Consider the following 57,501-nt stretch of genomic DNA (forward strand, 5'->3'; position numbering starts at 1 on the left):
ATAGCCTCTTTACATAAAATCCCTTAATATTATGCGCCAGGTATTATCGTCTCTTTTGGTGATTGCTGGACTTGTGAGTGGTCAGGCAATCGCCGCGCCTGAACCCACCCCGCACGCTGATATCCGCGACAGCGGTTTTGTCTATTGCGTCAGCGGGCAGGTCAACACCTTTAACCCATCCAAAGCGAGCAGTGGGTTAATTGTCGATACCCTTGCCGCCCAGTTTTATGATCGACTACTGGATGTCGATCCCTATACTTATCGTCTGATGCCGGAACTTGCCGAAAGCTGGGAAGTGCTCGACAACGGCGCAACCTATCGCTTCCACCTGCGTCACGATGTTCCGTTTCAAAAAACCGACTGGTTTACGCCTACTCGCAAAATGAATGCTGATGATGTGGTGTTTACCTTCCAGCGAATTTTTGACCGTAACAACCCGTGGCATAACGTCAACGGTAGCAACTTCCCCTATTTCGACAGCCTGCAATTTGCTGATAACGTGAAAAGCGTCCGCAAGCTGGATAATCACACCGTTGAGTTCCGTCTCGCCCAGCCGGATGCTTCCTTTTTATGGCACCTGGCGACCCATTATGCGTCGGTAATGTCTGCCGAATATGCGCAAAAATTAGAGAAAGAAGATCGTCAGGAACAACTCGACCGCCAACCCGTAGGCACCGGACCGTATAAACTGTCGGAAAATCGCACGGGACAATATATTCGCTTACAACGTCATGATGAGTTCTGGCGAGGCAAACCGTTGATGCCACAGGTGGTGGTGGATTTAGGTTCTGGTGGCACCGGACGTCTGTCGAAACTCTTGACCGGTGAATGTGACGTTCTGGCCTGGCCTGCTGCCAGCCAACTGTCTATTTTGCGCGACGACCCGCGTTTGCGTTTAACGCTGCGTCCGGGGATGAACGTCGCCTATCTGGCGTTTAACACTGCCAAACCACCGCTGAATAATCCGGCAGTACGTCATGCGCTGGCACTGGCGATTAATAACCAGCGCCTGATGCAATCTATCTATTACGGTACGGCTGAAACGGCAGCCTCTATTTTACCGCGCGCCTCGTGGGCTTATGACAACGAGTCTAAAATTACCGAATACAATCCGGCGAAATCACGCGAACAGTTGAAGGCATTGGGGCTGGAAAATTTAACGCTGAAACTGTGGGTGCCAACACGCTCGCAAGCGTGGAACCCCAGTCCGCTGAAAACTGCCGAGCTGATTCAGGCGGATATGGCGCAGGTCGGCGTGAAAGTGGTGATTGTGCCGGTAGAAGGTCGTTTTCAGGAGGCGCGGTTGATGGATATGAGCCATGATCTGACGTTATCCGGCTGGGCGACGGACAGTAACGACCCGGACAGTTTCTTCCGCCCGTTACTGAGCTGCGCGGCAATTCATTCGCAGACTAACCTTGCCCACTGGTGCGATCCGAAATTCGACAGCGTGTTGCGTAAGGCGCTCTCCTCGCAGCAACTGGCGGCGCGTATTGAAGCCTATGACGAAGCGCAAAGTATTCTGGCGCAGGAGTTACCCATTCTACCGCTGGCCTCATCACTACGCTTGCAGGCCTATCGGTACGATATCAAAGGGCTGGTTCTTAGCCCATTTGGTAACGCCTCCTTCGCTGGTGTGTACCGCGAAAAGCAAAATGAGGTGAAAAAACCATGATTATCTTCACCTTACGCCGCGTTTTATTATTGATCGTGACCTTGTTCCTGCTGACTTTTGTTGGCTTCAGTTTGAGCTATTTCACGCCACATGCGCCGTTACAAGGCGCTTCACTGGGGAATGCCTGGGTATTTTGGTTTAACGGCCTGATTCACTGGGATTTTGGTGTTTCCAGCATTAATGGTCAGCCGATAGCCGAACAGTTAAAAGAGGTCTTTCCGGCGACGATTGAGCTATGCATTCTCGCTTTTGGTTTTGCGCTGATTGTTGGCATCCCGGTGGGCATGATTGCCGGAATTACGCGCCATAAGTGGCAAGATAACTTGATCAATGCCATCGCGTTGCTGGGCTTTTCAATCCCGGTTTTCTGGCTGGCGCTTCTGTTGACGCTGTTTTGTTCGCTGACGCTGGGCTGGCTGCCCGTTTCAGGGCGTTTCGATTTGCTCTATGAAGTGAAACCTGTTACCGGCTTTGCGTTGATTGATGCCTGGCTTTCGGACTCTCCGTGGCGGGATGAAATGATCATGAGCGCAATACGCCATATGGTATTGCCGGTCATCACCCTGTCGGTTGCGCCAACAACTGAAGTGATCCGATTGATGCGTATCAGCACCATCGAAGTCTATGACCAGAATTATGTGAAAGCAGCGGCGACTCGTGGTTTGTCACGCTTTACTATTTTGCGTCGCCATGTGCTGCATAACGCGTTACCCCCTGTCATCCCTCGTCTGGGTTTGCAGTTTTCCACCATGCTGACGCTGGCGATGATCACCGAAATGGTCTTTAGCTGGCCTGGTTTGGGGCGCTGGTTAATTAACGCCATTCGCCAACAAGATTACGCAGCGATTTCCGCCGGTGTGATGGTGTGTGGTTCGCTGGTCATTATTGTTAATGTGATTTCTGATATTTTGGGTGCTATGGCTAACCCTCTGAAACATAAGGAATGGTATGCCTTACGATAGCGTATACAGCGAGAAGCGCCCGCCGGGCACGCTACGTACCGCCTGGCGCAAATTCTATGGTGACGCCGCTGCAATGGTCGGCCTGTACGGCTGCGCGGGGCTGGCTGTACTGTGTATTTTTGGCGGCTGGTTTGCGCCTTACGGCATTGACCAGCAGTTTCTCGGTTATCAATTGTTGCCACCGTCATGGTCTCGCTATGGCGAAGTCTCTTTCTTCCTGGGGACTGACGACCTCGGACGCGACGTTTTAAGCCGTTTATTGAGCGGCGCGGCGCCTACCGTTGGCGGCGCATTTGTGGTGACACTTGCTGCTACCGTCTGTGGCCTGGTGCTCGGCACCTTCGCCGGCGCGACGCATGGCCTACGGTCAGCGGTGCTTAATCATATTCTGGATACCTTACTGGCGATCCCGTCCCTGCTGCTGGCAATTATCGTTGTGGCGTTTGCCGGGCCGAGTTTGTCGCACGCGATGTTTGCCGTCTGGCTGGCGCTGCTACCACGTATGGTGCGTTCGGTCTACAGCATGGTGCATGATGAGCTGGAAAAAGAGTACGTTATCGCTGCTCGCCTGGATGGTGCAACGACGCTGAATATTCTCTGGTTTGCCGTGCTGCCAAACATCACCGCTGGGCTGGTCACGGAGATCACCCGCGCACTGTCGATGGCAATTCTTGATATCGCCGCACTGGGCTTTCTTGATCTCGGCGCGCAACTCCCCTCACCTGAATGGGGAGCGATGCTCGGCGATGCGCTGGAACTGATTTATGTCGCCCCGTGGACCGTCATGCTGCCTGGTGCTGCAATTATGATCAGCGTGTTGTTGGTTAACCTCCTTGGTGATGGTGTGCGTCGTGCGATTATTGCGGGGGTAGAATAATGCCGTTACTGGATATTCGTAACCTGACCATTGAATTTAAAACCGGTGATGAGTGGGTTAAAGCCGTTGACCGCGTGAGTATGACCTTAACCGAAGGTGAAATCCGTGGCCTTGTTGGTGAATCCGGCTCCGGCAAAAGTTTGATTGCGAAAGCGATTTGTGGCGTCAATAAAGATAACTGGCGTGTTACCGCTGACCGTATGCGTTTTGATGACATCGATCTGCTGCGCCTCTCCGCGCGCGAACGGCGCAAGCTGGTTGGGCACAACGTGTCGATGATTTTTCAGGAACCGCAATCGTGTCTAGACCCTTCTGAACGTGTGGGGCGTCAGTTAATGCAAAACATCCCGGCCTGGACCTATAAAGGCCGTTGGTGGCAGCGATTTGGCTGGCGCAAACGCCGTGCCATTGAGCTGCTGCACCGCGTGGGGATTAAAGATCACAAAGATGCGATGCGCAGTTTTCCGTATGAGTTGACCGAAGGTGAATGCCAGAAAGTGATGATTGCCATCGCGCTGGCGAATCAACCACGTCTGCTGATAGCTGACGAACCAACAAACTCGATGGAGCCAACCACCCAGGCGCAAATATTTCGCCTGCTGACGCGTTTGAATCAAAACAGCAATACCACTATTTTGCTTATTAGTCATGACTTACAAATGCTTAGTCAATGGGCGGACAAAATCAACGTGCTTTACTGCGGACAAACCGTGGAAACAGCGCCGAGTAAGGAGCTGGTGACGATGCCGCATCATCCTTATACCCAGGCGCTGATCCGCGCGATACCAGATTTCGGCAGCGCAATGCCGCATAAAAGTCGCCTCAATACGCTGCCTGGTGCAATCCCGCTTCTGGAACAATTGCCCATAGGTTGTCGTCTGGGGCCACGTTGCCCGTATGCACAACGAGAATGTATAGTGACGCCGCGCCTGACGGGCGCGAAAAATCATCTCTATGCCTGTCATTTCCCGCTGAACATGGAGAAAGAGTGAGATGATAGAAACTCTGCTCGAAGTGCGTAATTTAAGCAAAACGTTCCGCTACCGAACTGGCTGGTTTCGTCGTCAGACCGTAGAAGCCGTAAAACCCTTGAGCTTTACGCTACGTGAACGCCAGACGCTGGCGATTATTGGTGAAAACGGTTCCGGTAAATCGACGCTGGCGAAAATGCTGGCAGGAATGATTGAGCCAACCAGCGGTGAGTTATTGATTGACGATCATCCGCTGCATTTTGGCGATTACTCCTTCCGCAGCCAGCGGATTCGCATGATTTTTCAGGATCCATCGACCTCGTTGAATCCGCGTCAGCGTATCTCGCAGATCCTGGATTTTCCTCTGCGTTTGAACACCGATCTGGAGCCTGAACAGCGCCGCAAACAGATTATTGAAACAATGCGTATGGTCGGGCTGCTACCGGATCACGTCAGTTACTATCCGCATATGCTGGCACCAGGGCAAAAACAACGTCTGGGTCTGGCGCGCGCGCTGATATTGCGCCCAAAAGTCATTATCGCGGATGAAGCTCTCGCCTCGCTGGATATGTCGATGCGTTCGCAGTTGATTAATCTGATGCTGGAGCTACAAGAGAAACAGGGCATTTCTTATATTTATGTTACCCAGCATATCGGGATGATGAAGCATATCAGCGACCAGGTTCTGGTCATGCATCAGGGCGAGGTGGTCGAGCGCGGTAGTACGGCTGACGTGCTGGCATCGCCGCTACATGAACTCACCAAACGGCTCATTTCCGGGCACTTTGGCGAAGCGTTGACGGCGGATGCGTGGCGTAAAGATCGTTAGTGTTCTGCACCTCATTCTGGCAGGGAAAATCCCCGCCAGAATGAGGTATTCATTAAGCCATTATTTCTGATTGCCGATTCTGGTGAGTGCAACCAGCAATGCCAGCGTGTAACACACCGTAATTGCCAGGCTCATTTTTAACAGAGTTTCCCCACCTACCCCCGATAACGGCGCGGCTATACCGCCAAAGACAAACATGCTCATCCCCATCAGCGCAGACGCCGTTCCTGATTCTTGTGTCCCTACCGCACTCATTGCTTCTGCCCCACCAACAGTGCCTATGCCGCTACAAAATGCGATGGTGAAAAATAATGCCACCAGTGCCGGAATGGGTAACTGCAACCATGCACACAAGACAGTGAGCGATGCACACAGAATCGCCGCTACCAGGCCGCCTCTCAACAAATTCATAGCGTTAATCCGTCGGGCTAGCCGTGAGAAGATCCATGAAGCGATGATAAGTCCGATGCCGTTAAGGCCAAATACCAGGCTGAATTGCATTGGGCTAAAGCCAAATTCTTTCTGCAACACGAAAGACGAAGAGCCGATGTACGCAAACAAACCTGCCAGCATAAAACTTTGAATCAGGCAAAAGCGCATAAAACGGCGGTTCTGCACCACACTTCGTCCGGTTAGTAGCAATGATGAGCCCCTTTTATTTTCTGGCAACGTCTCATTGATAAATAACAGGCAGCCCAGCAACAGTACGGTACTAATTCCTGCCATCACCCAGAATAAAATACGCCAGTCAAAGGCGCTGACAATGTAACCGCCCAGCACTGGCGACAACACCGGTGCCAGGCCATTCACCGTCATTAAAAGCGCAAAGAACTGGGTCAGCGTGACTCCCTGATATTTGTCACGAGCAATAGAACGGGAGAGCACCGAACCACCTGCCCCCGCGATCCCCTGAATAAAACGCCAGACTACCAGCCAGTAAATATTGTTAGTTGCCGCGCACAAAATGGAGGAGACAATAAACAATAACAACGACAAGATTAACGGACGTTTACGCCCTATTTTGTCGCTCAAAGGGCCAAATAACAGTTGTCCGACGCCAAGACCGATCAGTGACGCGGTCAGCGTTAATTGCGTTATGGTCGTGGTTGTCGCCAGTTGTTCCGACATCTCAGGTAATGCGGGCAAATAAAGGTCGGTACACATCGGGCCGATACCGGCTAAAAGACCGAGAATCAATGCCCATGAAAGAGAAACTCTAGCCATACTATTCCTTACTTGAGTGATGACATGCCGCCGCCCAGCGACTGCCAGAGCGTGATTCGGTTTGTAAAATCTGTCAGTTGCAGTGCCAGTAACTCCTGCTGCGCGCTCCACAAGCTGCGTTGTGCCGTCAACACGGTCAGGTAATCACCGACGCCGGCTTGATAGCGACGCAGGCCAATATCGACCGTTTGTTGCTCAGCTTTGACATACTGACGCTGTGCATCCAGTTGCTCTTCAAGCGTGGCCCGTCGAGCCAGTGCGTTAGCGACATCTTTAAACGCGCTTTGAACGGTTTTCTCATAGGTGGCAATAAGCCCGCGTTTTTGTGCTTCAGCGTAACGAAGCTGCGCCAGATTACTGCCGCCGGTGAACAGCGGTAATGTTACCGAGGGCGCGAATGACCAAACCTGCATTCCGTGGCTGAACAGCGACGATAATGCGTCACTGCCAACACCGGCACTGGCAGTCAGCGAAATAGTCGGGAAAAAGTTAGCCCGCGCGGCGCCAATATCAGCATTGGCGCTCTTCAGATTATGTTCTGCTTCCTGGATATCAGGGCGACGCAGCAGAACGTCAGATGACACTCCCGCAGGAACCAGGCTTATCATCTGTTCCGGCAGGCTTTCCAGTGTTTCCGGTAGCAGATTTTCCGCAAGCGTAGTACCTGCCAGTAAGTTCAGAGCATTTTTATCCTGCATCACTTGTGTCTGATAGCTGGCAACGCTGGCGCGCGCCTGCTGATAAACACTCATCGCCTCACTGACATCTGTCGCTGCAGCCGTGCCAACCTGCTGCTGGCGCTGGATAATTTTCAATGAGTTCTCTGCACTGGCCATCGTTTCTTTTGCCAGAGCCAGGTTGCTGTTATCGGCCGCCAGGGTCAGCCAGGCGTTGCAGATTTCGGCAATCAGCGTTAAACGGGTGTTCTGGGCTGTAAATTCACTGGCAAGCCAGGTTTCTCGCGCCGCCCGTGACAAACTCTGATTACGACCAAACAGATCTAACGTAAAGCTGGACACTGTGCCATCCGCCTCGGCAGTGGTTCCCGTGCCATTCGCCAGCGAACGACTGCGGGTCGAGCTTAAAGCCGCATTTACCGTCGGGAATAACCACGCATTAGTTTGGCCATATAGCGCCCGTGCTGAGTCAATATCAGCAATCGCTTTTTGCACATCGCGGTTACTGTTCAGTGCAATGGTCACCACCTGCTGCAATCGGGGATCGTGGATCACCTGTTGCCAGTCATGGCTGATTGCCTTCCCCTGCCCCTGTGCTCCCGGCAAGGTCGCCGGGATTGGGGATTCAGGCGTGCTGTAGTGGGGATCGAGCGAGACGCATCCCGCACTCAACAGCACCAGAAAAATAAGAGAACGACGCAACATAACTTACTCCTGACGGCGCGGTTTACCGGCAAACAAACGTTTAACCAGGACAAAAAACAGAGGAACGAAGAAGATGGCCAGTAATGTAGCGGTCAACGTACCGCCAATAATGCCCGTACCAATGGCGATGCGGCTGTTCGCACCTGCGCCGGTTGCCATCGCCAGCGGCATTACCCCCGCAATAAACGCCAGCGAGGTCATGATGATTGGGCGTAAACGGGTCTGCGCCGCGCGTAATGCCGCACGGCTCAGGGAATAGCCCTCAGCCACCGCCGCTTCAGCAAATTCCACAATCAGAATGGCATTTTTCGACGACAAACCGATGGTGGTTAATAGCGCCACCTGGAAGTAAACATCGTTGTTTAAATTACGCATCCAGGCCGCCAGCGCCGCACCAAGTAGCCCCAACGGGATCACCAGAATGACCGAGAACGGGACTGACCAGCTTTCGTACAGTGCTGCAAGGCAGAGGAAAACCACCAGAATAGAGACCGCATACAGACTCAGTGCCTGACCGCTGGCCAGTTTCTCCTGCAATGACAAGCCACTCCAAGCCCAGGTTGTTCCTGCCGGAAGGTTGTTTGCCAGAGCTTCCATTTTTGCCATCGCGTCGCCAGAACTAAAACCGCTCGCATTTTCCCCCTGAATTTCATAAGCCGCAGAACCGTTGTAGCGCACCAGTTTTTCCGGGCCGTAGATCCAACGCGTAGTGGCAAAAGCAGAGAACGGCGTCATGGCGTTATCGCTCCCGCGCACAAACCATTTCCCTAAGTCTGACGGCGCAGAACGAAACTCACTGTCGCCCTGAATGTAGACTTTTTTCACACGACCACGGTCAATAAAGTCATTCACATAAGTACCGCCCCACGCGCTGGCCAGCGTGTCGGTGACATCGCTTAAGCTCAAACCCAGCGATACGGCTTTATTGTTATCAATATCTACCTGCAATTGCGGCATTTGCGGCAGGTCATTGGCACGTACAGAAATCAGCTCAGGGCTTTGATTAGCCTGTTCAATCAACTGATTACGCATTTGAAGTAAGGTTTCGCGGTCAGTCGCACCACTTGCCATTAATTCAAACGTAAAGCCATTGCTATGCCCCAGACCATCAACCGCAGGCGGCGTCATGGCAAACACCGTAGCATCACGAATTGCCCCCAACTCTTTGGTTGCCCGTAAGGCAATGGCCTGGGCGGTATTTTCAGCGCCTTTACGTTGTGACCAGTTTTTCAACGAGACAAACGCCATCCCGGTGTTCTGTCCACTACCACTGAAACTAAAACCATCAACGGTAAAAATGACATCGGTGTTTGCTTTTTCGTTTACCAGGAACCAGTCAACAATCTGACGGTTTACTTCTGCTGTACGAACGGCGGTCGCTCCGGCTGGCAGCGTGTACTGCACCATGATTTCGCCCTGGTCTTCAGTGGGTAAGAAACTGCCGGGCAGTTTCCACATCATCAAAGCCATTCCACCGCCCAGCACGACATAGACACCCATAGCCCGCACCGCCCGACGCAAAACATAAAGGACGCCATGCTGATACTTTTCTTCAGTACGACGGTAAAAACGGTTAAATGCACCGAAGAAGCCTTTTTTATGCGGTGGGACATGCTGGAGGACAGAACCACAAAGCGCAGGAGTCAGCGTTAATGCGACCACCACGGAAAGCAGCATTGCAGAGATAATAGTTATCGAAAACTGACGATAAATTACCCCCGTAGATCCCCCAAAGAACGCCATTGGCAGAAATACGGCAGACAGCACCAAAGCAATAGCAACCAGTGCGCCAGAAATTTCGCCCATTGATTTTTCCGTGGCTTCACGGGCAGGCAATCCGTCGTCGCGCATAATACGTTCGACGTTCTCCACCACCACAATGGCATCGTCCACCAGCAAGCCGATCGCCAGCACCATTGCAAACAAGGTAAGGGTATTAATCGAATAGCCAAACAACGCAAGGACACCAAACGTCCCCAGCAAAACGACCGGCACGGCTAACGCCGGGATCAGCGTAGCGCGCAGGTTTTGCAGGAATAAATACATTACGCAAACCACCAGAACGATGGCTTCAAACAGCGTCTGAATTACGTCCTCTACGGAGATTTTAATAAATTCAGTGCTGTCTTTCGGGTAAGCAATGTCGTATCCCTGTGGCATGTTCCGCTGGAATTCGGCAATCTTATCCTTGACCAACGTCGCCGTATTCAGCGCATTCGCCCCCGGAGAGAGCATCACGGCTACCCCTGCGGCCGGATGACCGTTCAACTTACTGATGGCGTTATAATCTTCGCTCCCCATCTCGACGCGAGCCACATCTTTTATGCGAACAACTGCGCCGTCGGACTGGCTTTTAACAATGATATTTTTAAATTGCTCAACGGTTTGCAAGCGTGACTGAGCACGAACTGTTGCCGTCAATTGTTGCGTGTTCGATGATGGTAAAGCGCCGATTTTCCCGGCAGTAACCTGTACGTTTTGCGCTTCAATTGCACTTTGTACATCTGATGGCATCAGCGAGTATGAGGCCAGTTTGGCGGGGTCAAGCCAGATGCGCATAGCATATTCAGCCCCAAAAACTTGCAGACTACCTACACCTTCAACACGCGCCAGCGGGTCCTGAAGATTACTCACCAGCCAGTCAGCGATATCGGAACTGGTCGCTTTATCGGTAGTGTCATATACGGCAGCAATCAGCAAAAAGTTGCTTTGTGATTTCTCCACTGTGACGCCGGTTTGCTGCACTTCGCTCGGTAAACGTGACTCCGCCTGCTGTATTTTATTTTGTACCTGCACCTGCGCGGTATCAGGGTCCGTGCCTTGTTCAAACGTCACGTTAATACTGACTGAGCCATCCGAACTACTGGTGGAGCTGAAGTAGAGCAAATTATCCAGCCCGGTAAGTTGTTGCTCGATAACCTGAGTTACGCTGTTTTCCAGCGTTTCGGCTGAAGCTCCGGTATAAGTGGCTGAAATTCTAATAGTCGGCGGTGCAACGTCAGGATATTGCGCGACGGGTAATGTGCGAATGGCCAGAATACCCGCCAACATAATCAAGATGGCGATAACCCAGGCAAAGACGGGTCTGCGAACAAAAAAACGCGAAAACATCAGGCGTTGCCTCCATTAGCCTGAACCTCAACGGCCTTGACGGTCTGCCCTGAAGTCACTTTGGCGGAACCTTCGACAATCAGCCGGTCACCGTTGTGCAGACCGTTCAACACCAGCCATTTATCACCATAAGTTTCTCCCGTTTCGAGCGTGCGCTGCTCTACTTTATTGTCTTTATTCACCACCAGCGCGGTAGCATTGCCTTTAGCATCGCGCGTCACGCCCTGTTGAGGCGCGAGAATAGCGTCTTCCATCACGCCTTCATCGACACGAGCGCGAACAAACATGCCTGGTAATAACTGCTGTTGTGGATTAGGGAAAATCGCCCGTAATGTCACCGAACCGGTAGACTCATCCACAGCCACTTCAGTCAGTTCCAGACGGCCTTTTTCGCTGTAGGTTGTGCCATCTTCCAGAATAAGTGAGACGCTCATGGTGTCACTGTTTGTCGCCAGTGACTGTTTGCGCAGACGCAGTAAATCGACACTGGAGCGAGTGAGATCAACATACATCGTTTCCAGACCACGAATAGTCGTTAACGCCGTATCCTGCGACGCGGTCACCAGTGCGCCAGGCGTCACCGATGAAATGCCTATGCGCCCGGAAATCGGCGCGGTCACCGTGGTCCAGTCAAGATTAATGCGGGCAGTTTCCAGTGCGGCTTTTTTCGCCTCTACACTGGCTTTATCTTGTGCACAGGTAGACTGAGCATCATCAGCATCCTGTTGTGACACACCGTTATCTTTCACCAGTCGGGCATAACGCTGCGCTTTCTGGCAATCGGCTTTTACCAGTGCCTGCGCCTGTTGCAACGCGGCACGAGCTTCATTCCATGCCGCCCGATAACTGGCCGAATCAATCTGGTAAAGCGGCTGTCCGGCCTTGACCAGATCGCCTTCCTTAAACAAGCGTTTCTGGATAATCCCCCCAACCTGCGGACGTACTTCAGCACTGAGCGCAGCACTGGTGCGTCCGGTTAATTCACTAACGACCGAAACCGGTTGATATTTGAGCGTAACAACGCCCACTTCTGTTTCCGACGGGGATGAATTGTTATTTTGCGTATTATCACAACCAGATAAGAGCAGCATTGCCACTACAGACGTTGCTATATACTTCATTATTTTCTCCAGGGTGAACAATACCCTCCTCATTAAAATTAATGAGGATATTTCAGGGATATTCAGATATAACGAGCCCGCATCGCGAAATAAATTTCGCAATGAAATAAGGGGGATTAATATCCCCCGCTATCGGTTAATTCTGTCCTTATTTATTTATCAACATACTAATAATATCCTGATATATTTCCTGCAGACGTTGTGGATCGCTTTTTTGCGGTGTTAAGCGACGATAAACCGTACCTTCCACCATGGTAGCAAGCACTTCAACGCAACATCGAATGTGCTCATCGCTAAGATGGGGATGCATTCTTTTCATATGCGCACAACCGTTAGCAAACATTCTGGCGTCAGCTTCCTCAAGCATAGCCATCACCCGTGGGTTGCGTGTGGCTTCTGCAGCCACTTCCAGCATCAACGCGTCGTCGTCCTCATTTAAGGATTTGCGCAAGGCAAGGACTTCCGGGAAGCGATCGGTACGCGCGTCAATGTCCATCTGGGCAATACGGAAGTCGATGATACGGCGAACCATCTCTTCAATAATGGCGTCTTTATTGGCGAAGTAACGGTAGATCTGCCCGACGCTAAGCTGAGCTTCGCTGGCAATTTGCGACATACTGGCGGCATGAAAACCGCAGCGATGAAAACACCGACGGGCGGCGTTGATGATTTCATCCTGACGCTGTTTGTGACGTATCTCCAGATTACTGGTCATCTCTGTCTCCTGCCCTTTCACTTAGTGAGAATGATCGTTCTCATTTAGGCTAATTATACGTTTCTCCAAAGTAATGGAAAGTATTTTTATACTATTCATGGTGCATGTTCTGATAATGAAGAGATTGTGGAGGTTCTGTGAAGATGATTGAAATATTTCGTTGATGTCAGTTCATCAGAGAAAGACCGCGACTTGTTTTCGCCAGATTATTAATCGCCGATGACACAACAGAAGCCAGGGCTGATAAATCCGCGTCTGTTTTCATCATCAAACTTACCGGAAGTAATACAAATAGTTTTAAAGCCAGACTCTATAAGATATTTCCACAACCTGCCCCTTGCGGGCGTCGCAAAATGCTCTGTACCGCTGATTCTCCCCCGTACAGAAAGCTCAACTATAGCCACCTACAGCCTGGTTGATTATAATAACCGTTTATCTGTTCGTACTGTTTACTAAAACGACGAATCGCCTGATTTTCAGGCACAACAAGCATCAACAATAAGGATTAAAGCTATGGGTTTTCTTTCCGGTAAGCGCATTCTGGTAACCGGTGTTGCCAGCAAACTGTCCATCGCCTACGGTATCGCTCAGGCGATGCACCGCGAAGGAGCTGAACTGGCATTCACCTACCAGAACGACAAACTGAAAGGCCGCGTAGAAGAATTTGCCGCTCAATTAGGTTCTGACATCGTTCTGCAGTGCGATGTTGCCGAAGATGCCAGCATCGACACCATGTTCGCTGAACTGGGTAAAGTCTGGCCGAAATTTGACGGCTTCGTACACTCTATTGGTTTTGCACCTGGCGATCAGCTGGATGGTGACTATGTTAACGCCGTTACCCGTGAAGGCTTCAAAATTGCCCACGACATCAGCTCTTACAGCTTCGTTGCAATGGCAAAAGCTTGCCGTTCCATGCTGAATCCGGGTTCTGCCCTGCTGACCCTCTCCTACCTGGGCGCCGAACGCGCTATCCCGAACTACAACGTTATGGGTCTGGCAAAAGCGTCTCTGGAAGCGAACGTACGCTATATGGCTAACGCGATGGGTCCCGAAGGTGTGCGTGTTAACGCCATCTCTGCTGGTCCGATCCGTACTCTGGCGGCTTCTGGCATCAAAGACTTCCGTAAAATGCTGGCTCACTGCGAAGCGGTTACACCGATTCGTCGTACCGTTACCATCGAAGATGTGGGTAACTCTGCAGCGTTCCTGTGCTCCGACCTCTCCGCAGGTATCTCCGGTGAAGTCGTTCACGTTGACGGCGGTTTCAGCATTGCTGCCATGAACGAACTGGAACTGAAATAATCGTTCTATTGATAAAGATGGGCGGCGTTCTGCCGCCCGATTTCTCTGTTATACCTTTCTGATATTTGTTATCGCCGATCCGTCTTTCTCCCCTCCCAGCCTTGCGTCAGGATAACGATTTCCTTTACGACCAAGGAGTCCCCATGGAACAACGCCACATTACCGGCAAAAGCCACTGGTATCATGAAACGCAATCCAGTACTTCGGAGTATGACGTTTTGCCACTGGTTCCGGGAGCCGCAAAGGTAACCGATCCTTTTCTGCTCGACGTGATCCTTGATGAAGAAACACTTGATCCCTTTCATTCGTGGCTGATCCCGGCGCGTGCTCTTGCTGTAGAATTCTTCCCCGACCAGCTTGCGGTGACCCGTTTACAGACATTCACCGCCTATGAACGCCTGACGACCGCACTGACCGTTGCTCAGGTCTGCGGCGTCCAGCGGCTATGCAACTACTATTCCGCGCGTCTGACACCGCTTCCCGGGCCTGACTCCTCCAGGGAAAGCAATCATCGGCTGGCGCAAATCACGCAATATGCCCGTCAACTGGCCGGTTCTCCATCAATCATCGACGGTCAGTCCCGCCAGCATCTTAACGATGTCGGGCTTACCGCCTGGGATTGTGTAATTATCAACCAAATCATCGGCTTTGTTGGTTTTCAGGCACGAGCGATCGCCACATTTCAGGCTTATCTTGAGCAACCGATACGCTGGCTACCCGGTCGGGAAGTGCAAAGCTACGCAGACGGTTCACTTTTTGCTGAAGCATCAACTGGCTGGCGTGCCTGCTACGAAGTGGAGATATCTTCGCAAGAGCAAGAGATGAATGCTCACCGACAGTTACCATCCGAACTTCGCCAACTGGTAGCAATCCTGAATCTGCACCCTGCCTCACTTTCACTCTTTGTGACGTTGCTATCCAGCTCGTTGGTAACAACAAAATCCAGCCATCAACTTGCTGCCTTACTCAGTGCGCGAATTAATGGTAGCGTTGCCTGTTTCACCTCTTTAATTCATTCAAATTTTGAATATAAAGAAGCAATATGCATTTTGCGTCAGGGCGAAAACGAAATAAACCAATGGGCTGACCGTCATTCTGTTGAGCGCGCTACCGTTCAGGCGATACAATGGCTGACACGAGCACCCGATCGCTTTAGCGCCGCCCAGTTTAGCCCATTACTCGAACATGAAATATCATCAGCTCAGGTTATCAATCTGCTGGTATGGAGCGGGTTTTGTGGTTGGATAAATCGCTTAAAAATCGCGTTGGGTGAAACACATTAACCTTGCTGCGTCAGGCAGAATCGCGTAAAACTGTCAGCCGCTCTAATGGCCACCAAAATAGACAATTATGTTTCAGGACAACCCGCTGCTAGCGCAGCTTAAACAGCAACTGCACTCCCAGACGCCCCGCGCTGAAGGGGTGGTAAAAGCCACTGAAAAAGGCTTTGGCTTCCTGGAAGTCGACGCACAGAAAAGTTATTTCATTCCGCCGCCGCAGATGAAAAAAGTCATGCATGGCGACCGAATTATCGCGGTGATCCACAGTGAAAAAGAACGTGAATCCGCAGAGCCAGAAGAACTGGTTGAACCGTTTCTGACTCGTTTCGTGGGTAAGGTTCAGGGCAAAAATGACCGTCTGGCCATCGTTCCTGATCATCCACTCTTAAAAGACGCCATTCCTTGTCGCGCGGCTCGTGGCCTGCCCCATGAGTTTAAAGAAGGCGACTGGGCGGTTGCCGAAATGCGCCGCCATCCGTTGAAAGGCGATCGCTCCTTCTATGCGGAACTGACACAATACATCACTTTTGGTGACGACCACTTCGTACCGTGGTGGGTAACCCTGGCACGCCATAATCTGGAAAAAGAAGCGCCAGACGGTGTTGCTACCGAAATGCTCGATGAAGGTCTGCAACGTGAAGATCTGACTGCTCTGGACTTTGTCACCATTGACAGCGCCAGCACGGAGGATATGGATGATGCCCTTTTCGCTAAGGCGTTGCCGGATGACAAACTACAGTTGATTGTCGCGATTGCCGACCCAACCGCGTGGATCGCAGAAGGCAGCAAGCTGGACAAAGCCGCGAAAATTCGTGCGTTCACCAACTATCTGCCAGGCTTCAATATCCCAATGCTGCCACGGGAACTTTCCGACGACCTCTGCTCCCTGCGTGCCAATGAAGTGCGTCCGGTGCTGGCATGTCGGATGACGCTATCCGCTGACGGCACCATTGAAGACGACATCGAATTTTTTGCTGCTACCATCGAATCCAAAGCCAAGCTGGTTTATGACCAGGTTTCCGATTGGCTGGAAAACACCGGTGACTGGCAGCCAGAAAGTGATGCGATTGCGGAACAAATCCGCCTGTTAGCGCAAATTTGCCAGCGTCGCGGCGAATGGCGTAATAACCATGCGTTGGTGTTTAAAGATCGCCCGGATTACCGTTTTATTCTCGGTGAAAAAGGTGAAGTGTTGGATATCGTCGCTGAACCGCGTCGTATTGCTAACCGTATCGTCGAAGAAGCGATGATCGCCGCTAACATTTGTGCGGCTCGCGTGCTGCGCGATAAGCTCGGTTTCGGTATCTATAACGTACATATGGGCTTTGATCCGGCAAATGCCGACGCGCTGGCAGCATTACTGAAAACGCACGGTCTACATGTTGACGCCGAAGAAGTGCTCACACTGGACGGCTTCTGCAAACTGCGCCGTGAGCTGGATGCGCAACCGACAGGTTTTCTTGACAGCCGCATTCGCCGTTTTCAGTCTTTTGCAGAAATCAGCACCGAACCAGGCCCTCACTTTGGCCTCGGTCTGGAAGCATATGCCACCTGGACTTCACCGATTCGTAAGTATGGCGACATGATCAACCATCGTCTGCTGAAAGCGATCATCAAAGGCGAAACAGCGACGCGCCCGCAGGATGAAATCACCGTCCAAATGGCAGAGCGTCGCCGTCTTAACCGGATGGCAGAACGTGATGTCGGCGACTGGTTATACGCACGTTTCCTGAAAGACAAAGCCGGAACCGACACCCGTTTTGCGGCAGAAATCGTCGATATCAGCCGTGGCGGTATGCGTGTGCGGCTGGTCGATAACGGCGCTATTGCCTTTATCCCTGCACCATTCTTACACGCTGTGCGCGATGAACTGGTTTGCAGTCAGGAAAACGGCACCGTACAAATCAAAGGTGAAACAGTTTACAAAGTAACCGACGTTATCGACGTCACCATCGCCGAAGTACGCATGGAAACCCGCAGTATTATTGCGCGCCCGGTCGCGTAATCCCCCTTCACGGCCCGTTCATTACGGATGGGCCGTTTGCTTTCCCCCTCCCTTCGCATTCGTTTTATCTCAGCAGATTTTTTTTAATGACTTCCGTTTGAAAACTGGCGTTTTCCCAAAACTGGATTACAAATAAATATATAAAAAAAACAATACGTTTAGCCGACATCAATTTCATGTAAGTCATGTTGGACCTTTCATTTAATGGCATGGTTCGCCGTTAACCGTAGGGTATGCATCATGAAAACCGTTAGGGAGTCCACAACGTTGTACAACTTTCTCGGATCGCACAACCCATACTGGCGGTTGTCGGAAAACAGTGATGTTTTGCGCTTTTCCACCACTGAAACAACAGAACCTGAACGTACTCTGCAGTTATCCGCCGAACAGGCTGCTCGCATCCGGGAAATGACGGTCATCACCTCCAGCCTGATGATGAGTCTGACAGTCGATGAGAGCGACCTTTCTGTCCATCTGGTGGGACGAAAAATCAATAAGCGCGAATGGGGTGGCAACGCGTCGGCATGGCATGATACACCGGCAGTTGCTCGTGATTTATCACACGGACTTTCCTTTGCCGAACAGGTAGTTTCTGAAGCCCATTCCGCAATTGTGATTCTGGACAGCCGGGGAAATATCCAGCGTTTTAATCGGTTATGTGAAGAATATACAGGGCTGAAAGAACACGATGTCATTGGGCAAAGCGTGTTTAAATTGTTTATGAGTCGCCGTGAAGCTGCGATCTCACGGCGTAACAACAGCAGTTTTTTTCGTAGTGGCAACGCCTATGAAGTCGAGCGTTGGGTACAGACGCGCAAAGGTCAGCGACTGTTTCTGTTTCGCAACAAATTTGTCCACAGCGGTAGCGGCAAAAATGAGATCTATTTAATCTGTTCCGGCACCGATATCACCGAAGAACGTCACGCCCAGGAACGATTGCGAATCCTGGCTAACACTGACAGCATCACCGGGCTACCGAATCGTAACGCAATGCAGGAATTAATCGACTACGCCATTAATCAGACCGACGAGAGTAAGGTCGGAGTGGTTTATCTCGATTTAGACAATTTTAAAAAAGTGAACGATGCCTACGGGCATTTGTTTGGCGACCAGCTGTTACGCGAGGTTTCACTGGCCATTTTAAGCTGTCTTGAACAGGATCAGGTGTTGGCACGTCTTGGCGGCGATGAATTTCTGGTACTCGCACCAGACACCTCACAAAGTGCCCTGGAAGCAATGGCATCGCGGATTTTGACCCGCCTGCGCCAACCCTTTCGCATCGGTTTAATCGAAGTTTATACTGGCTGTTCGATTGGTATTTCACTTTCACCGCAACACGGTCCAGACAGCGCGGCGATTATTCGCCATGCCGATACGGCAATGTACAGTGCCAAAGAAGGCGGACGAGGACAATTTTGCGTCTTTTCGCCGGAAATGAATCAACGGGTATTTGAGTATCTGTGGCTGGATACCAACCTGCGTAAAGCACTGGAAAACGATCAGTTAGTCATTCACTATCAGCCGAAAATCACCTGGCGCGGTGAAGTACGCAGTCTGGAAGCTCTGGTACGCTGGCAGTCCCCCGAACGTGGCTTAATTCCCCCTCTGGACTTTATTTCCTATGCCGAAGAGTCTGGTCTGATTGTGCCACTGGGCCGTTGGGTTATTCTCGACGTCGTGCGTCAGGTTGCAAAATGGAGAGATAAAGGTATTAATCTTCGGGTGGCGGTGAATGTCTCAGCACGCCAACTCGCCGATCAAACCATTTTCACTGACCTGAAACAGGTACTCCAGGAACTTAAATTTGAGTATTGCCCTATTGATGTCGAACTGACTGAAAGCTGTCTGATTGAAAACGATCAGTTGGCGCTTTCCGTTATTCAGCAATTCAGTCAATTAGGCGCACAGGTTCATCTGGATGATTTCGGCACGGGTTACTCTTCTCTTTCCCAACTGGCACGATTCCCCATCGATGCTATAAAACTCGACCAGGTTTTTGTTCGTGATATTCACAAACAGCCAGTCTCGCAGTCGCTGGTACGTGCGATCGTCGCCGTGGCTCAGGCGCTCAATCTTCAGGTGATTGCCGAAGGTGTAGAGAGTACAAAAGAAGATGCCTTTTTGACCAAAAATGGCATCAATGAGAGACAAGGATTTTTGTTTGCCAAACCGATGCCTGCCGTAGCTTTCGAACGCTGGTATAAACGTTATCTGAAGCGCGCATAAAGAGACGAATATATAAATGTAACGGTATATAATTCCATTACATATCGTATTAATGAATGATAATTAGCCTTTGTCGTTAAGCACTTCTCTTTTAGCGGCAATTTTTGCATTATTCATTTTCACTTTTTGCCTTGAGGATACCCTGATGTCTGAATTTGATGCCCAACGCGTTGCCGAACGTATTGATATTGTGTTAGATATCCTTGTGGCGGGCGATTACCACTCTGCGATCCATAATCTCGAGATACTTAAAGCAGAACTGTTGCGCCAGGTTGCTGCATCTACGCCAGACATCCCGAAGGCACCGTGGGAGATTTAACAATCGTGCTTTCAGTTTTCCCTATTTAAGGATGCCCGGCACGTCAGCATTTTTTATTTAGTATTATAACGTTATAAGAATTACAGCGATGAATTCCCGACAACAAACTATTCTACAGATGGTCATTGAGCAGGGTCAGGTTAGCGTAACCGATCTGGCGAAAGCCACTGGAGTTTCCGAAGTTACCATTCGCCAGGATCTCAACACCCTCGAAAAACTTAGCTATCTACGCCGTGCACATGGCTTTGCAGTTTCGCTTGATAGTGATGACGTCGAAACCCGTATGATGAGTAATTATACGCTGAAGCGTGAACTCGCCGAGTTTGCCGCCTCACTGGTTCAACCGGGTGAAACCATCTTTATCGAGAATGGTAGCAGTAACGCCCTTCTGGCTCGCACATTAGGTGAGCAGAAGAAAAATGTCACCATCATTACGGTCAGCAGCTATATAGCGCATTTACTGAAAGACGCGCCTTGTGAGGTCATTTTACTTGGCGGCGTGTACCAGAAAAAAAGCGAAAGTATGGTTGGGCCACTGACACGTCAGTGCATCCAACAGGTGCATTTCAGTAAGGCATTTATTGGTATCGATGGCTGGCAACCTGAAACTGGATTTACAGGTCGCGACATGATGCGTACCGATGTGGTCAATGCCGTGCTGGAAAAAGAATGCGAAACCATAGTCCTGACTGACAGTTCTAAGTTTGGTGCCGTACACTCTTACTCCATCGGTCCTGTGGAGAGAATCAAAAGTGTTATAACCGATTCGAAGATTCGCGCCAGCGATATGATGCTTTTGGAACACAGTAAATTAATCGTTCACGTCGTTGACATATAATCACTTTCCCTCCCTACGGATGGTTTGCCCCGACGCAAATCATCCGCTCTAAGATGATTCCTGGTTGATAATTAAGACTATTTACCTGTTATTAACATCCTAAAGTTATAAACTTATTATCAGCGATATAACAGGAAGTCACTATCACCTGCGTGATATAACCCTGCGCGCGAGAAGATTTCACGGAATTATTTTACCAGGCGTATTCTAAACTATTATAGTTATAGAGAGCTTACTTCCGTGAATCATAAATTCAGGAGAGAGTATTATGTTTGTAACGAGCAAAAAAATGACCGCAGCTGTTCTGGCAATTACACTGGCAATGTCTCTAAGCGCCTGTTCTAATTGGTCAAAACGAGACCGTAACACCGCAATCGGTGCGGGTGCAGGGGCTTTAGGTGGTGCAGTACTGACTGATGGCAGCACGCTGGGTACATTAGGTGGTGCAGCAGTTGGTGGTATTATCGGTCACCAGGTCGGTAAATAATCGTAAATAAATGTCGATAAGCGACTCGCAATTATAATACGCTTGACTCTGTTCATTACGAAATAACTGAATAGTACACACAGTAAAATAAACGAAAGCCACGGAATATTTCCGTGGCTTTTTTGTTAACCGCCAGCGAGTTTTACTTTCATTCCTTTCGCTTCAAGGAGTGCTTTTAATAAATCACGCTTATCTCCCTGGATTTCGATAATTCCGTCTTTTACTGCTCCACCGCAGCCGCATTTTTTCTTCAGCTCCGCCGCCAGTTTTGTCAGTTCTGCATCATCGAGATCGACTCCAGTGATCAGGCAAACGCCCTTTCCTTTACGTCCACTGGTTTGACGTTGAATGCGCACCACGCCGTCGCCTTTAGGGCGTACAGGGGCCGCTTTTGGCTCATCAATACGTCCGGTTTCCGTTGAGTAAACCAGACGGCTATTGGAATCACTCATCATGCACTCCGTTGTAATGAGGCGTTGATCACTTTCAGCGTTTGCGCTGGATCTGCCGATTGCGTTACCGGGCGACCAATCACCATATAATCAACTCCAGCCGCCAACGCCTGTTCTGGCGTCATAATGCGGCGCTGGTCACCAGCGTCACTCCCCTGCGGACGAATGCCCGGCGTAACCAGTTTGAACTCCTGGCCGAATACCTGTTTAAAACGCACAGCTTCCTGAGCAGAACACACCACACCATCAAGCCCACATTTTTGCGTCAATGCCGCCAGACGTTCTGCATAATCCGCTGGTGACAGTGTCACGCCAAGATCGGTCAGGTCACTGGCTTCCATGCTGGTCAATACAGTCACGGCAATTAATAACGGTGCATCTTTACCAAACGGAACCAGAGCCTCACGCGCTGCGGTCATCATACGTGCCCCACCGGAGGCATGAACGTTAACCATCCACACGCCTAAGTCAGCCGCTGCAGCCACAGCGTGCGCTGCGGTGTTGGGAATGTCGTGAAATTTCAGATCGAGGAAAATATCAAAACCACGATGTTGCAGTTCATGCACAAACTGCGGCCCAAACAGCGTAAACATCTCTTTGCCGACTTTCAGACGACAATCACGTGGGTCGATCTTGTCGACAAATGCCAGCGCGGCGTCACGATTATGGTAATCAAGGGCAACAACGACAGGAGAATTCGTAACAGCGCGGGAAGAAGATGAAGCAGTTAACGTCATGACCAGACCTTCTTGATGATGGGCACCGGAAGTGGCGCGAAACAGGTAAACGGCGAGCATTCTACCCGTGGAAATAAAAAATTAACAGTTGCGATTTTTCCCCTGCCAGGCTTTTTTACGCTGGAGTTGCCGAAGCAAAATGTGGGAACAACCATTAGGATGTTGTAACTAAAGCTGGATTTTTTTAAAAATTACAGACCATCAAGGCCGCGAATAGGTTTAATGGTTGACCACGCCCGACATGACGGGCAATGCCAGTAGAGCGTATATGCAGTAAAACCACACTTCTGGCAACGATAACGCGGCTTACTACGCACCTTCTCACCTACCATGTCACGCAGCACCATCAGGCTCTCTTTAGCGCGCCCTTCTTCTGCTTCATTCAGGTGGTAATCCATTAACTTGTGGAACACGCGCATGGTCGGGTGACGTTGTAGCTGGCGCGTAATATAGACCTGTGCGGCATCACTGCCGTCGCGCGCTTCGATAATGTCTGCAAGCATCAATTCAGCATCGGCACCGGTATTCTCTTCCACCGCGCGTTGCAGGAACTCTGCCCATTCGACAGTTTTACCCAGTTGCTGATAGCAGGTTTGCAGCATTTCCAGCGTTTCGCTGACCAGTTCTCTGTCCTGGGAAATGACACGTTGCAGGCTTTCGACCGCTTTGGCGTATTCTCCTTTCGCCATAAACACACGTCCCATCATGATGGATACGCGGGCGCTGTTTTTGTCTGCCGCCGCCCCTTTTTTCAACAAGGTCATAGCGCGATCAAGATCGTCGCTGGCCATGTGCTGGAGCGCCAGTTCACAGTAGAAATGGGCGATCTCAACGCGTTGCTTATCTTTGCCCAGCTTCACCAGGCGTTCTGCAACATCAATTGCTTTCTGCCATTCACTGGTGGACTGATAGATTTGTAACAGCTGTTGCAATGCGCCAACACGGAAGTCCGTTTCATCGGTCAGTTGATTAAACATATCTTCCGCACGATCGTATAAACCCGCCGCCATGTAATCACGCCCCAGTTGCTGAATTGCCAGCAAGCGTTGCTCATAGGTCAACGAGGCACTTTCCATTAAGGTTTGATGAATACGAATCGCGCGATCGACTTCGCCACGCGAACGGAACAGGTTTCCGAGCGTAAGGTGGGCTTCAACGGTGCCGGTGTCCTCTTTGAGCATATCGAGGAACAGATCAACCGCTTTATCCTGTTGATTACTAAGCAGGAAGTTAACACCTGCTACGTAATCACGTGACAGGCGGTTGGCTTCATCTTGCTTGTTTTGTTGCGCACTTCTGCGGCCCATATACCAGCCATAGGCAGCGGCTACAGGCAAGAGCAGAAACAACAACTCCAGCATAGAAAGTTATTCCTTCGCCGCTGACGAATCAGGCGCTACCGCCACGCCAGTCGCAGGTGAAAGCTGGTTTTCCAGTCGCTTTATTTTACGTTCAGCGCGCACCAGAGAAACACGAACTCGCAGCCAGAAAAGGCCACAAATCAACCAACCAATAGCAAAACCCGCAGCAAACAATACAGCGAGCAATGTGGAGATACGATACTCCCCTTGCGCTAACAGATAATTAAACGTTACCTGTTGATCATTCTGCGCACCTAATGTGACGGAAATCACAAAAATCGCTAACACCAGTAAGAAAATGAGTAAATATTTCACATTACTTCCCGTTATGTGGTTAGAGCGAATAAATTATGGTCAACTTACCGCAATAGCCCTTTAAATTACCATTTTCACGACGTCTGCGAAATGGTAGCCACAATCATTGTTGATGATTTGAGGGTTAAATTCAGAAATTCAACCAGTATTAACTTTCTTGTTCTCGTTGCGCTATCTCACGATTTTCTTCCGGCGGTGGTGTTAATGGCCCACAAATACGTTGCGCAAGCCAGGTTGCTACCGCGACCAGCGCCCACGAAATCAACGTAGCCACCACCAGATCGCGCGGCCAATGCATCCCAAGCAGCAGGCGGCTTCCCATGACTCCCGTTGCCCAAACCAGCAAGAGTGCAATGGTTACGGTTCGCCGACGCGGCCATAACAACCCAACGGCCAGCAGAGCCCAACTGGCAGCAAACATTGTGTGACCAGAAGGAAAGGCAAAACCGGTCTCTTTCTGCCAATGAGAACGCAAATATTGCGGGATATTTTTCTCTTCAGCCAACTGTTCTTTCACTAAATTTCCGCGCTCTGCACGCTTTAAAGTGTAGAACTCATCAACCGGAATATGATGTGTTTTTTCCAGCCAGATAACAAACGGGCGCGGTTCCTGAACTTTGTCTTTAATCCAGGATTTTACCGCTTGCCCGACAAGGATCGCCGCCGCCAGTATGGCAAACAACATAATTGCAGCTTTGATACGAAAGCGCAGACACCAGAGAAACCAGCCGAATAAAATCAGATGCGTAATGACGCCCCAGGGCTGAGTGACGGTTTCAGTGACCCAAAAGGCCGCTTTTAACAACCCATTTTGCTCTCCTGGTTGCCAACGCCAGCCAGAAATCCATACCGCTACAGGCATGATAAGTAATAGTGCAGCTCCAACTGCGGTACGTCTGGCAATCGAACGCATGGTCTCTCCTTTCTTATAAGTCTCACAATCATAACTGAAAATGCCCTGACCTGGAAAAATTGACAGATTTGTGCCATTCAGTGAACGATCGACGCGTCGTGATTAGGTGAACGCCTTCGCGTTATGGCAAAATAAGCCAATACAGAACCAGCATTATCTGGAGAATTTCATGCAGCTTAAACGTGTGGCAGAAGCCAAACTGCCAACCCCATGGGGCGATTTCCTGATGGTGGGATTTGAAGAACTGGCAACCGGACACGATCATGTCGCGCTAGTCTATGGCGATATTTCCGGGCATACCCCGGTACTTGCGCGCGTCCATTCCGAATGTCTGACCGGTGACGCCCTGTTCAGCTTGCGCTGCGATTGTGGCTTCCAGCTGGAAGCGGCGCTGACACAAATCGCCGAAGAAGGCCGTGGTATTTTGCTGTATCACCGCCAGGAAGGTCGTAACATTGGTCTGCTGAATAAAATTCGCGCTTACGCATTGCAGGATCAAGGCTACGACACCGTAGAGGCTAACCACCAGTTAGGCTTCGCTGCTGATGAGCGCGACTTCACTCTTTGCGCTGATATGTTCAAACTCCTTGGTGTCAATGAAGTCCGTTTGTTAACCAACAACCCGAAAAAAGTCGAAATTCTGACCGAAGCCGGGATTAATATTGTTGAACGCGTGCCGTTGATTGTTGGTCGTAACCCCAATAACGAACATTATCTCGATACCAAAGCCGAGAAAATGGGTCATCTGTTGAACAAATAACCCACTTGCGTTGTGAAGTTAATTTGCTTGCCGGTTATCTGACTTCCGGCAAGCAAATACTCGTTACTTCAACATATTACGGATGACATAATGCAAAATCCCGTCGTTCTGGTAATAGGTTAATTCCGTCGCAGTGTCGATACGACAACGGCACGGCACAACTTCCTGACTACCATCAGCTCGCGTTAGCGTCACTGGAACCGTTGCGCCGGGTTGTAGATTTTGCAGATCGCTAATATCAATCTTCTCTTCCCCGGTCAGCCCTAATGTTTTACGCGTCACGCCTTGCGGAAATTCCAGCGGCAGAATGCCCATGCCAATTAAATTCGAGCGGTGAATACGTTCAAACGATTCGGCAATAACCACCCGGATACCAAGCAGACGCGGACCTTTTGCCGCCCAGTCACGGCTGGAGCCAGAACCATATTCTTTACCGGCAATCACCGCCAGCGGCGTTTGCTCCTGCTTATAGCGCATCGCTGCATCGTAAATAGAGACAACATCGCTGGCAGGTAAATGCCGCGTCATCCCCCCTTCAACACCAGGCACCATTTCGTTACGAATGCGAATGTTGGCAAACGTGCCGCGCATCATCACTTCATGGTTACCACGCCGCGAACCGTAGGAGTTAAAGTCTTTCCGCTCAACACCCCGACCTTGTAGATATCGCCCCGCCGGACTGTCGGGCTTAATACTGCCCGCCGGAGAGATATGGTCAGTAGTGACCGAATCCCCCAGCATTGCGAGTATCCGCGCGCCGTGAATATCCTCCACTGGCGCAGGCATTGCCTGCATCTCATCAAAAAACGGCGATAACCGAATATAGGTCGAATCATCCTGCCATCCGTAGGTATCGGATCGCACAACGTTAATTTCTTTCCACTCAGCTGTCCCTTCGAAAACTTCTGCGTACTCTTTACGGAACATTTCTGTAGAGACTTGTGCTACCGCACGGGCAATTTCTTGTGCTGATGGCCAGATATCTTTCAGATATACCGGTTCGCCTTTACGATCATGACCGATAGGCTCTGAAGCCAGATTGATATTCATATTGCCCGCCAGCGCATAGGCAACCACCAATGGCGGCGAAGCCAGCCAGTTAGTTTTAACCAGCGGATGAATACGTCCTTCAAAGTTACGGTTGCCAGACAGCACCGCACCGACGGTCAAATCGCCTTTTTTGATTGCAGTTTCGATAGGATCGGGCAACGGGCCAGAATTACCAATACAAGTGGTACAGCCGTATCCCACAAGGTTGAAGCCAAGCTCATCGAGATACGGTGTCAGTTTGGCTTTTGCCAGATAATCAGAAACGACTTTTGACCCCGGTGCCAGCGACGCTTTGACCCACGGTTGCCGCTTGAGGCCCAGAGTTACGGCTTTTTTCGCCAGCAAGCCTGCGGCCATCAGTACACTTGGATTAGAGGTGTTGGTGCACGACGTTATCGCGGCAATGACCACTGCACCATCAGGCAACTGATACTGATGTCCGTTCATAACATAATCGACCGGTTGGCGATCTTTATGCGTGGCATTCACTTCCAGTTCGTTACTGGCGGCAAAAGCTTTTGGTACATCGGGCAGTGCAACGCGATCCTGTGGGCGTTTTGGCCCCGCCAGACTCGCTTCAACGTCATTCATGTCCAGTTCTAACGTACTGGTAAAAATCGGTTCATCGCCAGGGTTACGCCACATGCCCTGCGCTTTGGCATATTTTTCGACCAGCTCGACCTGATCTTCACTGCGCCCGCTTAAACGCATGTAATCGAGGGTGACCGCATCGATTGGGAAGAAACCGCAGGTCGCGCCATATTCTGGCGACATATTGGCAATGGTAGCGCGATCTGCCAGCGGCAGCGAATCCAGCCCATCGCCGTAAAATTCGACGAATTTCCCCACTACGCCATGTTTACGCAGCATCTGGGTAACGGTGAGAACCAGGTCTGTGGCGGTGATACCTTCACGTAATTTTCCGCTGAGTTTAAAGCCCACTACATCCGGGATAAGCATGGAAACCGGCTGACCTAACATTGCGGCTTCCGCTTCGATCCCGCCAACACCCCACCCCAGTACGCCAAGACCATTGATCATAGTAGTGTGCGAATCAGTACCGACGAGCGTATCCGGATAAGCAATCCATTCACCGTCCTGCAGTTCACTCCACACTGCTTTGCCGAGATATTCGAGGTTAACCTGATGGCAAATGCCTGTGCCTGGTGGCACGACGCTAAAACGACTGAACGCCTGCTGCCCCCATTTCAGGAATACATAACGTTCGTGGTTTCGCTCCATTTCCAGACGCACGTTTTCCTCGAATGCTTCATCATCGCCAAAACGATCGACGGTCACCGAATGGTCAATTACCAGGTCGACCGGTGAGAGCGGATTCACTTTCGCGGTATCGCCACCGAGACGTTTTACCGCTTCTCGCATCGCCGCAAGATCCACGACAGCGGGCACGCCGGTGAAGTCCTGCATCAGCACTCTTGCCGGACGGTAGGCAATTTCACGGTCAGCATGGGCATTTTTCAACCAGCCAGCCAGCGCGTGGATATCCTCTTCGGTAACCGAGTTACCATCCTGCCAGCGGAGCAGGTTTTCGAGCAGAACTTTGAGTGACTTAGGCAGACGGGTGATATCGCCCAGTGATTTGGCAGCAAGCGGCAGGCTGTAGTAGTGGTAAGTTTTATCTTTGGCCTGCAACGTGTCCTTACTGGCTTCTCGTAGGGTTGACGACATAGCTCCTCCTTAATAACAGGGTTGCGATGCCCTGATTCTCTTCAGGGTGAATATTAAAGATAACACAAACACCGCGTAACGATTTGATAACAACCCGAATTGATAAAAGAGGGAAACCTTGCGGATAAGAAAAGAAAAACCTCGCCGTAGCGAGGTCAGAGATTAGTGAGCAACTATCCAGATGAGTTCAACCCAGAAGAGCATCGACAGAGAAAATGCGCCCATCCAGGACCAGTATTTCATATTTGTGGTGATCATAGGCTACACCCTTCACTTGTTATTACTTTCTGTTGAAATTATTCAACCTTTTATTGCTGTGGTATATTAAAAACCGTTTATTTCACGAATATATCGGATAATAAGAATGATGATAATTATTGTTTCTGCTGATCATCTTCAGCAAACATCTCTATAAAAGCTTGCTGTTGCGACGTCAGTTTCCAGCCATCTGGAATAACGACTGAACATTCCCGTTTCGTTTCCGTTTCATTGTCACTATGCTGAGATAGTGGCAAAGCAACCTGATGCTGTTCCTGAACGACCATGCTTTACCCCCACACTTTCCAAATTAGCAGTGCGACAAGCACCCAGAAGAGCGCAGACCCAAGAAATACCGCAAGCCAGGCTTTACGTTTCATTTCAGGGTCCCTGCGGGGTTCCTGATTTCCAGAAGGCATTGCTAACCTCATATAATCGTCATCACTTATCAGCAAGACGCTAAACGATTGGTATAATTAATCAATTGATGAGACAAATCCTAATGAAACTTTAGCCAAAAATCCAGCTAATTTACGAATCGTCTCCAGTGAATAATTCAATCTTTTGACCTGAAATAGATATTTGAAGACTGACGTTTGCGAGGCAGGTAATTAGGCACTACTTTATGTCCGATTTACCATAAAGATTTCAGGGATAATTATATTGTGAGCGGTGTACAAATAAGAAAGAACAGAGGATATATTCCGGCACCCTGAAAACATAAAAGGTGCCGGAAATAATGCAGGTAATTATTTTTCCGGCAATTTGATATCTTTAAACATGATCTCAATTTCTTCATTGGAACGCAGTGCTACGGCGGCATCAACGACATCGCGAGTTAAATGCGGCGCAAAACGCTGAATGAAATCATACATATAACTGCGCAAAAACGTACTGCGGCGAAAACCAATTTTGGTTGTGCTATGACTGAAAATGTCATGCGCATCAACACGAACCAGGTCGGGATCCGAAACCGGATCCACCGCCATGCTGGCAATCACCCCTACACCCAACCCTAATCGAACGTAAGTTTTAATCACGTCAGCATCGGTAGCAGTGAAAACAATACGCGGCGTCAACCCTGCGCGGTTAAAGGCGGTATCCAGCTCGGAGCGTCCGGTAAAACCGAAGGTATACGTCACCAACGGATACTGCGCCAGTTCTTCAATGGTAATTGCTTTTTTGCCCGCCAGCGGATGGTCAGGTGTCACCACAATAGCCCGATTCCAGTGATAGCATGGCAGCATCACCAAATCTTCATACAAATGAAGTGCTTCCGTGGCGATAGCGAAATCGGCATTACCTTTAGAGACGGCATCGGCGATTTGTGTCGGCGATCCCTGATGCATATGCAAAGAAACGCGAGGATAACGCTCAATGAAACCTTTGATGACATTCGGTAATGCATAGCGCGCCTGAGTATGCGTGGTGGCGATATACAGCGAGCCTTTATCTGGCCAGGTGTGTTCTCCGGCGACCGATTTAATAGCATCAACTTTCGACAGAACTTCACGAGCGATACGGATTATTTCCTGCCCGGCTGGAGTAACCTGCGTCAAATGCTTGCCGCTACGGGAAAAAATTTGAATACCCAGCTCATCTTCCAGCATTCTGACTTGCTTACTGATCCCAGGTTGTGATGTGTAAAGTCCTTCAGCCGTTGATGAGACGTTCAGGTTATGATTGACGACCTCAACAATATAGCGAAGTTGTTGTAATTTCATGTTAAACCATCCAATTAGACGCCATCAGAACATCGTTTTTTCGTCACACCTGACGGGTGACTAATACGATTTAATAATAAAAAAGGTGCTAACTATAACCACTATATCATTTATAGCTTTAGTGTATAGGTGTGGAGATAAAATAATATGCAATAAAAAAGGGTCGCTTTTGCGACCCTTTGTTTTAAAAAACCAGAAAGAATTAAAGGTTATTTTTTCCCTTCAACCCATTTGCCATCAACATAAAATGCTGACCAGCCAGTTGCCTTTCCGTCTTTTTCCGAAGAGACATATTGCTGCCTGGTTTTCCGGCTAAAACGAACCATTGTCTTATTACCTTCTGGATCTTGCTGTGGCGCATCAGCCAGATAACGCAATTTTTCTGGTAAACGGTCGCGGAAGCGATAAAGCTCTTCCACCAGCGGCGCACGCGTTTCACGTGATTTCGGGAAAGTATTGGCAGCCAGGAACACACCGGCAGCGCCATCACGCAGCACGAAATAAGCATCCGATTTTTCGCACGGTAATTCTGGCAGCGGAACCGGATCTTCTTTCGGCGGCGCGACTTCACCGTTACGTAAAATCTTACGTGTGTTTTTACACTCTTCATTGGTGCAGGCCATGTATTTACCGAAACGCCCCATTTTCAGGTGCATTTCAGAACCACATTTTTCACACTCAACGATCGGGCCGTCATAACCTTTAATACGGAATTCGCCCTCTTCGATCTCATAACCGTCGCAGGTTGGATTATTACCACAAACATGCAACTTACGTTTCGGATCGATGAGATAGCTGTCCATCGCTGTACCGCATTTCGGGCAACGACGTTTGGCGCGCAGCGCGTTGGTTTCAGCGTCTTCGCCTTCCAGCACGTTAAGCACTTCGTTTTCCGGCACCAGGTTGATGGTGGTTTTGCAACGCTCTTTCGGCGACAGCGCATAACCGGAACAGCCCAGGAATACCCCGGTGCTGGCGGTGCGAATCCCCATTTTTCGACCACAGGTTGGGCAGTCAATGCTGGTCAGAACCATCTGGTTCGGGCGCATACCGCCCTCTTCCGGATCTTTTTCCGCTTTATCAAGCTGCTGAGTGAAATCAGAGAAGAAGTGATCCAGTACAGCTTTCCACTCTGCTTCGTGATTTGCCACCTGGTCGAGGCTGTTTTCCATCTGCGCGGTAAAGTCGTAATTCATTAACTCGCGGAAATTTTCTTCCAGGCGATCGGTAACGATCTCACCCATTTTTTCCGCATAGAAGCGACGGTTTTCCACACGCACATAGCCGCGATCCTGAATGGTCGAAATGATCGACGCATAAGTAGACGGACGACCGATCCCGCGTTTTTCCAGCTCTTTAACCAGAGAAGCTTCGCTAAAACGAGCTGGCGGCTTGGTAAAGTGCTGCGCAGGCGTCAGTTCAACAAGCGACAGGGAGTCACCTTTATCGACAGCCGGTAAAATACGATCTTCATCGCCTTTACGCAGAGCTGGCATAACTTTCGTCCAGCCGTCGAAACGCAGAATACGACCGCGCGCTTTCAGGCGGAAGTCACCCGCGCCAACGGTCAGCGTGGTGGAGTCATATTTCGCCGGGGTCATCTGACAGGCAACAAACTGACGCCAGATTAACTGGTACAGCTTCTGCGCATCTGCTTCCATATCTTTCAGCGATTCCGCCATCACATTGACGTCAGAAGGACGAATTGCTTCGTGCGCTTCCTGTGAGTTTTCTTTGCTGGCGTATTGGTTTGGACTTTCCGGCAGATATTTATTACCAAAATTATCGCTGATATAACCGCGAACCATGTTTACCGCGTCCTGACTCAGGTTAGTGGAGTCGGTACGCATGTAAGTGATATAGCCTGCTTCATACAGACGCTGCGCCATCATCATGGTTTTTTTCACGCCAAAACCAAGACGGGTGCTGGCAGCTTGTTGCAGCGTAGAGGTAATAAAAGGAGCGCCAGGTTTACTGGTTGTCGGTTTGTCTTCACGTTCCAGCACGCTGTAGCGCGCTTTTTCCAGCAGACTTACCGCAGCCAGAGTTTGTTCTTTGTTGACCGGGCGGAACGGTTTGTCGTTCTGATGAGTCACCTGCAAAGCCAACGCTTCGCCAGATGGCGTAGTCGTGCTGGCATCGACTTCCCAGAATTCTTCCGGCACGAAGGCTTTAATTTCACGCTCACGCTCGACTACCAGGCGGACCGCTACGGATTGCACACGCCCGGCGGAAAGACCGCGAGCGATCTTTTTCCACAGCAGCGGAGAAACCATATACCCCACAACGCGATCCATAAAGCGACGCGCCTGCTGGGCATTAACACGATCAATATTCAGTTCGCCGGGTTTGTTGAACGCCTGGCGGATCGCGTTTTTAGTAATTTCGTTAAACACCACTCGGCTATAACGCGCATCATCACCCCCAATCACTTCCCGCAGGTGCCATGCAATGGCTTCCCCTTCGCGGTCAAGGTCGGTTGCGAGATAGATGTGGTCGGCTTTTTCAGCCAGTTGTTTCAGTTCAGAGACGACCTTCTCTTTACCAGGCAACACTTCATAGTGCGCCTCCCAATTGTGCCACGGGTCAACCCCCATACGGTTGACGAGAGCGCCACGTTCATCCTTTTTAGGCTTTTTAGCCGTTTTGGTGGAGGTAGAGTCGGCACTCTTTTTAGCAGCTGAGCCACTGGTCGGCAAATCGCGGATGTGACCGACGCTGGATTTCACCACGTAGTCACTACCCAGATACTTGTTGATCGTTTTGGCTTTTGCCGGGGACTCAACGATGACAAGAGCTTTACCCATATTCACCTTACCTAATTTGATTCTTCCAGGAATGCGTCGCACATTGATAAACCTTCCACTGGCAACGAGTTACCGATATGGACTCGCTCTCTGCGGATATCAACCCCTTGTCGTGACTCTGTTCACGAAAATTCCGGTGACTGAGTTAACAGGTCTTGGCCTACAGGCGCTATAGCACGACGGAATTTTGGTCGAATGTCAAGCAAATCTATTGCCAGATTGACGAAAGCGTCACACTGTACCTGATAAAATCCGTTACGCAACTTTATTAGCATGCAAAATCCAAAGTTGCCAGTAAGGCGCTCCTGACGCCAGCGTGGTATATTTGTCTGTATGCCATGCCTGGCGTAGACTAATGTCCTTGTTTAAGGAGTAAATAATGAACAAAGAGACACAACCCATCGACCGCGAAACGCTGTTGAAAGAGGCCAACAAAATCATTCGTGAGCATGAGGACACGCTCGCAGGAATTGAAGCCACCGGCGTCACGCAGCGTAATGGCGTGCTGGTGTTCACCGGCAATTACTTTTTAGATGAGCAAGGACTGCCGACAGCGAAAAGCACTGCGGTGTTTAATATGTTCAAACACCTGGCACACGTGCTCTCGGAAAAATACCATCTGGTGGATTAAAGCAAAACGCGAGGTTTTACCCTCGCGTTTATCTTTTACATCAACGGCTTTTGCCCGCGTTGCCACCAGCGTAGCAACAATCGGTCGGCGCTCTCTGCCGCACTGCCGGTGAATCGGTCGATCAACCGTTTACGCTGCATATAACGTACATTGACCACTTCACGACCTTCCATCAGGCTAAGAATGACTTCATCACTGGTGTTGATTTCGTCAACCAGGCCTTTCTCTACCGCCTGTTGCCCATACCAGTGTTCACCGGTAGCCACCTCTTCAATATCCAGAGACGGACGCATACGTTTTACAAAATCTTTAAATAGCTGATGTGTTTCGTTCAGTTCTTCGCGGAATTTTTCGCGCCCCTCTTCGGTATTTTCACCCAGCAATGTCAGCGTGCGCTTATATTGCCCGGCGGTGTGCAGTTCAATATCAATATCTTTGCTTTTCAGGAAGCGGTTAAAGTTGGGCATTTGCGCCACCACACCGATGGAGCCTACAATGGCAAACGGCGCGGAAACAATTTTGTCAGCCACGCAGGCCATCATGTACCCGCCGCTGGCAGCTACTTTATCTACCGTAACGGTTAAAGGAATGTTTTTATCGCGCAGACGCCGCAACTGCGAAGCTGCCAGGCCATAACCATGAACCATGCCGCCGGGGCTTTCCAGACGCAAAACAACCTGATCCCGTGGCTTAAATGCCGCGAGTACTGCGGTTATCTCTTCGCGTAACGAGTTAACTTCATGCGCGTCCATGCTGCCTTTGAAATCCAGTACCCAGACTCGGGGTTTACTGTCAGTCACCACCTCGCCCAGTTTGGCTTTCGCTTTCGCTGCTTTCGCTTCTTGCTTGTGCTTCTTCTTCTGCGCTTTGTGCCACTGCTTTTGCTGATGCGGATCCATCAACGCTGCTGCCAGTTCTTCTTTCATCTCCTTATATTGTTCGCTGAGATTGTTAACCCGTAACTCGCCACGCTGGCGTTTATTACGTTGAGCAACATTGACAATAATGGCGGCAACAGCCGCAATCGCCACAACAACAGTGACAATTTTCGCCAAAAACAAACCATATTCAGACAACAATTCCACGAGTCCCACCTTGGTTAAACAACGCTTTGCCTCACAGTTTACAACAGGCATCTTAAGCCGTCTCGCAGAGATATTCTTGACGAGAAAGTATGACAAAGTATTCATTTTGCGGCGTTATCGCCCCAGGCCGATTGAAATGCGCCTCTGTTTAAGGCATAACCCCTCAAAGTCATAAAGTACACTGGCAGCGCGACTGATGATGTCGTTGAGGAGTAGCCATGCATTACCAACCAAAACAAGATTTACTCAATGATCGTATTATCCTGGTAACCGGCGCCAGCGACGGCATTGGTCGTGAAGCCGCTCAGACTTATGCGCGTTATGGCGCGGCAGTGATTTTACTGGGTCGTAATGAAGAAAAATTACGTCAGGTCGCCCAGCGTATGTTCGAAGAGACCGGACGTCATCCACAGTGGTTTATTCTCGATTTACTGACCTGCACATCCGAAGATTGCCATCAACTGGCACAGCGCATTGCCGTTAATTATCCGCGTCTGGACGGCGTTCTGCATAATGCCGGATTGCTTGGCCAAGTTTGCCCGATGAGCGAACAAAATCCACAGGTCTGGCAGGATGTCATGCAGGTCAACGTTAATGCCACCTTTATGCTGACCCAGGCACTGCTTCCTTTATTACTCAAATCGGACGCCGGTTCGCTGGTCTTTACCTCATCAAGCGTCGGCCGTCAGGGGCGAGCCAACTGGGGCGCGTACGCTGCCTCAAAATTTGCCACCGAAGGAATGATGCAGGTACTGGCCGATGAATATCAACAGCGCCTGCGCGTGAACTGCATTAACCCGGGCGGTACACGAACTGCCATGCGTGCCAGCGCCTTCCCGACGGAAGATCCGCAGAAACTCAAAACCCCCGCTGATATCATGCCACTTTACCTCTGGCTGATGGGCGATGATAGCCGCCGTAAAACCGGCATGACCTTTGACGCCCAACCGGGCCGTAAACCAGGAATTTCCCAATGAGTGATGAACGCTACCAACAGCGTCAGCAGCGAGTTAAAGAAAAAGTGGATGCCCGTGTGGCGCAGGCCCAGGATGAACGCGGCATTATTATCGTTTTTACTGGCAATGGAAAAGGCAAAACCACTGCGGCATTTGGTACGGCAACGCGCGCGGTAGGTCACGGAAAAAAAGTGGGCGTCGTGCAGTTTATTAAGGGCACCTGGCCTAACGGCGAACGAAATCTGCTGGAGCCGCACGGCGTCGAGTTTCAGGTGATGGCAACCGGCTTTACCTGGGATACACAAAACCGCGAGTCTGATACCGCCGCCTGCCGCGAAGTCTGGCAACATGCAAAACGAATGCTGGCTGATTCCTCGCTAGATATGGTTTTGCTCGATGAGCTGACGTATATGGTGGCGTATGACTATTTGCCACTGGAAGAAGTGATGCAGGCCTTAAATGATCGTCCACATCAGCAAACGGTGATTATCACGGGTCGTGGCTGTCATCGGGATATACTTGAGCTGGCAGATACCGTCAGTGAATTACGCCCCGTCAAACATGCGTTTGATGCAGGCGTTAAGGCGCAAATCGGGATTGATTATTAAGTGAAAGCACCTCAAAAGATCGCCTCTTGAGGTGCTTTAATCATAATTATATTCAAGCGGCAATAGCGAAATTCAGAATGCGTTTAATCTCACTCAAATGTCCCGGATATGTTTCATGATTCTCAGCGTCAACATCTTCAATAAATAATATCAGCTCAGTAATTAACGCATTCGCGTCTTCATAACTGATTGCGCTTAACTCTGGTGAGGTTTCAGTACCATAGTTAATCGTCAGGTTGTTCATAACCGAGAGGATAAGGATAAAATATTTATGGCAAACCTTGCATGTGGTTTTGTTGCCCAGGGTATTATACAGCATGTCGAGTAATGCCAGTATTCTACGATTTTGTACATCGTTCATAAAAATCCTCCTATAACATTATTCCGCTAGCAAGAAGTAGTTTTGCCAGCCCCTCAGACGCCTTTAATCCACTAATTACTTGTGCACGTAATATTTCATTTAGCCTTTTTTGTTCAGCCGCTGTGCGTGTTTTATTAGTGTATAAATCCTTAAGGTGATTCCCCTCGTCAAGAAATGAGTTCAGTGCTTGTATTGCTGGAATTGCTGGATCTGCTGCACGAAGACGTGTTTCATTAATACTGATAATCGCAGCCAAGAATTCTTGTCTGCTCTTCAATGTCTTAAATTCATTACCTCCTCCTTTTTTTAAGGAGGCATTGTAATAAACGAGATTATTATGTACCGTCGCAAAGGTATTTCTTCCAGTTTGTTTACCTTTTGTCGCGATATCGTTTCGTATATCAGTTAGATCATTTTTTATTCTTTGCCAATGATTATTTACCGTACTACCTATATTCCCTGCGCTTACCCTTGTTTTATACAACCCATTGAAATAAACCACTAAATCTTTAACCGCTGCTGCAGATTTTGTTAATGTTCCACCATCATTGATGCCCAGAAGTGCCCCCGCATTATTCGCGTGATCCAGAGCTTGTTTAAGCAATATGAACTGTTTACTGTCTTTAACATCTAAATCCTCATTCAAAAGTTCGACATAAGAACTCATACTGCTAATGATTTCCATAGAAGCTAGCAATCTTTCTTTTTCAGTAGCGACTATCTTTGTAGTAAAAAGATCTTCTTGAGATTTTTTGTGCTTATCTCCAGATTGCTGACATAATGACTCATCACTGGTACTGTTTTCAATAACTACCTCATAATCTGGTCGAGGTGCACACTCTGGATTAGTCGCATAAAAATTAACAAGAAAGTTTTCACGGGAAGCGTAGTATTGTTTAAAGAAACTTGCATTCGCCGCAACCGCCTTGTTACCCGCAGAAATAACAGATTCAGCTTGTTCATTCTTTAATGCTTCGGTTGCACATCCTGAAAGCATTAACAGAGATAGAAATATTCCACTATATCTAATCATAACCCACCTCTTGACGTTGAGTTTATCTCAGATAATTAAATATTAATGTGGCTATTTCCGGGTATTATTCATAAGCAAGTATGAAATTAAATTAAAATACTGCGACTATTTATCATGCTTCAAATGAAGAAAAGGCCCCGTAGGGCCTTTATTTTATACTTAACTTAAATTAACCGTTATTATTACGTCCACCAGAACGACGACCGCCACTCACCTGACTGTGACGTTTCACCGCACGTCGAATTTGATTCGCCTTCATACGACGACGATCTTTTTCTACGGCAACTTTAGAACTGGTTTCTGGCGGTAGTTCCACCAGCTCACGCAAATAGTTAGTCTGGGCGAGATCCAGCTCCGTCCAGCCACCACGTGGCAGACCTTTCGGTAGAGGGATATCACCGTAACGCACACGAATCAGGCGGCTAACCTGCACGCCAACCGCTTCCCACAAACGACGAACTTCACGGTTACGGCCTTCGGTCAGGGTAACGTTGTACCACTGGTTGATCCCTTCGCCGCCGCTGAACTTGATGGTTTTAAAGGCTGCCGGACCATCCTCCAGCTGCACGCCACGACTCAAATCACGCAGCTTTGCGTCGTCAACCTGTCCAAATACACGCACGGCATATTCACGTTCAACTTCACGGCTGGGATGCATTAACCGGTTTGCCAGCTCACCATCAGTGGTGAACAGCAGCAGACCACAAGTGTTAACGTCGAGACGCCCAACGGCAATCCAGCGCGCACCGCGCAGCTTCGGCAGACGGTCAAATACTGTCGGACGCCCTTCCGGATCATTACGGGTACATAACTCACCTTCCGGCTTGTAATAGGCCAGAACGCGACAAATTTGCTCAGCGGACTCACGCACCGAAATAAGATGACCATCAATACGGATTTTCAGTCCAGGGGTAACTTCAACGCGATCGCCGAGTTTAGCAATTTTGCCATCAACACTCACACGACCGGCTTCAATAATAGATTCGATTTCACGGCGAGAACCGTGGCCGGCACGCGCCAGCACTTTCTGTAGCTTTTCGCTCATAGAGCTTCCTTTTGGTGTCGCCTTCACAGGCGTCGAACAGGAGAATGAATGGCACCATTCAGTGCCATTTTAAGGCCGCGTAGTATACAGAGTTACGCTCTTATAAGAAAGGCTTCACATCACCCACGCCTTCACGCACCACGACTGGCGTATCATCGGTGAGGTCGATGACCGTTGTTGGTTTCTGGCCGAGATAGCCGCCATGAATAATTAAATCCACCTGTTTTTCCAGACGGTCTTTAATCTCTTCCGGATCGGATTCAGTAAATTCGCTACCCGGCAGCATTAACGAAGTGGAAAGCATCGGTTCACCCAGCACCTCAAGTAACGCCTGAGCGATGGGGTTAGACGGTACGCGCATCCCGATGGTTTTGCGTTTTTCCTGCAACAAACGGCGTGGCACCTCTTTCGTTCCCTTCAGGATGAAAGTGTAGTTACCTGGCGTGTTGTTTTTCATCAGGCGAAACGCGACGTTATCCACAAAGGAATAGGTCGAGAGTTCAGAAAGATCGCGACACATCAGGGTAAAGTTGTGACCGTCCGGCAGCTGGCGAATACGACAAATACGCTCCATGGCGTTTTTATCTTCAATTTTACAGCCGAGCGCATAGCCGGAATCGGTTGGATAAACAATCACCCCGCCTTTACGCACGATCTCCACCGCCTGGTTGATCAGACGTTGCTGCGGGTTATCAGGATGAATATAAAAAAACTGACTCATAATTCCCTCTCTGTGGTGTTCTGCGGCTGTTCCCATAGCTGCCAGACGCCTTCAACGCCTGCGGGCAGCCAGAGTTTACGACCCAGTTCAATCCACGGGCACGGCTGATGAAAATCAGATCCTTGTGATGCCCATAAATGGTGCTGGCGGGCAAGTGTCGCCAGTTGGGTGCGTTCATTGGGCGATTGCTGGCACTGCGCGACTTCCATCGCGTCGCCGTGGTGTTCGGCAAAATGCGCAACCAATCTTTTCAGCCATTTAGCACTAAGATTGTACCGCCCAGGATGAGCTAGCACCGCCTTACCGCCAGAATGATGAATGACATCAATAGCTTGTTCTATTGTACACCACTGCGGCGGAACGTATCCGGTTTTCCCACGCGCCAGATATTTTTTAAAGACATCCGCCATTGAACTGGCTTTGCCGCATTCGACCAGAAAACGAGCAAAATGACCGCGCGTCACTGCGCCCCCCTGCGCCAGTCTTTGCGCGCCTTCCAGAGCACCAGGTATTTGCGCTTTTTCCAGTCTTTCAGCGATTAACTGCGCCCGCTGATTGCGCCGTGCTGTTTGCTGCGCCAGGAACTCACACATTAGCGGATGAGTAATATCAATATTCAGCCCGACAATATGAATTTCATGATTTTCCCATACGGTAGAAATTTCCACGCCGGGAATAAGATTCAGCGCCAGTCCTGAACGTGAAATTTCTTCTCTTGCTGGTGCGATTGCTGCTGTGGTGTCATGGTCAGTGATCGCCAGGGTGCCGACGCGCATGTCTACAGCACGGTGTACCAGCGCCTCTGGCGTCAGGCAGCCATCGGAAGCCGTGGTATGGCTGTGCAGGTCATAAATGACTGCGTAATTTGTGTCGCTCAAGGCGCACTCCCGTTCTGGATAATGTTTTTTGCGCCGACATCATAACGGTTCTGACAAATATTCTGAAATGAGCTGTTGACAATCAATCATCGAACTAGTTAACTAGTACGCAAGTTCACGTAAAAAGGGTATCGACAATGAAAGCGATTTTCGTACTGAAAGGTTGGTGGCGCACTTCCTGAAACGGGCAGTGTATTCACCATGCGTAAAGCAATCAGATACCCAGCCCGCCTAATGCGCGGGCTTTTTTTTGAACAAAATTAACGAGAATAACAATGCAAACACAAAAACCGACTCTCGAACTGTTAACCTGCGAAGGTGCTTATCGCGACAATCCAACCGCACTTTTTCACCAGTTGTGTGGGGATCGTCCCGCAACGCTGCTGCTCGAATCCGCAGATATCGACAGCAAAGATGATTTAAAAAGCCTGCTGTTGGCGGACAGTGCGCTGCGCATTACAGCTTTAGGTGACACTGTCACAATCCAGTCGCTTTCCGGCAATGGTGAAGCCCTGCTGACACTACTGGATAACGCCCTGCCTGCGGGTGTGGAAAATGAACAATCACCAAACTGCCGTGTGCTGCGCTTCCCCCCTGTCAGCCCACTGCTGGATGAAGACGCCCGCTTATGCTCCCTTTCAGTATTTGACGCCTTTCGCTTGTTGCAGGATCTGCTGGATGTGCCAAAGGAAGAACGAGAAGCAATGTTCTTCGGCGGCCTGTTCTCTTATGACCTTGTGGCGGGGTTTGAAGATTTACCGCAATTGTCAGCGGAAAATAACTGCCCTGATTTCTGTTTTTATCTCGCTGAAACGCTGATGGTGATTGACCATCAGAAGAAAAGTACCCGTATTCAGGCCAGCCTGTTTGCTCCAAATGAAGAAGAAAAACAGCGCCTCACCGCACGCCTTGCTGAACTTCGCCAACAGCTAACCGAAAGCGCACCGCCGCTACCGGTGGTTTCTGTGCCGCATATGCGTTGTGAGTGTAATCAAAGTGATGAAGAGTTCGGCGGTGTCGTTCGTTCATTGCAAAAAGCGATTCGCGCCGGAGAGATTTTCCAGGTCGTACCCTCTCGCCGTTTCTCACTGCCCTGCCCGTCACCGCTGGCGGCCTATTACGTGCTGAAAAAGAGTAATCCCAGCCCGTACATGTTTTTTATGCAGGATAATGATTTCACCCTGTTTGGCGCGTCGCCGGAAAGTTCGCTCAAGTATGACGCCACCAGCCGCCAGATTGAAATCTACCCGATTGCCGGAACACGCCCACGCGGTCGTCGCGCCGATGGTTCACTGGACAGAGACCTCGACAGCCGCATTGAACTGGAGATGCGTACCGACCATAAAGAGCTTTCGGAACATCTGATGTTGGTGGATCTCGCCCGTAATGATCTGGCGCGCATTTGCACCCCCGGCAGCCGATACGTTGCCGACCTCACCAAAGTTGACCGTTACTCTTACGTGATGCATCTCGTCTCCCGCGTTGTCGGTGAATTGCGTCACGATCTCGACGCCCTGCACGCTTACCGCGCCTGTATGAATATGGGCACATTAAGCGGTGCGCCGAAAGTGCGTGCCATGCAGTTAATTGCCGAAGCAGAAGGTCGTCGACGCGGCAGTTACGGCGGCGCAGTAGGTTATTTCACCGCGCACGGCGATCTCGACACCTGCATTGTGATCCGCTCGGCGCTGGTGGAAAACGGCATCGCCACCGTGCAAGCCGGTGCTGGCGTGGTTCTTGATTCTGTTCCGCAGTCGGAAGCCGACGAAACCCGTAATAAAGCCCGCGCTGTACTGCGCGCTATCGCCACCGCGCATCATGCACAGGAGACTTTCTGATGGCTGACATTCTGCTGCTCGATAATATCGACTCTTTTACTTACAACCTGGCAGATCAGTTGCGCAGCAATGGTCATAACGTGGTGATTTACCGCAACCATATTCCGGCGCAGACCTTAATTGAACGCCTGGCGACGATGAGCAATCCGGTGCTGATGCTTTCTCCTGGCCCTGGTGTGCCAAGCGAAGCCGGTTGTATGCCGGAACTGCTTACCCGTCTGCGCGGCAAGCTGCCGATTATTGGCATTTGCCTCGGTCATCAGGCGATTGTCGAAGCCTATGGGGGGTATGTCGGACAAGCGGGCGAAATTTTGCACGGTAAAGCGTCGAGCATTGAACATGACGGTCAGGCGATGTTTGCCGGGTTAACAAACCCACTGCCGGTGGCGCGTTATCACTCGCTGGTTGGCAGTAACATTCCGGCCGGTTTAACCATCAATGCCCATTTTAATGGCATGGTAATGGCGGTTCGTCATGATGCGGATCGCGTTTGCGGATTCCAGTTCCATCCGGAATCCATTCTCACCACTCAGGGCGCTCGCCTGCTGGAACAAACGCTGGCCTGGGCGCAGCAAAAGCTGGAACCCACCAACACGCTGCAACCGATTCTCGAAAAACTGTATCAGGCGCAGACGCTTAGCCAGCAGGAAAGCCATCAGCTTTTTTCAGCGGTGGTGCGTGGCGAACTGAAACCGGAACAACTGGCGGCTGCGCTGGTGAGCATGAAAATTCGCGGCGAGCACCCGAACGAAATCGCCGGAGCAGCAACTGCGCTTCTGGAAAACGCTGCGCCGTTCCCGCGCCCGGATTATCTGTTTGCCGATATCGTCGGCACCGGCGGTGACGGCAGCAACAGTATCAACATTTCTACCGCCAGTGCTTTTGTTGCAGCAGCCTGTGGCCTGAAAGTGGCGAAACACGGCAACCGCAGTGTCTCCAGTAAATCGGGTTCGTCGGATCTGCTGGCAGCGTTTGGTATCAACCTGGATATGAATGCCGATAAATCGCGCCAGGCGCTGGACGAGTTAGGCGTTTGCTTCCTCTTCGCACCGAAATATCACACCGGATTCCGCCACGCGATGCCGGTTCGCCAGCAACTGAAAACCCGCACCCTGTTCAACGTGCTGGGGCCATTGATTAACCCTGCTCATCCACCGCTGGCGTTAATTGGTGTTTATAGTCCGGAACTGGTGCTGCCGATTGCCGAAACCTTGCGCGTGCTGGGGTATCAACGTGCAGCGGTTGTGCACAGCGGCGGAATGGATGAAGTTTCCTTACACGCGCCGACAATCGTTGCAGAACTTCATGACGGCGAAATTAAGAGCTATCAGTTGACCGCAGAAGATTTTGGCCTGACTCCCTACCACCAGGAACAACTGGCAGGCGGAACGCCGGAAGAAAACCGTGACATTTTAACACGTTTGTTACAAGGTAAAGGCGACGCCGCCCATGAGGCAGCCGTCGCGGCGAATGTCGCCATGTTAATGCGCCTGCATGGCCAGGAAGATCTGCAAGCCAATGCGCAAACCGTTCTTGAGGTACTGCGCAGTGGTTCCGCTTACGACAGAGTCACCGCACTGGCGGCACGAGGGTAAATGATGCAAACCGTTTTAGCGAAAATCGTCGCAGACAAGGCGATTTGGGTAGAAGCCCGTAAACAGCAGCAACCACTTGCCAGTTTTCAGAATGAGATTCAGCCGAGCACGCGACATTTTTATGATGCGCTACAGGGTGCACGTACCGCATTTATTCTGGAATGCAAGAAAGCGTCTCCGTCAAAAGGAGTGATCCGTGATGATTTCGATCCGGTACGCATTGCCTCGATTTATAAGCATTACGCTTCGGCAATTTCGGTGCTGACTGATGAGAAATATTTCCAGGGGAGCTTTGATTTCCTCCCTATCGTCAGCCAAATCGCGCCCCAGCCGATTTTATGTAAAGACTTTATTATCGACCCTTACCAGATTTATCTGGCGCGCTATTACCAGGCCGATGCCTGCTTATTAATGCTTTCAGTACTGGACGACGAACAGTATCGCCAGCTCGCTGCTGTCGCCCATAGTCTGGGGATGGGTGTGCTGACCGAAGTCAGTAATGAAGAGGAACTGGAGCGCGCCATTGCGCTGGGGGCAAAAGTCGTTGGCATCAACAACCGCGATCTGCGTGATTTGTCGATTGATCTCAACCGCACGCGCGAGCTTGCGCCGAAACTGGGGCACAACGTGACGGTGATCAGCGAGTCGGGTATCAACACTTACGCGCAAGTACGCGAGTTAAGCCACTTCGCTAATGGTTTTTTGATTGGCTCGGCGCTGATGGCGCACGACGATCTAAACGCCGCCGTGCGTCGGGTACTACTGGGTGAGAATAAAGTGTGTGGCCTGACTCGCCCACAAGATGCCAGAGCTGCTTATGACGTAGGCGCGATTTACGGCGGATTGATTTTTGTTGCGACATCACCGCGCTGCGTCAGCGTTGAACAGGCGCAGGAAGTAATGACTGCGGCGCCACTACAGTATGTCGGCGTGTTTCGTAACCACGACCTTACCGATGTGCTAGCAAAAGCGAATACCTTATCGCTGGCAGCAGTACAACTGCATGGCAATGAAGACCAGCAGTATATCGACGCACTGCGTGATGCTCTGCCAGCAAACGTTGCCATCTGGAAAGCATTGAGCGTTGGAGAAACCCTGCCCGCGCGCGATTTTCAGCACATTGATAAATATGTTTTCGACAACGGTCAGGGCGGGAGCGGGCAACGTTTCGACTGGTCACTGTTAAATGGTCAATCGCTTGGCAACGTCCTGCTGGCGGGGGGCTTAGGCGCAGATAACTGCGTGGAAGCGGCACAAACCGGCTGCGCCGGGCTTGATTTTAATTCTGCTGTAGAGTCACAACCGGGCATCAAAGATGCACATCTTTTGGCCTCGGTCTTTCAGACACTGCGCGCATATTAAGGAAAGGAACAATGACAACATTACTTAACCCCTATTTTGGTGAGTTTGGCGGCATGTACGTGCCACAAATCCTGATGCCTGCCCTGCGCCAGCTGGAAGAGGCCTTCGTCAGCGCGCAAAAAGATCCTGAATTTCAGGCTCAGTTCAACGATCTGCTGAAAAACTATGCCGGACGTCCGACCGCGCTGACTAAATGCCAGAACATTACGGCGGACACTAAAACCACGCTGTACCTGAAGCGCGAAGATTTATTGCACGGCGGCGCACATAAAACCAACCAGGTGCTGGGTCAGGCGTTGCTGGCGAAGCGGATGGGTAAAACCGAAATCATCGCCGAAACCGGTGCCGGTCAGCATGGCGTGGCGTCTGCCCTTGCCAGCGCCCTGCTCGGCCTGAAATGCCGCATTTATATGGGAGCCAAAGACGTTGAACGCCAGTCGCCCAACGTTTTTCGTATGCGCTTAATGGGTGCGGAAGTGATCCCGGTGCATAGCGGTTCCGCGACGCTGAAAGATGCCTGTAATGAGGCACTGCGCGACTGGTCAGGCAGTTATGAAACCGCGCACTATATGCTGGGCACCGCAGCTGGCCCGCATCCTTACCCGACCATTGTGCGTGAGTTTCAGCGGATGATTGGCGAAGAAACCAAAGCGCAAATTCTGGAAAGAGAAGGTCGCCTGCCGGATGCCGTTATCGCCTGCGTTGGCGGCGGTTCAAATGCCATCGGTATGTTTGCTGATTTCATCAACGATACCGACGTCGGCCTGATTGGCGTGGAGCCTGGCGGTCACGGTATCGAAACCGGCGAGCACGGCGCACCGTTAAAACATGGTCGCGTGGGCATCTATTTCGGTATGAAAGCGCCGATGATGCAGACCGAAGACGGGCAGATTGAAGAATCTTACTCCATCTCCGCCGGACTGGATTTCCCGTCCGTCGGCCCGCAACATGCGTATCTCAACAGCATTGGACGCGCAGATTACGTGTCAATTACCGATGATGAAGCACTGGAAGCCTTTAAAACGCTGTGCCTGCATGAAGGGATTATTCCTGCGCTGGAATCCTCCCATGCCCTGGCTCATGCGCTGAAAATGATGCGCGAAAATCCGGAAAAAGAGCAGCTGCTGGTGGTTAACCTTTCCGGTCGCGGCGATAAAGACATCTTCACCGTTCACGATATTTTGAAAGCACGAGGGGAAATCTGATGGAACGCTATGAAACTCTGTTTGCCCAGTTGAAGGAGCGCAAAGAAGGCGCATTTGTTCCTTTCGTGACTCTCGGTGACCCTGGCATTGAGCAGTCGCTGAAAATTATCGATACGCTAATTGAAGCTGGTGCTGACGCGCTGGAGTTAGGCATCCCCTTCTCCGACCCACTCGCGGATGGCCCGACCATTCAAAACGCGACTCTGCGTGCTTTTGCGGCAGGAGTGACCCCGGCGCAGTGCTTTGAGATGCTGGCACTGATTCGCCAGAAGCACCCGACCATTCCCATCGGCCTTTTGATGTATGCCAACCTGGTGTTTAACAAAGGCATTGATGAGTTTTATGCCCAGTGCGAGAAAGCCGGCATCGATTCGGTGCTGGTTGCCGATGTGCCCGTGGAAGAGTCTGCGCCCTTCCGTCAGGCCGCGTTGCGCCATAATGTCGCCCCTATCTTTATCTGCCCGCCGAATGCCGATGATGATTTGCTGCGCCAGATTGCTTCTTACGGTCGTGGTTACACCTATTTACTGTCGCGAGCAGGCGTGACCGGAGCTGAAAAACGCGCCGCGTTACCCCTCAATCATCTGGTCGCGAAGCTGAAAGAGTACAACGCTGCGCCTCCGTTACAAGGGTTTGGTATTTCTGCCCCGGAACAGGTAAAAGCAGCGATTGATGCAGGAGCTGCGGGCGCGATTTCTGGTTCGGCAATTGTTAAAATCATCGAGCAACATATTAATGAGCCAGAGAAAATGCTGGTAGCATTGAAAGCTTTTGTACAACCGATGAAAGCGGCAACACGCAGTTAATCCCACAGCCGTCAGTTCTGCTGACGGCATTTTGTATTCCTTTAACGAAGCCAGAAAAATCTTAATTTTATTTATTATTTGCCTTTTTACCGTTTTGCTTAACCCTAACATACGTCAACTTACGTCATTTTTCCGCCCAACAGTAATATAATCAAACAAATTAATCCCGCAACATAACACCAGTAAAATCAATAATTTTTCCTAACTCACTTATTCCTCAGGCAATTGTTAATATATCCAGAAGTTTCCTCAAAATATATTTCCCATCCTCATTCTTGTCACACTTAATTTGACTAATTCTCATTAGCGGCTAATTTTAATGAGTGTCGACACACAACACTCATATTAATGAAACAATGCAACGCAACGGGAGAAATAACATGGCCGAACATCGTGGTGGTTCAGGAAATTTCGCCGAAGACCGTGAGAAGGCATCCGACGCAGGTCGTAAAGGCGGTCAGCACAGCGGAGGTAATTTTAAAAATGATCCGCAACGCGCATCCGAAGCGGGTAAAAAAGGCGGTCAACAAAGCGGTGGTAATAAATCAGGAAAATCCTGATTCACCGTTAATTATTAATATCAGCTGATAAAGATAATTGCATCTGCGAGCCTTCTGGCTCGCAGTAATTTCACTGGAGAAAAATATGAATATGAAGACCATTGAAGATGTATTTATTCACCTGCTTTCAGACACCTACAGCGCAGAAAAACAGTTAACTCGCGCGCTGGCAAAACTTTCCAGAGCGACATCTAACGAAAAATTAAGCCAGGCCTTTCATGCGCACCTTGAGGAAACTCATGGACAGATAGAACGTATTGATCAAGTCGTAGAATCCGAATCAAATCTTAAAATTAAACGCATGAAGTGTGTAGCAATGGAAGGACTCATTGAAGAAGCTAATGAGGTCATCGAAAGCACCGAGAAAAACGAAGTGCGTGATGCCGCACTGATTGCCGCCGCACAGAAAGTCGAGCACTATGAGATTGCCAGTTACGGGACATTAGCGACCCTGGCTGAACAGTTAGGTTATCGTAAAGCAGCGAAGCTTCTTAAAGAAACCCTGGAAGAAGAAAAGGCTACCGATATCAAACTGACTGATCTGGCCCTTAATAACGTAAATAAGAAAGCCGAAAATAAAGCCTGAAATATGAACTTAAACTTTCAGTAATTTTATAAAGAGGACATTTTCATGAATCGTATTGAACATTATCATGACTGGCTACGTGATGCCCATGCAATGGAAAAGCAAGCAGAATCTATGCTTGAATCAATGGCCAGCCGCATAGATAATTATCCTGATTTACGCGCACGTATTGAACAACATCTTAGCGAAACTAAAAACCAGATTGTTCAACTGGAAACTATTCTTGACCGTAATGACATTTCGCGCTCAGTCATTAAAGATTCGATGAGTAAAATGGCGGCGCTTGGACAGTCTATTGGTGGTATTTTCCCTTCTGATGAAATTGTAAAAGGTTCAATTAGCGGCTATGTCTTCGAGCAATTTGAAATCGCCTGCTATACCTCACTATTAGCTGCGGCAAAAAATGCCGGTGATACCGCCTCTATTCCGGTCATCGAAGCGATTTTAAATGAGGAAAAGCAGATGGCCGACTGGCTGATTCAGCATATTCCGCAAACAACTGAGAAATTTTTAATTCGCTCTGAAGCTGATGGCGTAGAAGCGAAGAAATAATACCCTTTATGCCATGTCCTTATTGACCCCGTAATTACGGGGTCATTTTTGCGGGGAATTAAAAGCGATAACCTGCTGAGAACATAAACACCCACGGATCGAGGCGTACGCTATCGTGTTGCTGTGCACCGCCCAGCTTATAATTGGCGGTAGTATCGATATCCATGTACCAGACTGACATGTTAACCAACCAGTCACGGTTAATCAGATAATCAACCCCCACCTGCCCGGCCGCTCCCCAGGAATCTTTCAGACTGAGATCGGAAAGCCCGGCCTCTTTGCCATGATCGTTAAATCCATTATCAAAGAACGTGGTGTAGTTAATACCGGCACCAACGTAAGGACGGAATTTGCTGCTGGCATCACCAAAATACCACTGCGCCATCAGTGTTGGCGGCAGATGATGGACTGTTGCAATATCACCGGTCGCGCGAGTACCAATTTTATGGCGGAAAGGCGTCGCTGCCAGTAATTCAACACCGATATTGTCAGTCGCCATATACGTAAACGTCAGGCCCAACTGAGTGTTATTAGTCACACTAAACCCACCCAAACTTCCTAATGTACCACCAGCGCCTTCTGTCGGACGCACAGTCGCAGAACCTGCACGCATAAAAAACTCGCCTGCTTCATGCGCAAAGGCCGTGCCAGAGAGAAGAGTTGTTACTGCCAAAGCCGCCACTGTTAATTTTTTCATATCCGCTCCGTCGTTATGGTTATAAAAACGTGACAAATATACCTACATTGGGGTAACAAATGATCCTACACAGATCACACTACATTCTCTAAATCACCATTTATTGATCTGGATTAATTTAGAAGTTGTATCAAAAATCCTGGTTAACGTGATTTAAATCAATTTTTATATATTTTCGCTGCGCAAATATTAACGCGCTCGCTACTTGCTCCTGTCTGCACACATAAATGTCAACAATTACCTCCGCTTTACAAAGATATGCTTTTCCATACATGACCTGATGCTGCCACTGAGAGGCTAACCAGGGTACAATTGCCCGCTAATTAACACCTGCATAAAACTCAAGGAGAGTGCATGTCTATCACGGCGCAGTCCGTATACCGTGACACCGGAAATTTCTTCCGTAATCAATTTATGACCATTCTGTTGGTATCGTTGCTTTGTGCATTTATCACAGTGGTGTTAGGACATGTTTTCTCACCCAGTGACGCTCAACTTGCGCAGCTCAATGACGGTGTACCCGTTAGTGGCGGCGGTGGGTTGTTCGACCTGGTACAAAATATGTCCCCGGAACAACAGCAAATTTTGCTGCGTGCGTCTGCCGCTTCTACCTTTTCAGGATTAATCGGTAACGCCATTCTTGCGGGCGGCGTATTATTAATGATCCAGCTAGTGTCCGCCGGTCAGCGGGTCAGCGCGTTACGGGCAATTGGCGCGAGCGCTCCGGTATTACCGAAGTTATTCTTGCTAATCCTCCTGACGACATTGATTGTGCAAATAGGCATCATGCTGGTGGTCGTTCCTGGTATCATCATGGCCATCCTGCTGGCGTTGGCTCCCGTGATGCTAGTCCAGGATAAAATGGGCGTTTTCGCCTCCATGCGCAGCAGTATGCGGCTGACATGGGCGAATATGCGTCTGGTGGCACCTGCGGTATTGAGCTGGTTACTGGCAAAAACTCTGTTGTTGCTGTTTGCCTCTTCATTTGCCGCATTAACCCCAGAAATTGGCGCTGTACTGGCGAACACCTTGAGCAACCTGATTTCAGCCGTATTGCTCATCTATCTGTTCCGTCTGTACATGTTGATTCGCCAATAACCCTAAGCATTTGATTACGGAATCGTAAAATGAAGCAGTTTCTTGATTTTCTACCGCTGGTTGTCTTCTTCGCGTTCTATAAGATTTATGACATCTATGCGGCAACTGCGGCGCTGATCGTCGCCACAGCGATTGTGCTTATTTATAGCTGGGTTCGCTTTCGTAAGGTTGAGAAGATGGCCCTGATCACCTTTGTTCTGGTGGTCGTCTTCGGCGGTCTGACGCTTTTCTTCCACAATGATGAGTTTATTAAATGGAAGGTCACCGTTATTTACGCACTGTTTGCCGGTGCCCTGTTGGTTAGCCAATGGGTAATGAAAAAGCCGCTGATTCAACGTATGTTGGGTAAAGAGCTTACCCTGCCGCAGCCAGTATGGTCGAAGTTGAATCTGGCCTGGGCAGTCTTTTTTATCCTTTGCGGGCTGGCAAACATCTATATCGCTTTCTGGCTGCCACAAAATATTTGGGTCAACTTCAAAGTGTTCGGTCTGACCGCCCTCACCTTAATCTTCACGCTGTTAAGCGGTATCTATATCTACCGCCACATGCCACAGGAAGATAAATCATAACCAGACAGCCAGTCCTTCGGGGCTGGCGCTGTATCTCCTCTGTTCTCCTCAGGAAAATCATAGTAGCATCGCGCCTGTGATTTTCCTTTTTAGTCGGTTTTACCATGTCAACAACACATAACGTCCCCCAGGGCGATCTGGTTTTACGAACTTTAGCCATGCCTGCCGATACCAATGCCAATGGCGATATTTTTGGTGGTTGGTTGATGTCGCAGATGGATATTGGTGGTGCCATTCTGGCAAAAGAAATTGCACATGGTCGCGTCGTGACCGTTCGCGTGGAAGGCATGACTTTTCTGCGACCTGTAGCAGTCGGTGATGTGGTGTGCTGCTATGCGCGCTGTGTCAAGAAAGGGACAACATCTGTCAGCATTAATATTGAAGTGTGGGTGAAAAAGGTAGCGTCTGAACCACTTGGGCAACGCTATAAAGCGACGGAAGCATTATTTAAGTATGTCGCGGTTGATCCTGAAGGAAAGCCTCGCGCCTTACCTGTCGAGTAATAGTCAAAAGCCTCCGGTCGGAGGCTTTTGACTTTTTGCTTACTGAATTTCGGTGGTGCCGTTAATTTTAAACAGAATATTTACCACAATTCCACTTCCTGGCTTACCCGGCTCGTAGCGCCATCTACGCATCGCGTTTTTCACTTCGCGCTCAAACATGTTTGCGGGTTTGGCGGAAAGAATTTGTACGTTATCCACGCGACCATCCGGTGTAACGTCAAATTTAACTTTAACCTGCCCTTCAATGCGCAATGCCTGCGCGCGCGCTGGATACTGCGGCTGATTACGGCTTAATGCGCGTGGCCCTGACGCCACACTGGTGACCGGTTTGCTGGTTGCAGCCGTTGCCGTACTTGATGTCGGGCGTGCGGGTGCCGTATTTTCAAACGGTGATGCCGGACGCGACTCCGCTGGTTTAACATCGCGCTTTGGCTGTTCCTGCACCTTTTTCACTGGCTTCGGTTTTGGCTTAGGTTTCGGCTTCGGCTTTTCAATGACCACCGGCGCTTCTTTTGGCGGTTCTGGTACTGGTTCAGGTTCCGGCTCTGGCTCCGCCACCGGCTCTGGTGGCGGTTGAACAGCTTGTGGCGGTTCAAGATCGGCTGGCGCAACCATGGTGACAGAAATCGGCTGCGCGGGCGCAGGTAGTTCAATAACCTGATGTACCGAGGTATAGAGTAGACCCGCCACGACAGCACCGTGAATGCAGACTGAAAGTAACGTCGGCCAGGGGAAGCGGCGAGGTAAATCAAGGGTCATTGAAGTCATAATCATTTCAGTAGAAAAACCAGGCCTCAATTTTAAATGCAAATAGCAATCATATTCAATAACGCAAAACGATCAGGATCAGTGAAAACGCAATTTTTGGCGTAATTAGCCTGACTTTACCCAGACTCTTAACAAAGACATCATCTTTCCGTTGCAGATCTTCGCCCTTTCAAATAACGTACTTTACAACTTTTCCGAACAAGGAGTTGTGCCCGTGTTGTATGTAATTTACGCTCAAGACAAAGCCGATAGTCTCGAAAAACGCCTTTCCGTTCGTCCGGCACATTTAGCGCGTTTGCAGTTACTGCATGATGAAGGTCGTTTGCTTACTGCGGGACCCATGCCAGCAGTTGATAGCAATGATCCTGGTGCCGCTGGTTTTACCGGTTCGACGGTGATTGCTGAATTTGAATCTCTGGAAGCAGCGCAAGCCTGGGCCGATGCCGATCCTTACGTGGCGGCCGGAGTGTATGAACAAGTTTCAGTAAAGCCCTTTAAGAAAGTGTTCTGAATAGAGGCTCCACATCTTAGAACACGGTTTTAGCAACCGTGTTCTTGTTTGGCCTTTCCTTGTAGGTATGCCATCGCAGCCACCATCACAAACAGATAATAACTTTATCTGTATTTCTTTATACGATGTCAGCATATTCAGGAAAAATGCCCCTCCCGGACAAGGTATTGCTCAATCAAATCCTTTGATTACTGCGGATAAAGTCATCTACTATTGTTTAACATATTCACGCGTCGCATGTATGTTCACATTATGTACGCGTAGAGATAATTAAACAAAATTGTGGTTACAGAGGTATCAGTGAGTCACTGGGCTACATTCAGGCAAACAGCAGTAAATTTATGGGTGACCCTGCGGCACGATATTATCGCGCTAGCCGTCTTTTTAAATGGATTGCTTATTTTTAAAACAATCTATGGCATGTCGGTCAATCTGCTCGATATCTTCCATATCCAGGCGTTTTCGGAACTTGATCTCTCCTTGCTGGCCAATGCGCCGCTGTTTATGCTCGGCGTCTTTCTTGTTCTGAATTCGATCGGCTTGTTATTTCGGGCAAAACTGGCATGGGCAATCAGTATTATTTTGTTGTTAATAACACTGATTTACACCCTTCATTTTTATCCCTGGCTGAAATTCAGCATCGGTTTTTGCATCTTTACGCTGGTGATTTTACTGGTGCTGCGCAAAGACTTCTCACACAGTAGTGCCGCAGCCGGGACAATTTTTGCTTTTATTAGTTTTACGACGTTACTGTTTTACTCCACCTACGGCGCGCTGTATTTAAGCGAGGGTTTCAATCCGCGAATAGAGAGCCTGATGACTGCCTTCTATTTTTCGATAGAAACGATGTCAACCGTGGGCTATGGCGATATCGTCCCCGTTTCTGAATCGGCACGCCTGTTTACTATTTCCGTCATTATTTCTGGCATTACCGTTTTCGCCACCTCCATGACCTCTATTTTTGGTCCCCTTATCCGAGGAGGATTCAATAAACTTGTGAAAGGAAACAAGCATACGATGAATCGTAAAGATCACTTTATTGTTTGCGGTCACTCCATTCTGGCAATCAACACGATTCTACAACTGAATCAACGCGGACAAAACGTAACTGTTATCAGTAACTTGCCAGAAGATGACATCAAACAACTTGAGCAACGCTTAGGCGACAATGCTGATGTTATTCCCGGTGACAGCAATGACAGTTCGGTATTAAAGAAAGCGGGAATCGATCACTGTCGGGCTATTCTGGCACTCAGTGATAACGATGCAGATAACGCTTTTGTCGTCCTGTCAGCCAAAGATATGAGCAAAGATGTCAAAACAGTGCTTGCGGTCAGTGATAGCAAAAACCTGAACAAAATTAAAATGGTACATCCGGACATCATTCTTTCGCCGCAGCTTTTTGGCAGCGAAATTCTGGCGCGGGTTTTAAATGGTGAAGAGATTAATAATGATATGCTCGTCTCAATGTTGCTGAACTCCGGGCATGGTATTTTCAGCGATGACGATGAAACGAAAACTGGCAGTAATGAATCGGCGCAAAAATAGATTATAAAGGCCGAAGGCAAACTTATCGGGCACCGCGATGGTGCCCGGAACATTCAGATATTGTAGATCGCAAACAATAACGAGTTACGCTGTTTGTTTAGAATGCACTTCCTGATGCTGTGGATACGCATATTTCGGCGAGACTGCCCCTCAAGCCAACGCGATTTACGCCGGCTAGCCTGACGCTGCATACGCCAGCGTCCCACTTCCGTTCTACTCCGCTTCATGTTAACTACTCTATGCAATAACAGAGCGGTCATTATACCCTCGCCCCCGACGCTGACCAGTGCTTTTCCCGCGTTTTTATTTGCCAGATGAATCCATATGCGTAAACTCATAACAATGCGCTTTCAAAAGGATTTCTAATCTATGACAACCGTTTATACGTTGGTGAGTTGGTTGGCCATTCTGGGATACTGGTTGCTCATTGCAGGCGTAACATTACGCATTCTGATGAAACGACGTGCAGTTCCCTCCGCCATGGCCTGGCTGTTGATCATTTATATTCTGCCGCTGGTCGGAATTATTGCCTATCTTGCAGTCGGCGAACTCCACTTAGGTAAACGCCGTGCCGAACGCGCCAGAGCGATGTGGCCTTCTACCGCTAAATGGCTTAACGATCTTAAAGCCTGTAAACATATCTTCGCGGAAGAAAACAGCAGTGTCGCTGGACCGTTATTCAAGCTCTGCGAGCGTCGTCAGGGGATCGCCGGGGTCAAAGGAAATCAGCTACAACTGATGACCGAATCTGATGATGTAATGCAGGCGTTAATCCGCGACATCCAGCTCGCCCGGCATAATATTGAGATGGTGTTTTATATCTGGCAACCCGGCGGTATGGCGGATCAGGTAGCTGAGTCATTGATGGCAGCAGCCCGACGCGGTATTCATTGCCGACTGATGCTCGATTCCGCCGGTAGCGTCGCGTTCTTCCGCAGTCCGTGGCCAGAACTGATGCGTAATGCCGGTATCGAAGTGGTCGAGTCCCTAAAAGTTAATCTGATGCGCGTATTTTTACGCCGTATGGATCTGCGCCAGCACCGCAAGATGATCATGATCGATAACTACATTGCTTATACCGGCAGCATGAACATGGTCGATCCGCGCTTCTTCAAACAGGATGCAGGTGTAGGACAATGGATTGACCTGATGGCGCGCATGGAAGGTCCTATTGCTACTGCAATGGGGATTATTTATTCCTGTGACTGGGAGATTGAAACTGGAAAACGCATTCTGCCACCACCGCCAGACGTCAATATTATGCCGTTTGAGCAGGCCAGCGGTCATACGATCCATACCATTGCTTCTGGCCCCGGCTTCCCGGAAGACCTGATTCACCAGGCCCTACTCACCGCTGCATATTCGGCGCGCGAATATTTAATTATGACGACGCCCTACTTCGTGCCCAGCGATGATTTGCTTCACGCTATTTGCACGGCAGCGCAACGTGGTGTTGATGTCAGTATTATCCTGCCACGTAAAAATGACTCAATGCTGGTTGGCTGGGCCAGCCGCGCGTTCTTTACTGAACTACTGGCTGCAGGGGTTAAAATTTATCAGTTTGAAGGCGGATTACTGCATACCAAGAGCGTGCTGGTCGATGGCGAGTTAAGTCTGGTGGGCACCGTTAACCTCGATATGCGTAGTCTTTGGCTGAACTTTGAAATCACGCTGGCGATCGACGATAAAGGTTTTGGTGCTGACCTCGCCGCCGTTCAGGACGATTATATTTCGCGTTCACGTTTACTTGATGCGCGATTGTGGGCGAAACGACCACTCTGGCAGCGCGTTGCCGAGCGACTGTTTTACTTCTTCAGCCCGTTGCTGTAAAACGTGGCCAACAGATGTTAAACGGGTAGTGACTATGGATATGGATTTAAACAATCGCCTGACCGAAGATGAAACACTTGAACAGGCCTATGATATTTTTCTCGAACTGGCCGCAGATAATCTCGATCCGGCTGATGTTCTGCTGTTCAATCTTCAGTTTGAAGAGCGCGGCGGTGCGGAGTTATTCGACCCGGCAGAAGACTGGCAGGAGCATGTTGATTTCGACTTGAATCCGGACTTTTTTGCCGAAGTGGTGATTGGCCTGGCGGACAGTGAAGATGGTGAAATCAACGATATTTTCGCCCGTATCCTGTTATGCCGCGAAAAAGATCACAAACTTTGCCATATTATCTGGCGAGAATAAATAATCGCTTTTGGCGAGATAAAGGGCTGACAGTTGTCAGCCCTTTTTGTTTTAAAGCGGATCGACTTTCAGGCAAGAAACGGCATGTCTGAAACTCCCCTCCAGCACAGGTCGCGTTTTGGCACACTCAGGACCGGCAATCGGGCAGCGGGTACGGAAAACACAACCAGAAGGCGGGTTGATCGGCGACGGTAATTCCCCTTCCAGTAACTGAATAGATTTATTCTTTTCCAGATCCGGGTCAGGAATGGGCACTGCCGACATCAATGCTTTGGTATAAGGATGCAGCGGATTATGGTAGACCTCATCATACGTCCCCAGTTCTACCGCATGTCCGAGATACATCACCAGCACGCGATCGGAAATGTGTTTTACCACTGCCAGATCGTGGGCGATAAAGA

59 protein-coding genes and 1 other annotated feature (1 of these 60 running past the window's edge) are annotated in these 57,501 nt (G+C 49.8%); of the genes, 32 read left to right on the forward strand and 27 right to left on the reverse strand.

Features of this window, described 5'->3' with window-relative positions; translation table 11 throughout:
• Positions 1-31 precede the first annotated feature (31 nt).
• Genes sapA through sapF form a run of 5 tightly spaced genes read left to right on the forward strand, consistent with a single transcriptional unit; the run spans position 32 to position 5,314 of the window.
• Entirely contained in the window at positions 32-1,675 is a 1,644-nt protein-coding gene (gene sapA, locus WES_RS09595; protein WP_001250189.1) for an ABC transporter substrate-binding protein SapA, read from the forward strand.
• Positions 1,672-2,637: a putrescine export ABC transporter permease SapB gene (sapB, locus tag WES_RS09590; RefSeq protein ID WP_000583302.1), complete on the forward strand. Its 966-nt coding sequence runs from the start codon at positions 1,672-1,674 to the stop codon at positions 2,635-2,637. The genes sapA and sapB overlap by 4 nt, the downstream gene beginning before the upstream one ends.
• Entirely contained in the window at positions 2,624-3,514 is an 891-nt protein-coding gene (gene sapC, locus WES_RS09585; protein WP_001146146.1) for a peptide ABC transporter permease SapC, read from the forward strand. Before sapB ends, sapC begins: the two co-directional genes overlap by 14 nt.
• Positions 3,514-4,506, forward strand: coding sequence for a peptide ABC transporter ATP-binding protein SapD (gene sapD, locus WES_RS09580; RefSeq protein WP_001128858.1), 993 nt, complete (start codon positions 3,514-3,516; stop codon positions 4,504-4,506). Before sapC ends, sapD begins: the two co-directional genes overlap by 1 nt.
• A gap of 1 nt (position 4,507) precedes the next feature.
• Positions 4,508-5,314: a peptide ABC transporter ATP-binding protein SapF gene (gene sapF / locus WES_RS09575; RefSeq protein ID WP_000573415.1), complete on the forward strand. Its 807-nt coding sequence runs from the start codon at positions 4,508-4,510 to the stop codon at positions 5,312-5,314.
• Between the two features lie 60 nt (positions 5,315-5,374).
• Here the strand turns inward: sapF and WES_RS09570 are convergent, their stop codons facing one another.
• From WES_RS09570 to WES_RS09550, 5 genes are all read right to left on the reverse strand, one after another.
• Positions 5,375-6,538, reverse strand: a complete 1,164-nt coding sequence (locus tag WES_RS09570; RefSeq protein ID WP_000135026.1) for a multidrug effflux MFS transporter — start codon at positions 6,536-6,538, stop codon at positions 5,375-5,377.
• 8 nt (positions 6,539-6,546) lie between these two features.
• A complete protein-coding gene (locus tag WES_RS09565; RefSeq protein ID WP_016158383.1) occupies positions 6,547-7,920 on the reverse strand; it encodes an efflux transporter outer membrane subunit in 1,374 nt (457 codons plus the stop codon).
• 3 nt (positions 7,921-7,923) lie between these two features.
• Positions 7,924-11,031 carry an efflux RND transporter permease subunit gene (locus tag WES_RS09560; protein ID WP_016158384.1) on the reverse strand — a complete coding sequence of 1,036 codons (3,108 nt, stop codon included), beginning with the start codon at positions 11,029-11,031 and terminating at the stop codon, positions 7,924-7,926.
• Positions 11,031-12,152 (reverse strand): efflux RND transporter periplasmic adaptor subunit, encoded by a 1,122-nt coding sequence (locus WES_RS09555; RefSeq protein ID WP_016158385.1) that lies wholly within the window; start codon positions 12,150-12,152, stop codon positions 11,031-11,033. Before WES_RS09555 ends, WES_RS09560 begins: the two co-directional genes overlap by 1 nt.
• 148 nt (positions 12,153-12,300) lie before the next feature.
• Positions 12,301-12,867, reverse strand: a complete 567-nt coding sequence (locus WES_RS09550; RefSeq protein WP_000203296.1) for a TetR/AcrR family transcriptional regulator — start codon at positions 12,865-12,867, stop codon at positions 12,301-12,303.
• A 513-nt stretch (positions 12,868-13,380) separates the two neighbouring features.
• Here WES_RS09550 and fabI point away from each other — a divergent pair.
• The 3 genes from fabI (at position 13,381) to WES_RS09535 (ending at position 17,454) form a co-directional block, all read left to right on the forward strand.
• Positions 13,381-14,169, forward strand: coding sequence for an enoyl-ACP reductase FabI (gene fabI / locus WES_RS09545; protein WP_000506490.1), 789 nt, complete (start codon positions 13,381-13,383; stop codon positions 14,167-14,169).
• Positions 14,170-14,312: 143 nt separating this feature from the next.
• Positions 14,313-15,452 carry a CMD domain-containing protein gene (locus WES_RS09540; protein ID WP_000437864.1) on the forward strand — a complete coding sequence of 380 codons (1,140 nt, stop codon included), beginning with the start codon at positions 14,313-14,315 and terminating at the stop codon, positions 15,450-15,452.
• 67 nt (positions 15,453-15,519) lie between these two features.
• Entirely contained in the window at positions 15,520-17,454 is a 1,935-nt protein-coding gene (locus WES_RS09535) for an exoribonuclease II (RefSeq protein ID WP_016158386.1), read from the forward strand.
• A gap of 64 nt (positions 17,455-17,518) precedes the next feature.
• On the opposite strand, the gene WES_RS09530 is transcribed toward WES_RS09535, so the two are convergent.
• Positions 17,519-17,641 (reverse strand): hypothetical protein, encoded by a 123-nt coding sequence (locus WES_RS09530; protein ID WP_000221850.1) that lies wholly within the window; start codon positions 17,639-17,641, stop codon positions 17,519-17,521.
• A gap of 53 nt (positions 17,642-17,694) precedes the next feature.
• Between WES_RS09530 and pdeR the strand changes: the two genes are divergently transcribed.
• The 4 genes from pdeR (at position 17,695) to osmB (ending at position 21,324) form a co-directional block, all read left to right on the forward strand.
• The gene (pdeR, locus tag WES_RS09525; protein ID WP_016158387.1) at positions 17,695-19,680 is read left to right on the forward strand and encodes a cyclic di-GMP phosphodiesterase; all 1,986 of its coding nucleotides are present in this window, start codon (positions 17,695-17,697) and stop codon (positions 19,678-19,680) included.
• A 145-nt stretch (positions 19,681-19,825) separates the two neighbouring features.
• Entirely contained in the window at positions 19,826-19,999 is a 174-nt protein-coding gene (gene yciZ, locus WES_RS09520; protein ID WP_001288366.1) for a YciZ family protein, read from the forward strand.
• Between the two features lie 88 nt (positions 20,000-20,087).
• On the forward strand, positions 20,088-20,837 hold the full coding sequence (locus WES_RS09515; RefSeq protein WP_001088635.1) for a DNA-binding transcriptional regulator YciT: 750 nt from the start codon (positions 20,088-20,090) through the stop codon (positions 20,835-20,837).
• Between the two features lie 268 nt (positions 20,838-21,105).
• Entirely contained in the window at positions 21,106-21,324 is a 219-nt protein-coding gene (gene osmB / locus WES_RS09510; RefSeq protein WP_000498252.1) for an osmotically-inducible lipoprotein OsmB, read from the forward strand.
• A gap of 125 nt (positions 21,325-21,449) precedes the next feature.
• Here osmB and yciH read toward each other — a convergent pair whose 3' ends face one another.
• The 5 genes from yciH to pgpB all read right to left on the reverse strand — a co-directional run bounded on the left by yciH (position 21,450) and on the right by pgpB (position 25,102).
• The gene (yciH, locus tag WES_RS09505; RefSeq protein ID WP_010355617.1) at positions 21,450-21,776 is read right to left on the reverse strand and encodes a stress response translation initiation inhibitor YciH; all 327 of its coding nucleotides are present in this window, start codon (positions 21,774-21,776) and stop codon (positions 21,450-21,452) included.
• On the reverse strand, positions 21,776-22,513 hold the full coding sequence (gene pyrF / locus WES_RS09500) for an orotidine-5'-phosphate decarboxylase (RefSeq protein ID WP_000176260.1): 738 nt from the start codon (positions 22,511-22,513) through the stop codon (positions 21,776-21,778). Before pyrF ends, yciH begins: the two co-directional genes overlap by 1 nt.
• A gap of 191 nt (positions 22,514-22,704) precedes the next feature.
• Positions 22,705-23,874 carry a lipopolysaccharide assembly protein LapB gene (gene lapB / locus WES_RS09495; protein ID WP_000891365.1) on the reverse strand — a complete coding sequence of 390 codons (1,170 nt, stop codon included), beginning with the start codon at positions 23,872-23,874 and terminating at the stop codon, positions 22,705-22,707.
• Positions 23,875-23,880: 6 nt separating this feature from the next.
• A complete protein-coding gene (lapA, locus tag WES_RS09490) occupies positions 23,881-24,189 on the reverse strand; it encodes a lipopolysaccharide assembly protein LapA (protein ID WP_000876293.1) in 309 nt (102 codons plus the stop codon).
• A gap of 148 nt (positions 24,190-24,337) precedes the next feature.
• Positions 24,338-25,102, reverse strand: coding sequence for a phosphatidylglycerophosphatase B (pgpB, locus tag WES_RS09485; protein WP_001256524.1), 765 nt, complete (start codon positions 25,100-25,102; stop codon positions 24,338-24,340).
• 169 nt (positions 25,103-25,271) lie between these two features.
• Here pgpB and ribA point away from each other — a divergent pair, with 169 nt between their 5' ends.
• A complete protein-coding gene (ribA, locus tag WES_RS09480; protein ID WP_001176295.1) occupies positions 25,272-25,862 on the forward strand; it encodes a GTP cyclohydrolase II in 591 nt (196 codons plus the stop codon).
• A gap of 63 nt (positions 25,863-25,925) precedes the next feature.
• On the opposite strand, the gene acnA is transcribed toward ribA, so the two are convergent.
• The 6 genes from acnA to topA all read right to left on the reverse strand — a co-directional run bounded on the left by acnA (position 25,926) and on the right by topA (position 33,390).
• Entirely contained in the window at positions 25,926-28,601 is a 2,676-nt protein-coding gene (acnA, locus tag WES_RS09475) for an aconitate hydratase AcnA (protein ID WP_016158388.1), read from the reverse strand.
• 162 nt (positions 28,602-28,763) lie between these two features.
• Positions 28,764-28,859, reverse strand: coding sequence for a small membrane protein YmiC (gene ymiC, locus WES_RS24075; protein ID WP_016158389.1), 96 nt, complete (start codon positions 28,857-28,859; stop codon positions 28,764-28,766).
• A gap of 116 nt (positions 28,860-28,975) precedes the next feature.
• Positions 28,976-29,146, reverse strand: coding sequence for a protein YciX (gene yciX, locus WES_RS09470; protein ID WP_000261430.1), 171 nt, complete (start codon positions 29,144-29,146; stop codon positions 28,976-28,978).
• Positions 29,147-29,149: 3 nt separating this feature from the next.
• Positions 29,150-29,290 carry a YmiA family putative membrane protein gene (locus tag WES_RS09465; protein ID WP_222672706.1) on the reverse strand — a complete coding sequence of 47 codons (141 nt, stop codon included), beginning with the start codon at positions 29,288-29,290 and terminating at the stop codon, positions 29,150-29,152.
• 318 nt (positions 29,291-29,608) lie between these two features.
• Positions 29,609-30,583, reverse strand: a complete 975-nt coding sequence (gene cysB / locus WES_RS09460; protein WP_000776255.1) for an HTH-type transcriptional regulator CysB — start codon at positions 30,581-30,583, stop codon at positions 29,609-29,611.
• A 209-nt stretch (positions 30,584-30,792) separates the two neighbouring features.
• On the reverse strand, positions 30,793-33,390 hold the full coding sequence (topA, locus tag WES_RS09455; RefSeq protein WP_010350249.1) for a type I DNA topoisomerase: 2,598 nt from the start codon (positions 33,388-33,390) through the stop codon (positions 30,793-30,795).
• Positions 33,391-33,769: 379 nt separating this feature from the next.
• On the opposite strand from topA, the gene WES_RS09450 reads away from it, so the two are divergent.
• On the forward strand, positions 33,770-34,021 hold the full coding sequence (locus tag WES_RS09450) for a YciN family protein (protein ID WP_001031532.1): 252 nt from the start codon (positions 33,770-33,772) through the stop codon (positions 34,019-34,021).
• Positions 34,022-34,056: 35 nt separating this feature from the next.
• Here the strand turns inward: WES_RS09450 and sohB are convergent, their stop codons facing one another.
• Positions 34,057-35,106 carry a protease SohB gene (sohB, locus tag WES_RS09445; RefSeq protein WP_000422075.1) on the reverse strand — a complete coding sequence of 350 codons (1,050 nt, stop codon included), beginning with the start codon at positions 35,104-35,106 and terminating at the stop codon, positions 34,057-34,059.
• Positions 35,107-35,324: 218 nt separating this feature from the next.
• On the opposite strand from sohB, the gene WES_RS09440 reads away from it, so the two are divergent.
• Both WES_RS09440 and cobO read left to right on the forward strand, forming a co-directional pair.
• Positions 35,325-36,083, forward strand: a complete 759-nt coding sequence (locus WES_RS09440; RefSeq protein ID WP_000559295.1) for a YciK family oxidoreductase — start codon at positions 35,325-35,327, stop codon at positions 36,081-36,083.
• Positions 36,080-36,670 carry a cob(I)yrinic acid a,c-diamide adenosyltransferase gene (cobO, locus tag WES_RS09435; RefSeq protein ID WP_001278900.1) on the forward strand — a complete coding sequence of 197 codons (591 nt, stop codon included), beginning with the start codon at positions 36,080-36,082 and terminating at the stop codon, positions 36,668-36,670. Before WES_RS09440 ends, cobO begins: the two co-directional genes overlap by 4 nt.
• A 52-nt stretch (positions 36,671-36,722) precedes the next feature.
• On the opposite strand, the gene WES_RS09430 is transcribed toward cobO, so the two are convergent.
• The 5 genes from WES_RS09430 to rnm all read right to left on the reverse strand — a co-directional run bounded on the left by WES_RS09430 (position 36,723) and on the right by rnm (position 40,708).
• On the reverse strand, positions 36,723-37,031 hold the full coding sequence (locus tag WES_RS09430; RefSeq protein WP_016158392.1) for a hypothetical protein: 309 nt from the start codon (positions 37,029-37,031) through the stop codon (positions 36,723-36,725).
• Positions 37,032-37,041: 10 nt separating this feature from the next.
• On the reverse strand, positions 37,042-38,064 hold the full coding sequence (locus WES_RS09425; protein WP_016158393.1) for a hypothetical protein: 1,023 nt from the start codon (positions 38,062-38,064) through the stop codon (positions 37,042-37,044).
• A 169-nt stretch (positions 38,065-38,233) separates the two neighbouring features.
• Positions 38,234-39,109 carry a 23S rRNA pseudouridine(2605) synthase RluB gene (gene rluB / locus WES_RS09420; RefSeq protein ID WP_001291217.1) on the reverse strand — a complete coding sequence of 292 codons (876 nt, stop codon included), beginning with the start codon at positions 39,107-39,109 and terminating at the stop codon, positions 38,234-38,236.
• 100 nt (positions 39,110-39,209) lie between these two features.
• A complete protein-coding gene (locus tag WES_RS09415) occupies positions 39,210-39,830 on the reverse strand; it encodes an L-threonylcarbamoyladenylate synthase (protein WP_001516499.1) in 621 nt (206 codons plus the stop codon).
• On the reverse strand, positions 39,827-40,708 hold the full coding sequence (rnm, locus tag WES_RS09410) for an RNase RNM (protein WP_001285653.1): 882 nt from the start codon (positions 40,706-40,708) through the stop codon (positions 39,827-39,829). The genes WES_RS09415 and rnm overlap by 4 nt, the downstream gene beginning before the upstream one ends.
• A gap of 137 nt (positions 40,709-40,845) precedes the next feature.
• Between rnm and trpL the strand changes: the two genes are divergently transcribed.
• From trpL to WES_RS09370, 9 genes are all read left to right on the forward strand, one after another.
• A complete protein-coding gene (trpL, locus tag WES_RS22745) occupies positions 40,846-40,890 on the forward strand; it encodes a trp operon leader peptide (RefSeq protein ID WP_001700591.1) in 45 nt (14 codons plus the stop codon).
• Positions 40,867-40,960, forward strand: a sequence feature (Trp leader region). (Overlaps the previous gene by 24 nt.)
• 23 nt (positions 40,961-40,983) lie before the next feature.
• A complete protein-coding gene (trpE, locus tag WES_RS09405; protein ID WP_001194569.1) occupies positions 40,984-42,546 on the forward strand; it encodes an anthranilate synthase component I in 1,563 nt (520 codons plus the stop codon).
• Complete coding sequence (gene trpD, locus WES_RS09400; RefSeq protein ID WP_016158394.1) at positions 42,546-44,141, forward strand: bifunctional anthranilate synthase glutamate amidotransferase component TrpG/anthranilate phosphoribosyltransferase TrpD; 1,596 nt, start codon at positions 42,546-42,548, stop codon at positions 44,139-44,141. The genes trpE and trpD overlap by 1 nt, the downstream gene beginning before the upstream one ends.
• Complete coding sequence (gene trpCF / locus WES_RS09395) at positions 44,142-45,503, forward strand: bifunctional indole-3-glycerol-phosphate synthase TrpC/phosphoribosylanthranilate isomerase TrpF (RefSeq protein ID WP_000983854.1); 1,362 nt, start codon at positions 44,142-44,144, stop codon at positions 45,501-45,503.
• Positions 45,504-45,514: 11 nt separating this feature from the next.
• Complete coding sequence (gene trpB, locus WES_RS09390; protein ID WP_016158396.1) at positions 45,515-46,708, forward strand: tryptophan synthase subunit beta; 1,194 nt, start codon at positions 45,515-45,517, stop codon at positions 46,706-46,708.
• Positions 46,708-47,514 (forward strand): tryptophan synthase subunit alpha, encoded by an 807-nt coding sequence (trpA, locus tag WES_RS09385; RefSeq protein ID WP_000443099.1) that lies wholly within the window; start codon positions 46,708-46,710, stop codon positions 47,512-47,514. The genes trpB and trpA overlap by 1 nt, the downstream gene beginning before the upstream one ends.
• 380 nt (positions 47,515-47,894) lie before the next feature.
• Positions 47,895-48,074: a con-10 family general stress protein gene (locus WES_RS09380; RefSeq protein WP_000807651.1), complete on the forward strand. Its 180-nt coding sequence runs from the start codon at positions 47,895-47,897 to the stop codon at positions 48,072-48,074.
• An 85-nt stretch (positions 48,075-48,159) separates the two neighbouring features.
• Positions 48,160-48,660, forward strand: coding sequence for a YciE/YciF ferroxidase family protein (locus tag WES_RS09375; protein WP_001056502.1), 501 nt, complete (start codon positions 48,160-48,162; stop codon positions 48,658-48,660).
• Between the two features lie 45 nt (positions 48,661-48,705).
• A complete protein-coding gene (locus WES_RS09370) occupies positions 48,706-49,212 on the forward strand; it encodes a ferritin-like domain-containing protein (protein ID WP_001079483.1) in 507 nt (168 codons plus the stop codon).
• 58 nt (positions 49,213-49,270) lie between these two features.
• Here the strand turns inward: WES_RS09370 and ompW are convergent, their stop codons facing one another.
• Positions 49,271-49,909: an outer membrane protein OmpW gene (gene ompW / locus WES_RS09365; RefSeq protein WP_000737249.1), complete on the reverse strand. Its 639-nt coding sequence runs from the start codon at positions 49,907-49,909 to the stop codon at positions 49,271-49,273.
• 354 nt (positions 49,910-50,263) lie between these two features.
• On the opposite strand from ompW, the gene WES_RS09360 reads away from it, so the two are divergent.
• The 3 genes from WES_RS09360 (at position 50,264) to yciA (ending at position 52,079) form a co-directional block, all read left to right on the forward strand.
• On the forward strand, positions 50,264-51,007 hold the full coding sequence (locus WES_RS09360; protein WP_000028528.1) for a YciC family protein: 744 nt from the start codon (positions 50,264-50,266) through the stop codon (positions 51,005-51,007).
• Positions 51,008-51,036: 29 nt separating this feature from the next.
• Entirely contained in the window at positions 51,037-51,576 is a 540-nt protein-coding gene (locus tag WES_RS09355) for a septation protein A (RefSeq protein WP_000808667.1), read from the forward strand.
• 104 nt (positions 51,577-51,680) lie between these two features.
• Entirely contained in the window at positions 51,681-52,079 is a 399-nt protein-coding gene (gene yciA / locus WES_RS09350) for an acyl-CoA thioester hydrolase YciA (RefSeq protein WP_000108155.1), read from the forward strand.
• A gap of 39 nt (positions 52,080-52,118) precedes the next feature.
• Here yciA and tonB read toward each other — a convergent pair whose 3' ends face one another.
• Positions 52,119-52,838, reverse strand: coding sequence for a TonB system transport protein TonB (gene tonB / locus WES_RS09345; RefSeq protein ID WP_016158397.1), 720 nt, complete (start codon positions 52,836-52,838; stop codon positions 52,119-52,121).
• 223 nt (positions 52,839-53,061) lie between these two features.
• On the opposite strand from tonB, the gene WES_RS09340 reads away from it, so the two are divergent.
• Together WES_RS09340 and kch are read left to right on the forward strand one after the other, a co-directional pair.
• Positions 53,062-53,358 (forward strand): YciI family protein, encoded by a 297-nt coding sequence (locus tag WES_RS09340; protein ID WP_000967596.1) that lies wholly within the window; start codon positions 53,062-53,064, stop codon positions 53,356-53,358.
• 300 nt (positions 53,359-53,658) lie between these two features.
• On the forward strand, positions 53,659-54,906 hold the full coding sequence (gene kch / locus WES_RS09335) for a voltage-gated potassium channel protein (protein ID WP_010350461.1): 1,248 nt from the start codon (positions 53,659-53,661) through the stop codon (positions 54,904-54,906).
• Between the two features lie 53 nt (positions 54,907-54,959).
• Here kch and WES_RS24080 read toward each other — a convergent pair whose 3' ends face one another.
• On the reverse strand, positions 54,960-55,133 hold the full coding sequence (locus WES_RS24080; RefSeq protein ID WP_001309467.1) for a YciY family protein: 174 nt from the start codon (positions 55,131-55,133) through the stop codon (positions 54,960-54,962).
• 142 nt (positions 55,134-55,275) lie between these two features.
• Between WES_RS24080 and cls the strand changes: the two genes are divergently transcribed.
• Together cls and WES_RS09325 are read left to right on the forward strand one after the other, a co-directional pair.
• The gene (gene cls, locus WES_RS09330) at positions 55,276-56,736 is read left to right on the forward strand and encodes a cardiolipin synthase (RefSeq protein WP_000214525.1); all 1,461 of its coding nucleotides are present in this window, start codon (positions 55,276-55,278) and stop codon (positions 56,734-56,736) included.
• Between the two features lie 34 nt (positions 56,737-56,770).
• Positions 56,771-57,100: an HI1450 family dsDNA-mimic protein gene (locus WES_RS09325; RefSeq protein ID WP_000366958.1), complete on the forward strand. Its 330-nt coding sequence runs from the start codon at positions 56,771-56,773 to the stop codon at positions 57,098-57,100.
• Positions 57,101-57,151: 51 nt separating this feature from the next.
• Here the strand turns inward: WES_RS09325 and oppF are convergent, their stop codons facing one another.
• Positions 57,152-57,501, reverse strand: the final stretch of a protein-coding gene (gene oppF, locus WES_RS09320; RefSeq protein WP_000994883.1) for a murein tripeptide/oligopeptide ABC transporter ATP-binding protein OppF. It continues 655 nt past the right edge of the window; only the last 350 of its 1,005 coding nucleotides appear in the window; its start codon lies beyond the right edge, outside the window — the gene reads right to left on this strand; it ends in the stop codon at positions 57,152-57,154.

The organism is Escherichia sp. KTE31, from assembly GCF_000407925.1.
Taxonomy (GTDB): domain Bacteria; phylum Pseudomonadota; class Gammaproteobacteria; order Enterobacterales; family Enterobacteriaceae; genus Escherichia; species Escherichia ruysiae.

Excerpts from the sequence above, each read along its gene's own strand:
- pyrF (WP_000176260.1), bottom strand. The coding sequence starts at position 22,513 with ATGACGTTAACTGCTTCATCTTCTTCCCGCGCTGTTACGAATTCTCCT.
- WES_RS24080 (WP_001309467.1), bottom strand. The coding sequence starts at position 55,133 with ATGAAGCGGAGTAGAACGGAAGTGGGACGCTGGCGTATGCAGCGTCAG.
- WES_RS09440 (WP_000559295.1), top strand. The coding sequence starts at position 35,325 with ATGCATTACCAACCAAAACAAGATTTACTCAATGATCGTATTATCCTG.
- yciZ (WP_001288366.1), top strand. The coding sequence starts at position 19,826 with ATGTCTGAATTTGATGCCCAACGCGTTGCCGAACGTATTGATATTGTG.
- WES_RS09375 (WP_001056502.1), top strand. The coding sequence starts at position 48,160 with ATGAATATGAAGACCATTGAAGATGTATTTATTCACCTGCTTTCAGAC.
- WES_RS09325 (WP_000366958.1), top strand. The coding sequence starts at position 56,771 with ATGGATATGGATTTAAACAATCGCCTGACCGAAGATGAAACACTTGAA.
- WES_RS09560 (WP_016158384.1), bottom strand. The coding sequence starts at position 11,031 with ATGTTTTCGCGTTTTTTTGTTCGCAGACCCGTCTTTGCCTGGGTTATC.
- WES_RS09550 (WP_000203296.1), bottom strand. The coding sequence starts at position 12,867 with ATGACCAGTAATCTGGAGATACGTCACAAACAGCGTCAGGATGAAATC.
- sapB (WP_000583302.1), top strand. The coding sequence starts at position 1,672 with ATGATTATCTTCACCTTACGCCGCGTTTTATTATTGATCGTGACCTTG.
- pgpB (WP_001256524.1), bottom strand. The coding sequence starts at position 25,102 with ATGCGTTCGATTGCCAGACGTACCGCAGTTGGAGCTGCACTATTACTT.
- ompW (WP_000737249.1), bottom strand. The coding sequence starts at position 49,909 with ATGAAAAAATTAACAGTGGCGGCTTTGGCAGTAACAACTCTTCTCTCT.
- WES_RS09425 (WP_016158393.1), bottom strand. The coding sequence starts at position 38,064 with ATGATTAGATATAGTGGAATATTTCTATCTCTGTTAATGCTTTCAGGA.
- sapD (WP_001128858.1), top strand. The coding sequence starts at position 3,514 with ATGCCGTTACTGGATATTCGTAACCTGACCATTGAATTTAAAACCGGT.
- osmB (WP_000498252.1), top strand. The coding sequence starts at position 21,106 with ATGTTTGTAACGAGCAAAAAAATGACCGCAGCTGTTCTGGCAATTACA.
- lapB (WP_000891365.1), bottom strand. The coding sequence starts at position 23,874 with ATGCTGGAGTTGTTGTTTCTGCTCTTGCCTGTAGCCGCTGCCTATGGC.
- yciA (WP_000108155.1), top strand. The coding sequence starts at position 51,681 with ATGTCAACAACACATAACGTCCCCCAGGGCGATCTGGTTTTACGAACT.
- yciX (WP_000261430.1), bottom strand. The coding sequence starts at position 29,146 with ATGGTCGTTCAGGAACAGCATCAGGTTGCTTTGCCACTATCTCAGCAT.
- WES_RS09415 (WP_001516499.1), bottom strand. The coding sequence starts at position 39,830 with ATGAGTCAGTTTTTTTATATTCATCCTGATAACCCGCAGCAACGTCTG.
- WES_RS09430 (WP_016158392.1), bottom strand. The coding sequence starts at position 37,031 with ATGAACGATGTACAAAATCGTAGAATACTGGCATTACTCGACATGCTG.
- WES_RS09370 (WP_001079483.1), top strand. The coding sequence starts at position 48,706 with ATGAATCGTATTGAACATTATCATGACTGGCTACGTGATGCCCATGCA.
- yciH (WP_010355617.1), bottom strand. The coding sequence starts at position 21,776 with ATGAGTGATTCCAATAGCCGTCTGGTTTACTCAACGGAAACCGGACGT.
- sapF (WP_000573415.1), top strand. The coding sequence starts at position 4,508 with ATGATAGAAACTCTGCTCGAAGTGCGTAATTTAAGCAAAACGTTCCGC.
- tonB (WP_016158397.1), bottom strand. The coding sequence starts at position 52,838 with ATGACCCTTGATTTACCTCGCCGCTTCCCCTGGCCGACGTTACTTTCA.
- WES_RS09570 (WP_000135026.1), bottom strand. The coding sequence starts at position 6,538 with ATGGCTAGAGTTTCTCTTTCATGGGCATTGATTCTCGGTCTTTTAGCC.
- WES_RS09565 (WP_016158383.1), bottom strand. The coding sequence starts at position 7,920 with ATGTTGCGTCGTTCTCTTATTTTTCTGGTGCTGTTGAGTGCGGGATGC.
- trpD (WP_016158394.1), top strand. The coding sequence starts at position 42,546 with ATGGCTGACATTCTGCTGCTCGATAATATCGACTCTTTTACTTACAAC.
- WES_RS09355 (WP_000808667.1), top strand. The coding sequence starts at position 51,037 with ATGAAGCAGTTTCTTGATTTTCTACCGCTGGTTGTCTTCTTCGCGTTC.
- ribA (WP_001176295.1), top strand. The coding sequence starts at position 25,272 with ATGCAGCTTAAACGTGTGGCAGAAGCCAAACTGCCAACCCCATGGGGC.
- trpA (WP_000443099.1), top strand. The coding sequence starts at position 46,708 with ATGGAACGCTATGAAACTCTGTTTGCCCAGTTGAAGGAGCGCAAAGAA.
- WES_RS09465 (WP_222672706.1), bottom strand. The coding sequence starts at position 29,290 with ATGAGGTTAGCAATGCCTTCTGGAAATCAGGAACCCCGCAGGGACCCT.
- sapA (WP_001250189.1), top strand. The coding sequence starts at position 32 with ATGCGCCAGGTATTATCGTCTCTTTTGGTGATTGCTGGACTTGTGAGT.
- trpE (WP_001194569.1), top strand. The coding sequence starts at position 40,984 with ATGCAAACACAAAAACCGACTCTCGAACTGTTAACCTGCGAAGGTGCT.
- WES_RS09450 (WP_001031532.1), top strand. The coding sequence starts at position 33,770 with ATGAACAAAGAGACACAACCCATCGACCGCGAAACGCTGTTGAAAGAG.
- trpCF (WP_000983854.1), top strand. The coding sequence starts at position 44,142 with ATGATGCAAACCGTTTTAGCGAAAATCGTCGCAGACAAGGCGATTTGG.
- cobO (WP_001278900.1), top strand. The coding sequence starts at position 36,080 with ATGAGTGATGAACGCTACCAACAGCGTCAGCAGCGAGTTAAAGAAAAA.
- WES_RS09530 (WP_000221850.1), bottom strand. The coding sequence starts at position 17,641 with ATGACTTACATGAAATTGATGTCGGCTAAACGTATTGTTTTTTTTATA.
- ymiC (WP_016158389.1), bottom strand. The coding sequence starts at position 28,859 with ATGATCACCACAAATATGAAATACTGGTCCTGGATGGGCGCATTTTCT.
- fabI (WP_000506490.1), top strand. The coding sequence starts at position 13,381 with ATGGGTTTTCTTTCCGGTAAGCGCATTCTGGTAACCGGTGTTGCCAGC.
- pdeR (WP_016158387.1), top strand. The coding sequence starts at position 17,695 with ATGAAAACCGTTAGGGAGTCCACAACGTTGTACAACTTTCTCGGATCG.
- rluB (WP_001291217.1), bottom strand. The coding sequence starts at position 39,109 with ATGAGCGAAAAGCTACAGAAAGTGCTGGCGCGTGCCGGCCACGGTTCT.
- cls (WP_000214525.1), top strand. The coding sequence starts at position 55,276 with ATGACAACCGTTTATACGTTGGTGAGTTGGTTGGCCATTCTGGGATAC.
- cysB (WP_000776255.1), bottom strand. The coding sequence starts at position 30,583 with ATGAAATTACAACAACTTCGCTATATTGTTGAGGTCGTCAATCATAAC.
- WES_RS09540 (WP_000437864.1), top strand. The coding sequence starts at position 14,313 with ATGGAACAACGCCACATTACCGGCAAAAGCCACTGGTATCATGAAACG.
- sapC (WP_001146146.1), top strand. The coding sequence starts at position 2,624 with ATGCCTTACGATAGCGTATACAGCGAGAAGCGCCCGCCGGGCACGCTA.
- WES_RS09535 (WP_016158386.1), top strand. The coding sequence starts at position 15,520 with ATGTTTCAGGACAACCCGCTGCTAGCGCAGCTTAAACAGCAACTGCAC.
- WES_RS09360 (WP_000028528.1), top strand. The coding sequence starts at position 50,264 with ATGTCTATCACGGCGCAGTCCGTATACCGTGACACCGGAAATTTCTTC.
- acnA (WP_016158388.1), bottom strand. The coding sequence starts at position 28,601 with ATGTCGTCAACCCTACGAGAAGCCAGTAAGGACACGTTGCAGGCCAAA.
- WES_RS09555 (WP_016158385.1), bottom strand. The coding sequence starts at position 12,152 with ATGAAGTATATAGCAACGTCTGTAGTGGCAATGCTGCTCTTATCTGGT.
- topA (WP_010350249.1), bottom strand. The coding sequence starts at position 33,390 with ATGGGTAAAGCTCTTGTCATCGTTGAGTCCCCGGCAAAAGCCAAAACG.
- WES_RS09380 (WP_000807651.1), top strand. The coding sequence starts at position 47,895 with ATGGCCGAACATCGTGGTGGTTCAGGAAATTTCGCCGAAGACCGTGAG.
- WES_RS09515 (WP_001088635.1), top strand. The coding sequence starts at position 20,088 with ATGAATTCCCGACAACAAACTATTCTACAGATGGTCATTGAGCAGGGT.
- trpB (WP_016158396.1), top strand. The coding sequence starts at position 45,515 with ATGACAACATTACTTAACCCCTATTTTGGTGAGTTTGGCGGCATGTAC.